The sequence below is a fragment of the Paraburkholderia sp. J10-1 genome (assembly GCF_905220165.1).
Classification (GTDB): Bacteria; Pseudomonadota; Gammaproteobacteria; order Burkholderiales; family Burkholderiaceae; genus Paraburkholderia.
Genome location: NZ_CAJMYW010000002.1, coordinates 685,275 through 742,344, shown reverse-complemented (window position 1 = coordinate 742,344; position 57,070 = coordinate 685,275). Strand labels below are relative to the sequence as shown.

General features: G+C 61.8%; 52 protein-coding genes and 1 tRNA gene (2 of these 53 only partly in view). 22 read left to right on the top strand and 31 right to left on the bottom strand.

Features of this window, described 5'->3' with window-relative positions:
- The 3 genes in view from U5A65_RS10160 to U5A65_RS10150 are tightly spaced (at most 47 nt apart) and all read left to right on the top strand, a layout consistent with a single transcriptional unit that may run on beyond the window.
- Positions 1-753, top strand: partial view of an LLM class flavin-dependent oxidoreductase gene (locus U5A65_RS10160; RefSeq protein WP_321946191.1) — the 3' portion only. The gene continues 270 nt to the left of window position 1, outside the view; 753 of the gene's 1,023 nt are visible here — the last part of the coding sequence; its start codon lies off the left edge, out of view; its stop codon occupies positions 751-753.
- Positions 750-1,859 carry a flavin reductase gene (locus U5A65_RS10155; protein ID WP_321946190.1) on the top strand — a complete coding sequence of 370 codons (1,110 nt, stop codon included), beginning with the start codon at positions 750-752 and terminating at the stop codon, positions 1,857-1,859. The genes U5A65_RS10160 and U5A65_RS10155 overlap by 4 nt, the downstream gene beginning before the upstream one ends.
- A gap of 47 nt (positions 1,860-1,906) precedes the next feature.
- On the top strand, positions 1,907-2,773 hold the full coding sequence (locus U5A65_RS10150; protein WP_321946189.1) for an alpha/beta fold hydrolase: 867 nt from the start codon (positions 1,907-1,909) through the stop codon (positions 2,771-2,773).
- 9 nt (positions 2,774-2,782) lie between these two features.
- Here the strand turns inward: U5A65_RS10150 and U5A65_RS10145 are convergent, their stop codons facing one another.
- On the bottom strand, positions 2,783-3,559 hold the full coding sequence (locus tag U5A65_RS10145) for an IclR family transcriptional regulator (RefSeq protein ID WP_321933766.1): 777 nt from the start codon (positions 3,557-3,559) through the stop codon (positions 2,783-2,785).
- Positions 3,560-3,885: 326 nt separating this feature from the next.
- Between U5A65_RS10145 and U5A65_RS10140 the strand changes: the two genes are divergently transcribed.
- From U5A65_RS10140 to U5A65_RS10125, 4 genes are all read left to right on the top strand, one after another.
- Complete coding sequence (locus tag U5A65_RS10140) at positions 3,886-4,929, top strand: porin (protein WP_321946187.1); 1,044 nt, start codon at positions 3,886-3,888, stop codon at positions 4,927-4,929.
- Between the two features lie 148 nt (positions 4,930-5,077).
- Positions 5,078-6,013 carry a pirin family protein gene (locus U5A65_RS10135; protein WP_415764534.1) on the top strand — a complete coding sequence of 312 codons (936 nt, stop codon included), beginning with the start codon at positions 5,078-5,080 and terminating at the stop codon, positions 6,011-6,013.
- Positions 6,014-6,046: 33 nt separating this feature from the next.
- The gene (locus U5A65_RS10130) at positions 6,047-6,502 is read left to right on the top strand and encodes a DoxX family protein (RefSeq protein WP_321946179.1); all 456 of its coding nucleotides are present in this window, start codon (positions 6,047-6,049) and stop codon (positions 6,500-6,502) included.
- Positions 6,503-6,546: 44 nt separating this feature from the next.
- Positions 6,547-7,383, top strand: a complete 837-nt coding sequence (locus tag U5A65_RS10125; RefSeq protein WP_321946175.1) for an aldo/keto reductase — start codon at positions 6,547-6,549, stop codon at positions 7,381-7,383.
- A 12-nt stretch (positions 7,384-7,395) separates the two neighbouring features.
- Here the strand turns inward: U5A65_RS10125 and U5A65_RS10120 are convergent, their stop codons facing one another.
- Genes U5A65_RS10120 through U5A65_RS10105 form a run of 4 tightly spaced genes read right to left on the bottom strand, consistent with a single transcriptional unit; the run spans position 7,396 to position 13,228 of the window.
- Positions 7,396-8,463 (bottom strand): porin, encoded by a 1,068-nt coding sequence (locus tag U5A65_RS10120; RefSeq protein WP_321909639.1) that lies wholly within the window; start codon positions 8,461-8,463, stop codon positions 7,396-7,398.
- A gap of 60 nt (positions 8,464-8,523) precedes the next feature.
- Positions 8,524-9,555, bottom strand: coding sequence for an ABC transporter permease (locus U5A65_RS10115; RefSeq protein WP_321946174.1), 1,032 nt, complete (start codon positions 9,553-9,555; stop codon positions 8,524-8,526).
- Positions 9,552-12,029 (bottom strand): ATP-binding cassette domain-containing protein, encoded by a 2,478-nt coding sequence (locus U5A65_RS10110; RefSeq protein ID WP_321946172.1) that lies wholly within the window; start codon positions 12,027-12,029, stop codon positions 9,552-9,554. The genes U5A65_RS10115 and U5A65_RS10110 overlap by 4 nt, the downstream gene beginning before the upstream one ends.
- 17 nt (positions 12,030-12,046) lie before the next feature.
- Positions 12,047-13,228, bottom strand: coding sequence for a substrate-binding domain-containing protein (locus U5A65_RS10105; protein WP_321946170.1), 1,182 nt, complete (start codon positions 13,226-13,228; stop codon positions 12,047-12,049).
- 532 nt (positions 13,229-13,760) lie between these two features.
- Between U5A65_RS10105 and U5A65_RS10100 the strand changes: the two genes are divergently transcribed.
- The 4 genes from U5A65_RS10100 to U5A65_RS10085 all read left to right on the top strand — a co-directional run bounded on the left by U5A65_RS10100 (position 13,761) and on the right by U5A65_RS10085 (position 17,580).
- Entirely contained in the window at positions 13,761-14,705 is a 945-nt protein-coding gene (locus U5A65_RS10100; RefSeq protein WP_321909648.1) for a 3-keto-5-aminohexanoate cleavage protein, read from the top strand.
- Positions 14,706-14,814: 109 nt separating this feature from the next.
- Positions 14,815-15,858: a homogentisate 1,2-dioxygenase gene (locus U5A65_RS10095; RefSeq protein WP_321946168.1), complete on the top strand. Its 1,044-nt coding sequence runs from the start codon at positions 14,815-14,817 to the stop codon at positions 15,856-15,858.
- A gap of 68 nt (positions 15,859-15,926) precedes the next feature.
- A complete protein-coding gene (locus tag U5A65_RS10090; RefSeq protein WP_321946166.1) occupies positions 15,927-16,436 on the top strand; it encodes a nuclear transport factor 2 family protein in 510 nt (169 codons plus the stop codon).
- A gap of 34 nt (positions 16,437-16,470) precedes the next feature.
- Complete coding sequence (locus U5A65_RS10085; protein ID WP_321946445.1) at positions 16,471-17,580, top strand: Gfo/Idh/MocA family oxidoreductase; 1,110 nt, start codon at positions 16,471-16,473, stop codon at positions 17,578-17,580.
- A 398-nt stretch (positions 17,581-17,978) separates the two neighbouring features.
- Here the strand turns inward: U5A65_RS10085 and U5A65_RS10080 are convergent, their stop codons facing one another.
- Positions 17,979-18,518 carry a MarR family transcriptional regulator gene (locus U5A65_RS10080; protein ID WP_321946164.1) on the bottom strand — a complete coding sequence of 180 codons (540 nt, stop codon included), beginning with the start codon at positions 18,516-18,518 and terminating at the stop codon, positions 17,979-17,981.
- 210 nt (positions 18,519-18,728) lie between these two features.
- On the opposite strand from U5A65_RS10080, the gene U5A65_RS10075 reads away from it, so the two are divergent.
- Complete coding sequence (locus U5A65_RS10075; RefSeq protein ID WP_321909656.1) at positions 18,729-21,686, top strand: molybdopterin-dependent oxidoreductase; 2,958 nt, start codon at positions 18,729-18,731, stop codon at positions 21,684-21,686.
- On the top strand, positions 21,683-22,528 hold the full coding sequence (locus U5A65_RS10070) for a 4Fe-4S dicluster domain-containing protein (RefSeq protein WP_321946162.1): 846 nt from the start codon (positions 21,683-21,685) through the stop codon (positions 22,526-22,528). The genes U5A65_RS10075 and U5A65_RS10070 overlap by 4 nt, the downstream gene beginning before the upstream one ends.
- Positions 22,529-22,603: 75 nt before the next feature.
- Here U5A65_RS10070 and U5A65_RS10065 read toward each other — a convergent pair whose 3' ends face one another.
- A complete protein-coding gene (locus U5A65_RS10065) occupies positions 22,604-23,596 on the bottom strand; it encodes an ABC transporter substrate-binding protein (protein WP_321909660.1) in 993 nt (330 codons plus the stop codon).
- 264 nt (positions 23,597-23,860) lie between these two features.
- Here U5A65_RS10065 and U5A65_RS10060 point away from each other — a divergent pair, with 264 nt between their 5' ends.
- On the top strand, positions 23,861-25,606 hold the full coding sequence (locus tag U5A65_RS10060; RefSeq protein WP_321946161.1) for an FAD-dependent oxidoreductase: 1,746 nt from the start codon (positions 23,861-23,863) through the stop codon (positions 25,604-25,606).
- A 15-nt stretch (positions 25,607-25,621) separates the two neighbouring features.
- Here the strand turns inward: U5A65_RS10060 and wrbA are convergent, their stop codons facing one another.
- The 5 genes from wrbA to U5A65_RS10035 all read right to left on the bottom strand — a co-directional run bounded on the left by wrbA (position 25,622) and on the right by U5A65_RS10035 (position 30,232).
- On the bottom strand, positions 25,622-26,221 hold the full coding sequence (gene wrbA / locus U5A65_RS10055; protein WP_321909662.1) for an NAD(P)H:quinone oxidoreductase: 600 nt from the start codon (positions 26,219-26,221) through the stop codon (positions 25,622-25,624).
- A gap of 124 nt (positions 26,222-26,345) precedes the next feature.
- Positions 26,346-27,059, bottom strand: a complete 714-nt coding sequence (locus tag U5A65_RS10050) for a pirin family protein (RefSeq protein WP_321946159.1) — start codon at positions 27,057-27,059, stop codon at positions 26,346-26,348.
- A 282-nt stretch (positions 27,060-27,341) separates the two neighbouring features.
- On the bottom strand, positions 27,342-27,764 hold the full coding sequence (locus U5A65_RS10045; RefSeq protein WP_321909664.1) for a MarR family transcriptional regulator: 423 nt from the start codon (positions 27,762-27,764) through the stop codon (positions 27,342-27,344).
- A 342-nt stretch (positions 27,765-28,106) separates the two neighbouring features.
- Positions 28,107-29,555 carry a DHA2 family efflux MFS transporter permease subunit gene (locus tag U5A65_RS10040; protein ID WP_321946157.1) on the bottom strand — a complete coding sequence of 483 codons (1,449 nt, stop codon included), beginning with the start codon at positions 29,553-29,555 and terminating at the stop codon, positions 28,107-28,109.
- Positions 29,556-29,626: 71 nt separating this feature from the next.
- The gene (locus U5A65_RS10035) at positions 29,627-30,232 is read right to left on the bottom strand and encodes an FMN-dependent NADH-azoreductase (protein ID WP_321909666.1); all 606 of its coding nucleotides are present in this window, start codon (positions 30,230-30,232) and stop codon (positions 29,627-29,629) included.
- A 130-nt stretch (positions 30,233-30,362) separates the two neighbouring features.
- Here U5A65_RS10035 and U5A65_RS10030 point away from each other — a divergent pair, with 130 nt between their 5' ends.
- Both U5A65_RS10030 and U5A65_RS10025 read left to right on the top strand, forming a co-directional pair.
- Positions 30,363-31,286 (top strand): LysR family transcriptional regulator, encoded by a 924-nt coding sequence (locus tag U5A65_RS10030; protein ID WP_321934163.1) that lies wholly within the window; start codon positions 30,363-30,365, stop codon positions 31,284-31,286.
- A gap of 130 nt (positions 31,287-31,416) precedes the next feature.
- Positions 31,417-32,715 carry a TAXI family TRAP transporter solute-binding subunit gene (locus tag U5A65_RS10025; RefSeq protein WP_321946155.1) on the top strand — a complete coding sequence of 433 codons (1,299 nt, stop codon included), beginning with the start codon at positions 31,417-31,419 and terminating at the stop codon, positions 32,713-32,715.
- A gap of 68 nt (positions 32,716-32,783) precedes the next feature.
- Here U5A65_RS10025 and U5A65_RS10020 read toward each other — a convergent pair whose 3' ends face one another.
- A complete protein-coding gene (locus U5A65_RS10020; protein WP_321946153.1) occupies positions 32,784-34,415 on the bottom strand; it encodes an AMP-binding protein in 1,632 nt (543 codons plus the stop codon).
- A 50-nt stretch (positions 34,416-34,465) separates the two neighbouring features.
- On the bottom strand, positions 34,466-35,056 hold the full coding sequence (locus U5A65_RS10015) for a 2-hydroxychromene-2-carboxylate isomerase (protein ID WP_321946151.1): 591 nt from the start codon (positions 35,054-35,056) through the stop codon (positions 34,466-34,468).
- 132 nt (positions 35,057-35,188) lie between these two features.
- Between U5A65_RS10015 and U5A65_RS10010 the strand changes: the two genes are divergently transcribed.
- Complete coding sequence (locus tag U5A65_RS10010) at positions 35,189-35,758, top strand: TetR/AcrR family transcriptional regulator (protein ID WP_321909670.1); 570 nt, start codon at positions 35,189-35,191, stop codon at positions 35,756-35,758.
- A gap of 36 nt (positions 35,759-35,794) precedes the next feature.
- Here the strand turns inward: U5A65_RS10010 and U5A65_RS10005 are convergent, their stop codons facing one another.
- From U5A65_RS10005 to U5A65_RS09985, 5 genes are all read right to left on the bottom strand, one after another.
- The gene (locus U5A65_RS10005) at positions 35,795-36,535 is read right to left on the bottom strand and encodes an SDR family oxidoreductase (protein ID WP_321909671.1); all 741 of its coding nucleotides are present in this window, start codon (positions 36,533-36,535) and stop codon (positions 35,795-35,797) included.
- A gap of 127 nt (positions 36,536-36,662) precedes the next feature.
- Entirely contained in the window at positions 36,663-37,415 is a 753-nt protein-coding gene (locus U5A65_RS10000; RefSeq protein ID WP_321946149.1) for an IclR family transcriptional regulator, read from the bottom strand.
- Positions 37,416-37,462: 47 nt separating this feature from the next.
- Complete coding sequence (locus tag U5A65_RS09995; RefSeq protein ID WP_321909674.1) at positions 37,463-38,629, bottom strand: acyl-CoA dehydrogenase family protein; 1,167 nt, start codon at positions 38,627-38,629, stop codon at positions 37,463-37,465.
- 35 nt (positions 38,630-38,664) lie between these two features.
- Positions 38,665-39,966, bottom strand: a complete 1,302-nt coding sequence (locus tag U5A65_RS09990; protein ID WP_321946147.1) for a citrate:proton symporter — start codon at positions 39,964-39,966, stop codon at positions 38,665-38,667.
- 119 nt (positions 39,967-40,085) lie between these two features.
- Positions 40,086-41,243: a CoA transferase gene (locus U5A65_RS09985; RefSeq protein ID WP_321909677.1), complete on the bottom strand. Its 1,158-nt coding sequence runs from the start codon at positions 41,241-41,243 to the stop codon at positions 40,086-40,088.
- Positions 41,244-41,636: 393 nt separating this feature from the next.
- Between U5A65_RS09985 and U5A65_RS09980 the strand changes: the two genes are divergently transcribed.
- On the top strand, positions 41,637-42,287 hold the full coding sequence (locus tag U5A65_RS09980) for an ureidoglycolate lyase (protein ID WP_321909678.1): 651 nt from the start codon (positions 41,637-41,639) through the stop codon (positions 42,285-42,287).
- Positions 42,288-42,339: 52 nt separating this feature from the next.
- Here the strand turns inward: U5A65_RS09980 and U5A65_RS09975 are convergent, their stop codons facing one another.
- Positions 42,340-42,804 (bottom strand): nuclear transport factor 2 family protein, encoded by a 465-nt coding sequence (locus tag U5A65_RS09975; RefSeq protein ID WP_321909680.1) that lies wholly within the window; start codon positions 42,802-42,804, stop codon positions 42,340-42,342.
- Positions 42,805-42,922: 118 nt separating this feature from the next.
- Between U5A65_RS09975 and U5A65_RS09970 the strand changes: the two genes are divergently transcribed.
- Positions 42,923-43,537, top strand: a complete 615-nt coding sequence (locus U5A65_RS09970; protein WP_321909681.1) for a helix-turn-helix domain-containing protein — start codon at positions 42,923-42,925, stop codon at positions 43,535-43,537.
- A gap of 46 nt (positions 43,538-43,583) precedes the next feature.
- Here the strand turns inward: U5A65_RS09970 and U5A65_RS09965 are convergent, their stop codons facing one another.
- On the bottom strand, positions 43,584-43,874 hold the full coding sequence (locus tag U5A65_RS09965) for a hypothetical protein (protein WP_415764523.1): 291 nt from the start codon (positions 43,872-43,874) through the stop codon (positions 43,584-43,586).
- A 443-nt stretch (positions 43,875-44,317) separates the two neighbouring features.
- Between U5A65_RS09965 and U5A65_RS40950 the strand changes: the two genes are divergently transcribed.
- Complete coding sequence (locus U5A65_RS40950) at positions 44,318-44,554, top strand: helix-turn-helix domain-containing protein (RefSeq protein ID WP_415764716.1); 237 nt, start codon at positions 44,318-44,320, stop codon at positions 44,552-44,554.
- 112 nt (positions 44,555-44,666) lie between these two features.
- Here U5A65_RS40950 and U5A65_RS09960 read toward each other — a convergent pair.
- Together U5A65_RS09960 and rpoD are read right to left on the bottom strand one after the other, a co-directional pair.
- Positions 44,667-44,754: transfer RNA gene (locus tag U5A65_RS09960), tRNA-Ile, on the bottom strand.
- Between the two features lie 166 nt (positions 44,755-44,920).
- Positions 44,921-47,329: an RNA polymerase sigma factor RpoD gene (rpoD, locus tag U5A65_RS09955; RefSeq protein WP_321909683.1), complete on the bottom strand. Its 2,409-nt coding sequence runs from the start codon at positions 47,327-47,329 to the stop codon at positions 44,921-44,923.
- On the opposite strand from rpoD, the gene U5A65_RS09950 reads away from it, so the two are divergent.
- Positions 47,211-47,450 (top strand): hypothetical protein, encoded by a 240-nt coding sequence (locus U5A65_RS09950; protein ID WP_321909865.1) that lies wholly within the window; start codon positions 47,211-47,213, stop codon positions 47,448-47,450. The genes rpoD and U5A65_RS09950 overlap by 119 nt on opposite strands.
- Before the next feature lie 21 nt (positions 47,451-47,471).
- Here the strand turns inward: U5A65_RS09950 and dnaG are convergent, their stop codons facing one another.
- The 5 genes from dnaG to U5A65_RS09925 form a co-directional block, all read right to left on the bottom strand.
- Positions 47,472-49,346 carry a DNA primase gene (gene dnaG / locus U5A65_RS09945; RefSeq protein WP_321946146.1) on the bottom strand — a complete coding sequence of 625 codons (1,875 nt, stop codon included), beginning with the start codon at positions 49,344-49,346 and terminating at the stop codon, positions 47,472-47,474.
- 111 nt (positions 49,347-49,457) lie between these two features.
- Complete coding sequence (locus U5A65_RS09940) at positions 49,458-49,904, bottom strand: GatB/YqeY domain-containing protein (RefSeq protein WP_321909686.1); 447 nt, start codon at positions 49,902-49,904, stop codon at positions 49,458-49,460.
- 225 nt (positions 49,905-50,129) lie between these two features.
- The gene (gene rpsU, locus U5A65_RS09935; protein ID WP_013434742.1) at positions 50,130-50,342 is read right to left on the bottom strand and encodes a 30S ribosomal protein S21; all 213 of its coding nucleotides are present in this window, start codon (positions 50,340-50,342) and stop codon (positions 50,130-50,132) included.
- A gap of 143 nt (positions 50,343-50,485) precedes the next feature.
- A complete protein-coding gene (locus U5A65_RS09930; protein ID WP_321946145.1) occupies positions 50,486-51,463 on the bottom strand; it encodes a universal stress protein in 978 nt (325 codons plus the stop codon).
- A 111-nt stretch (positions 51,464-51,574) separates the two neighbouring features.
- On the bottom strand, positions 51,575-52,795 hold the full coding sequence (locus U5A65_RS09925; protein ID WP_321946144.1) for an NAD(P)/FAD-dependent oxidoreductase: 1,221 nt from the start codon (positions 52,793-52,795) through the stop codon (positions 51,575-51,577).
- A 169-nt stretch (positions 52,796-52,964) separates the two neighbouring features.
- Between U5A65_RS09925 and tsaD the strand changes: the two genes are divergently transcribed.
- A complete protein-coding gene (gene tsaD / locus U5A65_RS09920; protein WP_321909694.1) occupies positions 52,965-53,990 on the top strand; it encodes a tRNA (adenosine(37)-N6)-threonylcarbamoyltransferase complex transferase subunit TsaD in 1,026 nt (341 codons plus the stop codon).
- A 41-nt stretch (positions 53,991-54,031) separates the two neighbouring features.
- Here tsaD and U5A65_RS09915 read toward each other — a convergent pair whose 3' ends face one another.
- From U5A65_RS09915 to dxs, 3 genes are all read right to left on the bottom strand, one after another.
- Entirely contained in the window at positions 54,032-55,135 is a 1,104-nt protein-coding gene (locus U5A65_RS09915) for a porin (RefSeq protein WP_321946142.1), read from the bottom strand.
- A gap of 390 nt (positions 55,136-55,525) precedes the next feature.
- Complete coding sequence (gene folE2, locus U5A65_RS09910) at positions 55,526-56,332, bottom strand: GTP cyclohydrolase FolE2 (RefSeq protein ID WP_321946141.1); 807 nt, start codon at positions 56,330-56,332, stop codon at positions 55,526-55,528.
- 161 nt (positions 56,333-56,493) lie between these two features.
- Positions 56,494-57,070: the final stretch of a 1-deoxy-D-xylulose-5-phosphate synthase gene (gene dxs / locus U5A65_RS09905; RefSeq protein ID WP_321909701.1), read on the bottom strand. 1,331 nt of this gene lie beyond the right edge of the window; the window shows 577 of its 1,908 coding nt (coding positions 1,332-1,908); its start codon lies beyond the right edge, outside the window; the stop codon is at positions 56,494-56,496.

The following is a 57,070-nucleotide window of genomic DNA, read 5'->3' as shown; positions in this document are numbered from 1 at the left end:
ATGCTCGACCATTTGAGCGGCGGCCGATTCGAATACGGCGTGGGACGCGGCGCCTCGCCCCACGAGATCGAAGCGCTCGGCATCGACCCTGCCACGGCTCAAGCCCGATATGTGGAGTCGTATGAAGTCGTGAAGCGGTTCCTCAACTCGGATACGCTCAACTACGAAGGCACGTTCTGGAAGTTCAAGGATATGCCCATCGAGATCAAGCCACTGCAGTCGCCGCCGCCAACGTGGTACGCACTGGCATCGCCTGAGTCGACGGTTTGGCCCGCACAGGAAAAGATGAACATCGTGTGCGCAGGCCCCATTCAGCGCGTCCGGGCAATCACCGACCGCTATCGTGAGGAATTCGCCAAGCGGCATCCGTTTGAAGCAGAACCGCTCATGGGCGTGAATCGCTATATCGTCGTAGCGGAAACCGATCAGGAAGCGATGGAAATCGGCTCGCGGGCATGGTCTGCGTTCTATCCGAATTTCATCAAGCTCTGGAAGAAGCACGGCACCGAACCCGTCAACCAGAAGCTTCCGCCGACGTTCGAACCGCTCGTGGAATCCGGTCTCGCCGTGGTGGGACGGCCGGAAACCGTCCGTGAAAAGCTGCTGGAACAGGCAAGCAACGGCGGTTTCAACTATCTGATCGGCACCTTCATGTTCGGAAATATGTCGATGCAGGAAGCCAAAACGTCGATCGGACTCTTCCACGAATCCGTCATGCCGGCATTCGGTGAACTGGAAGAGGTTCCGTCATGAACGCGATTCCTCTGTCCGAGCACGAACGGTCAGCCATCGGAACGTTCGACAAACGTCAGCTGAGAAACGTTTTGGGCTCCTTTGTAACTGGCGTAACCGTGGTAACCACGCTCGACACCGAAGGAAAAATGCATGGCCTCACCGCCAATTCGTTTTCCTCGGTGTCTCTCGACCCACCGCTTGTGTTGTGGAGTCAGGCGACATCCGCCGGAAGCCACGCGGCCTTCAGGGATTCAGAGCGCTTTGCGATCAACATCCTGGCGGAAGATCAGCATGGCCTGGCCAATCATTTCGCCACGCGATCGCCGGACAAGTTCTCGGGCATCGAATATGACGTCGGGGTCGACGGCCTCCCCGTATTGCGTGATTGCAGTGCCTGGCTCGAATGCAAGGCAGTTGCCTGCTATCCCGGCGGCGACCATGTGATCTTTCTCGGTTCAGTCGAGCGCATTCGCCAAAGCGCGCGGCGGCCGCTGGTCTTTGGCGGCGGCCAGTACCTGGTGGCCGATCCACACGACCTGGGTCACGCTCCGGTCGGAACGCAAGGTACGATGAAATCCCAGCCGCATGCGGTGCGACTGGCGAGCCGCAGTATGTTGCGGCTCGCCAGTACGCTCGACAAATCGCTCGCCCTGGTGGCATGGGGCAATCACGGACCGACTGTGATCGCCTGGCAGGCCGCGGCGACACCTGTAGCCGCGGATCTGCCTTTGGGGCTCGTGCTGCCGGTCACGTCTTCGGCTTCCGGGCTTGCACTCGCGGCCTTTCTTCCGCGTGAAGCGATCGACCGGTTCGTTGTCGCGGAGTTGCGTGAAAACGCTCGGCGCGAATCACAGGATTTGCCCGTTGCCGCAGAGACCTTCTCAGGCATGCTCGAATCGGTCAAAGCTTCGCGCGTAGCGACGAGGCGCCCCGGACCGTTTCATGACGACCGAGTCCTCGCCAACGCAATCAGCGTGCCCATCCTTTCGCCAGACGGCATGGCAGTGCTTGCCTTGACCGCGATTGGCCCCGCGGAGCAATTCGATGCGGCAACCGACGGACCGTGCGCGCAAGCCCTCAAAGCCGCCGCACAGGAGATTTCTCTAGCGCTGCGCGAAGCATGAATGCCCGCTCCGCACATAGCGCACTCGATAGCGACCCCACGAAAGCCATGACTGAAACAGATAGCCGCTTACTCGAAGCCGCCTTGCCTCCCGTAGCACAGATCCGGGTGAACCTCGACTCGCCAAGTGGCAAGCAAACCATCGCCTACCGCGAGGCGGGCGACAAGGCAGCGCCACCTATCGTCCTGCTGCACGGCATTGGATCGAACTCGGCGGGATATCGCGCACAACTCGCAGGACTTGCCGCGCGCCATCGCGTGATCGCCTGGGATGCCCCGGGCTACGGACAAAGCAGCCCGTTTGCGATCGCAACGCCTCGCGCCGCCGACTATGCGGAGGCCGTCATGGCGATGATGACGGCGTTGGGCATCTCGCGTGCGACGGTTGTCGGCAGTTCGTGGGGCAGCGTCATCGCAGCGACCTTTGCGGCGCACTATGCCCACGCAACGCACGCCCTCGTATTGAGCGCGCCCAACGTCGCGCGCGCTCACCTGACGCTTTCCGATCGCGCCGCCGCGCGCGAGGCGCTGATGCGAAGCGGAGCCGCGCAGTCGCCCGAAGCGCGCGCCGCGGTGGTCGACGCCCTGCTCGCCGCCAACGCCACGCCCCAGGTCCGCGCGCTTGTCTCGACACTCCGGGACGCGGTTACGCCAACGGGATGGGAACATGCTGTCGACATGCTCTTCTCGGCCTATACGCCAGTGGTGGTCGCATCAGTCGAGGCGCCGATTTCCATCGTTATCGGCAACGAAGATCGCATCGCGCCTGGCGACGACCACGCGCGGCCTATACACAAGGCTGCGCGTAATTCAACGCTCCATGTGCTCGAAGGTATTGGCCACATGCCGAAGCTTGAAGCGCCGGACAGGTTCAATTCCATCGTATTGGCCGCTGCCGCCGGTGGATACACGTGACGCAGACTTCTACCCGATCTGGCGGGACACCTTGCCCCCGAGTGCAATCGTCGCGCGAACAGCGGTCTCGAGGAGCGCCTTGATTGCCGCGCTGTTGATATCCGTATCGAGCGTGGCCGGCGAGCCGATAAGGCTGATTGCAAACTGAAGATTCCCGTCCCGGTCCCAGATCGGGGCGGCAACCGATACATAGCCAAGATTGCCGCGATGAACCAACGAAAAACCGTTCTTGTGCAATTCCGCGCTCGCTTCTTCCCGCATGGCGGCCGCACTCCAATTCTTCTCGCCAGACATTTCGCGAGCAATGAGTTCGTCGGTGCGGCTGGCCTGCAGGCAGGCGATAAAGAGCTTTCCCGCTGCCGTCGTGACCAGTGGGATCAACCCCGTTCTCAATTCGAGGATGCTGCGCGTCTCCCCCTCCTGCTTGAACAGACTCACTGGCCCGTCGTCGGTCCATGCCGTCACCGCCGCACCGTTGAGCGTGGCGTCGCGCAGCGCAATCACTTCGCGCCGCACGATATCGAAACCGTCGAGCTGGTTGATCGCGCTCATCCCTAGAGCCAGCGAAGCCGGGCCGAGTTTGTAGCATCCCGGCTTTTCATCGGCGCAAACGAGGCCTGTGCGGACGAGGCTGATCATGTAGTTGCTCGTCGCGCTCGGCGTGAGTTCGGACAGCGCGGCAATCTCTTTCAGAGGAAGGGCTCGCACACTCGTTTGCAACGCCGAGAGGATTCGAAACGCTATCTCGACGGATTGAATGCCGCGCCTCGTGCTCACATTGGTCATATCGCTGCCGTATTGAAGTTGTTGAACACACGCCGCCCGGGTTTCCCCGCACGTCAACCTTGTTGACACCCTTCGCCGGCGCCTTCTATAGTATTCAACATAAATTATTGCATTCATTACTGTTGAATGCAACATCATGAGAAGCAGGTGGACCGCAAGGTTACACGAGCCGTTGGACCCTGGTATGGAGCTTTACGAATTGATTGCTTAGTACTGCAATTCTTTTTCTCATCGACACAATCCATCAGAAGAGCAATTACCGCTTCGGAGTCAAAGCAATGGCCTTTCGCAGACGTGCAGTAGCAGGAACGCTCTCCGCATTTTCAATGTTCGGCATCGCCCACGCGCAATCGAGCGTCACCTTGTATGGCATCGCCGACACAGCGGTCCAATACATCAGCAATGTCGGTGGACACTCCCTTGTTCAGCAAGGCAACACGCATTCGCCCGATATCTTCGGCTTGAAGGGTGTGGAAGATCTTGGCGGCGGCTTGCGCACGATCTTCGACCTGCAGGGCGAGTATTTGCTGAACAACGGGCAGTTGCTCGTTCCAGGGACGCTGTTCAACCGGAAGGCCTACGTTGGGCTGCAGTCGGACACGTTTGGCACGCTCACGCTCGGCCGCCAGCCCAGCTTCATGTATGACGTTCTCGCCAACTATCAAACGCCTCTGCTGCTCGGCAATATTCTTTCGCTCCATCAGGGCAACCTCGACGAAGTCGCGAACTTTTTCCAGTTCGCCAACGCCGTCAAGTATGTGAGCCCGACGTTTGCCGGCTTCTCGACCGGTGTGGAATTCGCATTTGGCAATGTGCCGGGCAACTTTAGCGAAGGCCGGAACTACTCGTTCTTTGTCCAGTACAAGAACGGACCGTTGAGCCTCGCAGCCACTTACGCGAACGAGAACAACCGCTTCCTGGAGCTTTCGAGTTTCATCGGCCTCCCCTCGCTGTTTGGCACGCCGTTGCGCGCGTCCGAGGGCGTATTCGCTGAAAAGCTCGTCAACTGGGGCGTGGGCGCAACTTATCAGTTCACTCACGTGCTGCTGCACGCCGCCTTCACGCAGTCGCGCATCACGCTGGCCACAGGCCAGGGCAACGCCAATACCGTCGACGCGGGCGCGAACTGGACGGTCAGGCCCGACGACATCATCGCGATTGGCGGCTGGGTCGAAAATCTCGACGGCGGAAACTGGAAGACGATAACGCTCTCGAACACCTATCTTTTTTCGAAGCGCACTTCCATCTACCAGCAGGTCACCTACCAGCATGCGTCGGGCGCCAACAGTGTGGCGTCGCTTGCGGGCGCCGGCCTGGCATCCGGCCGGTCGACAGCCGGCGTCTCGCTGGGTATCCAGCACTTTTTCTAGGAACATGAAATTGACCATCGCATCAGTGCAGCAACGCTCACGTATCTCCACTGGCGATGGATTGCATCGAGAAATACAGGCTTTTCGTGAGACACGTAAGCGCCTACCCTAGCTCAATGTCATCAACCGGCGCTCGCGCCCGATTATTATGTCGTCCGATACAACCTTGCCGCACGCCGCCTCAAAAGCATCGAGCGCTCAATGCGCCCCTCTTCAAGTACGGCCCGGCCTCGATACCGCCGGGCAGCAAGACACCGCGAGAGCGGTCGTCTTGCGCACGGCGGGGCGGCAGCACGGCTCCATCACGCGACTCGTCAGCCCGGGCGACCTTGGCGACATCCTGAAGCCATTTGTTTTTCTCGACTACTTCGAGAGCAAAAATGCGGCAGCGCTGCAGTTTTCCATGCACCCTCATTCGGGTCTCGCGACCACGACCGTGCTGCTGCAAGGCGAGGTTGAGTATGAGGACACGACCGGTGCATCAGGCGTACTGCCCGTTGGCGGCGTAGAGTGGATGAATGCGGGCGGCGGGGTCTGGCATGGCGGCGGCGCCAGAGGCAACGGCACAGTACGCGGTTATCAATTGTGGACCGCATTGCCGCCCTCGCTCGAATTGGCGGCTCCTCACAGCCAGTACCTGAGCGCGAGCGACATTCCTCGCACCGGTCCAGCAGCTGTCATTCTGGGCCGCTACGGGGAAGCCGAAAGCCCCATTCGTGCTCCCGCGGGCATCAACTATCTGCTCGTGAGACTTCAGGCCGGCGAACAATGGCAGTACACGCCGCCAGCCGGTCACAGCGTTGCCTGGTTGAGCATTCAACGCGGCGCATTGCGAGTGGGCAACGCGCGTGTCGCCGACGAGCTCGTCGTATTCGACGAGTCTGAAGACGCCGTGACCCTCACCGCGAGTGAGGACTGCGAGTTCGTGCTCGGCTCTGCCATCGCCCATCCGCACCCGCTTGTGCTCGGACACTACTCCGTTCATACGTCTGCCGACGCGTTGCGCGCGGGAGAAGCGAGGATCAAGCAGATCGGTGCGCAGCTTCGGCGCGACGGCCATTTCGGCCAGACGCCCACACGTTGATCAGTCGAGCGTCAAGGCATCGAGGACAGGCACATGGCCATCGCGAACCCCACAGGCAACGATCTGCTCGCCATGGCCGGACGGTTCCTGTTCGCTTCCCTTTTCGTTGCGAGCGGCGTGAACAAGCTGCTCTGGCCGCTGGCGACCATTGAATACGCCAGGACGTTCGGGCTGCCCGTGCCGCAGCTATGGTGTATCGGCACAATGTTGCTGGAACTCGCATGCGCAACGTTGCTCATTCTCGGCTACCGAACCCGCGCCGTAGCATGGATGCTGGCCGCCTACTGTGTTTCGACGGCCATCATCTTTCACCATGCGTTCGCAGACCAGAACCAGTTGATCCAATTTCTCACGAATCTGGCCATGGCAGGCGGACTGCTTGCGCTTTCGATTTACGGCGCCGGCCTGTTCAGTATCGATCGACTCGTTGGTAACGGACACGTCGAGACAGCGTCGAATTACGCCCGAATCACGCCGTCCGACAGTTGATTGCCCCGCGCCGTTTGTCCTCCTTTCTCTTTCGGAACTCCCTCATGCGTGACGTTCATGTTGGCGACGCAGCCATACCGGCCATTGGCTTTGGCACCTATGGTCTAAGCGAAGCCGAAGTCCATCGATTGGCGCCCGCGGCCATTGACGCGGGCTTCCGCCATTTCGACACCGCCCAGATCTATGGCAATGAGGCCGCCATTGGCGACTGCGTTGCCGCTTCAAATCGCCCAAGAAGTGAATTCTTTCTCACCACCAAGGTTTGGGTGAGCAATTACGCAGAGAGACATTTCGAAGCGTCCGTGAATGAGAGCCTGCGCAAGCTCCGGACAGACTACATCGATCTATTGCTACTGCACTGGCCGGGGTCGGATATCCCGCTTGCCGAACAAATCGCTGGTTTGAATGCCGTAGTGCGGGCGGGCAAGGTTCGGCATATTGGCGTCAGCAATTTCAACTGTGCCATGATGGCGCAAGCCATTCGCCTTTCCGCCGCACCGCTCGTGACGAATCAGTTCGAATATCATCCGTACCTGAATCAGTCCGTGCTGGCCGAAAGCACGAGGCAAGCCGGTCTTGCCGTCACGGCCTACTGCGCGATGGCGATCGGACGCATATTCGGCGACGATGTGTTGAAAGCAATCGCAGGTCGCAACGGCAAGACGATTGCGCAAATCGTTCTTCGGTGGCTCGTTCAGCAGCCCGGCACGGTTGCCCTTTCCAGAACCACCCGGATCGAACGCCTCGCGGAAAATCTCGCCATCTTCGACTTTGCGCTCGACGACGCGGAGATGTCGGCAATCCACTCGTTGGCAACAGCCGACAGCCGCATCGTCAATCCCCCTGGACTCGCTCCCGTCTGGGATAGCACCGCGCCTTGACCCCAGGCGTCATCAGAAGAAGTGCATGATGCCGAAGTAGCCACCTTGCTGGTTGTGGCCCGGCAGCGGCAGGGAGTCTGTCGCTTCCACCGGGAATGAGGACTGCTTGCCGTTGAACATGGCGCCGATGGTCAGGTAGAGGAACGTCCGTGCAGAGAGGTTGTAAGTCGTGCCTAGAGCGGCGAGATTGCCTGTTCCACCACCATGATTCACGTTACCGTGATACCAGCCGCCCTGAATCGCGAGAGCAGGCGTAGCCTGATACGAGGCGCCAATCCACTCCTGCTGGCTGCGCGTTGCCGCAAACGGATTGAATGTGGTCGCGACCGTATCCTGTCCGGACGACACCAGCTGCTGAAAGCCGGTATAGAACTTCAGTGACCCAAGCGTATAGGTGGCCCCGATCATGTACTCTCGCGAAGCCGCATACAGGTCGGAGAATTGCCCGTTCGCGTCGCGTATTTCTTCATATACGCCGTACGCGGCGAAGCTCGCCCGCGTGTATTGCGCACTCACGCTGAACTGGCGGCCGGACTGGAAGTTGCCCGCCACGCCGCCAAATCCGTTCTGCACGCGGAATGAAAATCCCGCCCAATTCGGCGAATTGTAGGTGACCACGTTCGGCCGCGGACCCCAGGCGCGACCGTACGCGAAATTGCCGACGCCGATCCCGACCTGCTCGCCCAGGGGGTCGATGTACCAGCCGGTCTCGTCGGTCAGGCTCATCGCGCGACCAAACCAGATACTGCCGAAACGGTCGCTCGCGAGGCCTACGTACGCGTCCCGCGTAAAGATGGTGTTCGGCGGTATTTCGCCGGTTCCCGAAGTAAAGAGGCTTTCAAGCTTGAACACCGCGTGTAGACCTCCGCCAAGGTCTTCATCACCTTTGAGCCCAAACCAGCTGTAGCCGTACTGATTGCTGCCAAACCGGAAGTTGTTCTTTGAGCCTTCCGGAGTCGCCACATTCGTCACGTAGTCGAAGCCTGCCGCAATGCGCCCATACAGCGTCACCGAGCTTTGCGCATACGCGTTGCAGATTCCGATGGTCGTTAAAGCTGCAAACAATGCCAATCTTTTCATTTTGTATTCCTCAGCAAAAAATTGTCTCCACTCCATCCTCTGAAAGCCTCTGCGAAGTTCCTACCTCCGCGCTTTGCGAAGTGCTCTGAGTAACTCCGGAAGATGACGCACCGTCGTTGCCAGCAGGATCGCGCACGCCTGTACGAGTAGCTGAACCGCAGCACCCGCACCTAGCGCCAGCACCAGTTGCCCGAGTTGTGCCATGAATAGCGCGGCTACAGCGCTCGCAACGACGCTGCCCCGGCCACCGGTGAATGGCGTGCCGCCCACCACCACCGCTGCGATAGCGGGCAGCAGATAGTCGTTACCGGACGTTTGCGACGCGCTGCCGATAAAGCCGGCGAGCAGCATGCCCGCCGCCGAAAAGCACACGGCCGACGCGAAGTACGCGCCGATCCTGTACTTCAACACGTTGACGCCCGCGGCTTCGGCCGCGCGCGGATTGACGCCCACGGCAATGAACCTGCGCCCTACCGCGGTCTTGCGCGTGATTAGCCAGGCACTCGCAACGAAAACGAGCGCGAACCAGACATTGGCAGGCAGGCCGAGGAACTGCGCATGCGAGATGGTTTGCATGACAGTCGGGACATTGACCGGAACGTTGCCCGTCAGCGAGCGTGCGAGGCCAATCAACAACGCATTGACGGCAAGCGTTGCAACCAGTGGCGTAATCGCAACCTTCGAGACCAAAGCGCCGTTGACGATACCGACGATGCCGCCAACGCAAATGGTGATAACAACGGCAAGCACAATGGAGTCGAACACGAATCCGGTTCTGGCCATGACGATGCCCGCCAGCGAAACCATGCCGATTGCCGACATGTCCAGCCCGCGCTGCTGGATGACCAGCGTTTGCCCCGTCGCGACGATCGCAAGGATGCCGGCAAAAGGGAGCATGGCGAGGATCGAACCGTGCGAAACGGTGCCCGGCGCAACGATAAAGCTGCACGCGAAAAGCAGGATCAACCCCACCCAGATCCACGAGAATTCATCGATCGCGGGGAACCACGCCGGCTTTGCTTTTGATTTCGTTGAGGAGGGTTCGAGAAATTCCGACATGATTTCCGCCTGGTTGTGCATTGCCTTTCTCATTTCGCCACCGCCATTTCTCTGCTTCTGGAATAGAGCGCGACCGAAGCCAGGATCATTGCGCCCAGGAGGTACGATTGCCACGAGTCGCCGATATCGAGAAATGACGTCACCACGTTCACCTGAATGATGAGGAGCGCACCAAGCAGTGCGCCAACGAAGGAGCCGCGCCCGCCAAAAAGGCTCGCTCCGCCGATCACCACCGCCGCAACGCTTCCGAGCGTGTAGTTGATGCCGGCGCTGGCATCGCCGGAACCGACCTGCGCCATCATCGGCACTGCCGCAACAGCCGCAAGCAATGAGCAGCCAAGGTAGGCGGCGAGCGTCGTCAGTTGGGGACGCGCGCCGGCCATCCGAGCGGCTTCGGAACGAGAACCCACACCGCGAAGCGTGAGCCCCGCCCTCGACTTGAACAGCGCGATTTCGAGCACGACTGCCATCACGATCGCGACGATCGCAACGACGGGCATGAAGCCGAACTGCGCGCCGATCGCGTCCACGACGCGATCGGCTATGAGGCCGCCAGGCACCGGGCGCAGAAGCAGCGAGACGGCCTGAAGCGCCATATAGGTCGCGAGTGTCGCCACCATGGGATGCAGCCGGAACGGTCCAACCAGCGTCCAGTTCACCAGCCCGACGGCCAGGGCCACGAGCAGCACGATCACCCAGCCCGAGAGTTGATGGCCCAATGTGGCGCCATCGTTCAGGAAGAACGACTGGATCACCACAACGAGGCCCATGAGCGGCCCCACCGAAAGATCGATGCCCCCGACCAGCATGAGCAACTGCTGCCCATAAGCGGCGATGGCCAGCGTGGCGACGAGCGCCAGCATGCCGCTCAGGTTTCGTGCGGACAGGTAAGCGGGATTGACATGCGCCGCATACAGACCGAGCGTGCACACGGCCACCGCGAGCATCACGATCGGCGCCAGATCCCCCGAAGCCCACTTCCAGAACCGTGCCGTTGTGGACGCGTCTTTCTCCCGCTCGGTCGTCACAGTCAGGACGGCAGATGTGATGGTGTTCTCGCTGACCGCGTCGCCGGCAAGTTCCTTCACGACGTGCCCGCGTGAAAAGATCAGCACGCGGTCACACAGTCCCGCCACTTCGTGCGCATCGGACGAAACGACGATCACAGCCGTGCCCGCGGCAGCCGCTTCTCTCAACACCTTGTAGATTTCCATCCGCGCGCCGATGTCCACACCCTGAGTCGGCTCGTCGACCAGCATCACCTTCGGCTGGCTGGCCAGCACACTCGCCAGCACCAGTTTCTGCTGGTTGCCGCCCGACAGGCTGCGAATCATCGTGTCGATGGACGGCGTCTTGACCGCGAATCGCTTCACTGCGTCTCGCGCGCGCCTCGCTTCGCTGCGCTGGCTGACCCAGCCCCTGATGGAATCGAAGGGCAAACTGCGGATCGAAAAATTCTCACGCACCGACAATTCGCCGAAGATGCCTTCTCGATGACGATCGCCCGGTAGATACCGGATGCCTGACGCGGCCGCGGCCTGCGAATGGTGAAGTCTCGCTTGAGCCCCCGTTACCGTGACGCGGCCGCGGCTTCGCGCGAGGCCCGCAAGCGCCCGCATGAATTCGCGCTGGCCATTGCCATCGATACCCGCGAGACCTACGATCTCGCCTTTGCTGACCCGAAGCGAAACATCGCTGAAGCCTGCGCCACGCAGTCCCGCCACGTCGAGAATGACGCTCGCGTCTTCATCGTTGCCCTTGACCGGAAAGTCGCGATCGAGCGCCCCGCCAACGATCAGTTCAACGATCTGCTGTTCGCTCAGGCCCGCGGCTTGCCAGGTGCCTTGCCCCTGACCGTCGCGAAGCACGGTCAGCCGATTCGCGATCTTCTGCACTTCGCGGATCCGGTGCGAGATGTACACGACCGCACAACCCGAAGCCGTAATCTTGCGGATGCGCTCGAACAGGCGCTCGACGTCTTCCGCCAGCAGATGCTCGGTCGGTTCATCGAGGACCAGAACCTTGGGCTTCGCCGCAAGCGCCTTGACGATCTCGACGATGAACCGTTGCTCCGGATTCAGACTCACCACGCGCTCGTTCGCATCGATGGCGACGTCATCGCTCCATTGCTTCAGGAGCCCTTGCGCCCATTGCGCGACTTGCATGAGCGTTGGACGCTGCTCGATCGGCACGCCGAGATAGAGGTTCTCTGCAACAGTCAGGTCGGGCATGAGCGCTGGCTCCTGCCGCACGATGGCCAACCCCAGGCGGCGTGCCTGCTCGGTATCGCCTCGCGTTTCCACGCCGTCGATCACCACGCACCCGTGCTCCGGAACCAGTGCACCTGATGCGACCGCCATCAGCGTGGACTTGCCAGCGCCGTTCTCACCCACAAGACCGTGCACTTCGCCCTTCACCACCGAGAACGTCACGTTGTCGAGCGCCCGTACACCCGGAAAGATCTTCGTGACACCGTCGACCTGCAGCAGCGTTTTCTGGTCATTCATGATTCGTCTCGAACGTTTTACTGGGCAAAGACTTGCTTGAGCTTGTCGGCGGGCAGCGCGGAGGAAAGATCGGCGTCGGGCGGCGCCGACGGATCACACTTCGGATCGACGCCTTTGGCACTGTCGGCGTACGTGAACGGAAGGATCGACGGCGACTCCTTGTCCTGGGTCCCCTGATAAGCCGCTACTCCCTGGCGCACGGCGAAGCGAACGTAGGACGTCGTGCCATCGACCGTGTAATACGGAAAATGCGTGCCGGCCTTTTTGGCCGCCATGTAGTGGCAGTTCAACTCGTTGTCGCTCGCAATGGTCGCAATCGCCGGAACGGGCAGATGCGCCTGCTCGAATGCCTTGGCCGCCGCGAGTGCCGTTACCCCGAAATCGGTGACGATCGCATCGATCTTCGGATACTGCGCAATGAGGCCGGCCGTGGCCTTTTGTGCATCTACGGGGTTCCAGTTCGTCACGACGAACTGCTCGTTGAGCAGCTTCAGATTCGGGTATGGCTTGAGCCCGGCTTTCAGGCCGTCCAGGAAGTTCTGCGAGGGTGCAGCGCCCGGCGACCCGCCCAGAAACACCACATTCCCCTTCTTCACATTGGCACCTAGCCAGTCGGCCCACAGCACGCCGATCTGCTTCGTGTCTCCAACCACGTTCACGACGTAGTCGCGTCCGGGTACGCCCGCGATCTGCGCGGAGTACGGCACCACCGCAACGCCCGCTTTCATGGCCGCCCGCATGGCGGGAAGCTGCACCGCGCCGAAGTCAGGAAGCAGGATGAGCACGTTGATGCCCTGCGCCACCATGCTGTTGATATCGGAGTTGGCCTTTTGCGGATCGCCATTGGCGTTGCTGTAGATGATCCGCTTGACGTTCTTGCAGCGGCTCAGCTCGTCCTTGACCTCGGCAAGGCCGGTCTTGCGCCATGTATTGCCGCCATAGCCGTCCGACACGCCGACGATCATCGGCTTGGTGCCGCACAACGGCGTGATATCGCCCTGTTGGTTCGTCACCGAGTCGCCAGCCGCGTAAGCCGCCGTGCCAATGACGCTCGCGCCGAGCAACGCCGCGATCTGCGCGAGCATATGGCGGGACCTGGACAGTGCATGCGCTTCTTTCCTCTCGATGGCATGTTGGGTGAGGCCGTGCGAATGGTTGTTTCGCGTGCCATTCGGCCATACGTGAAGCGGGTCGAACATGGTGATCCTCGATGTCGTGTTGAGTGTGATTCGAAGCGTCATGATGCGCCGCTTCATCCGTACTACGAAATATATGGATTGGTCTCCAAGCCTTTCCTGGCCACTTCCTTGTTATTTGTCCACGCTTAGGCCACTCCCAAACTCAATGATGCGATACAGAATCGATTTATGTCGAATGATGTGTTTCGGAATGACCGATGTCAAGATTCCTGGGGAATCTCCCTAGCGCCGCCCCGCGCCGGCTCGGTGCCGCTCCACGTTTGCTGTCATCTGACGCAGTGGCCACGCCCACCCAGGTAATTTCCCTGGGCCCCTTGACTTAATTCATTCCAAACAACATCATTCGATATAAATCGATCTTGCTCGGAATGATCTCTGCGCAAACGATTTTGGTGAGAGGCATCCACCTCCCGCGCCCCGGGCGGGCACGGGCCGTGACGTCACTGGCGCCCCGGCAAAACCTCTCCAGTTTGATTGCCGTCGGTTCGGAAGCTTTGCGGACCAAAATTCACTACCTGTGTCGAGGATCATCATGATCGAGAAATTGCCCCTCTGGGAAGCCGCCAAGCGCGAAATGGAGGAGTACCAATTCATTGCTGGGGCCGAGTTGCAGCCCAAGTGGGACGTGCCTGAGAAAGTCGCCATCAATGCTGCCGTTTCCGGCCGCTTTGAAGACACGACGTCCTTTCAGGCCTACGTGGATGAAGCGACCAGCGTGATCGAAGCCGGGGCCTGCGGCGTTCACATCGACTTCTCGTTCATGACCGACAAAGAAGGCCGCCGCCTCGATCGCGACATCGTGCCGGTCGAGGCCTACAAACAGGTGATCGAGCCGCTGCGCAAGCGCTTCGGCAACGATTTCGTGCCGAACGTGAACGTGCTGCACGGCACGACGTTCGACATGTGCATGGGCCCCGCTCGCGAAGGCCTGACCGAAGTCGCGCCCTGCGCGCCGGGCCACCCTGAGGCCTTTGCGGTGCCGGCCGTCGCCACGCTCGAGGAAGTCGGCGTCAAGCCCGAACTGGCGGTGCACAGCTCCGGCGAAATCGAGCTTGCCAAGCGCAAGCTGATCGACACGGGCATTCTCAAGCCGCCGTACAACTGGCTGATCCTGTACGGCCTGCCGTTCAATGTCGGACGCACGCTGGTCTCGGGCACGTGGGTGAGCGACACCGAGGACATGACGAAACACCTGTTCCTGATGGTCGACCAGATTCGCAAGATCGATCCGACGTCGGTGATCAGCGTCTGCGCGGCGGGACGCGCAACGCTCTACATGACGACCCTCGCCACCATGATGGGGCTGCATATCCGCGTCGGCACGGAAGACACGCCGTGGAAGTACCCGAACAGCGACGAACGTCTCGCGAGCAACCTCGAAATGTTCACCATGGCGCGCGATATCGCGGCCCTGCTCGGACGCAAGCCGGCAACGGCCAATGAGTACCGGCAGCTGATCGGCAAGCCGGCCCGCTGAGAACGGGGCCGCGCGACCGTGGCCTCGTGCGCAACGAGCCACGGTCGCGAGATCGCGCCTATAACGCCTGTAACGGCCCGGTGCCTTCAAGCCCCCAGGAGAATGACAGATGAACGATGAAACGAAAGGCGCGGAGCCCACCGTGCAGTTGTGGACGCGGGACGGGTTTCTCGGTGCGCTTTCGGTCGTGACCCGACCGACGTATGCGCCCGATTACCTTTCTGTCGAAGGGCCGCATGCGCCCCGCAGAGCCGTGCTCGAGCGCCTGATTCCGGGGGACGCGAGCGACCCGCAAGCCCTCCCGACGACTGTCGCAACATCGCGGATCGGCGTGAAAGTGCACCTATCCGCCCGCCGTGCGCCGATGCCGTTCGTGGTGCGCAACGTCGAGGCGGACGAGATTCACTTCATCCAGTCGGGCACGGTGAAGTTCGAAACCGATGTCGGCAGCCTCATCGCCGGGGAGGGCGACTTCGTCTGCATTCCGCGCGCGATTGCCTACCGCTACGGCCCGACGGATGGCGCGATGCGCAGCCTCATCGTGGAGAGCCCCTCGGCGCTCAAGCTCTCGCCGCCCGCGCCATCCGGCATGCTCAACGTCGCGCGGGACCTGAAATACGCCGAAATCGATCCGGACATCGCGCCAGGTGCTCCGACCCGGCTGATCCTGAAGACGCTCGACGGCGAGAACACCGTTTTCGTCATGCCACACGACCCGCTCTCGCTGGGCGTGCGGCTTTCCGATAGCGTGCCGGTGTGGAAGCTCAATCTCACGAAAATCCAGGTTCATACCTATCTTCCGGAGGGCGGCCCGCCGAGCCCCTTCCTTTCGTCGGGCACGGGCGACCTGCTGTTGTTCAACCTCAGCGCGCGCCCGGGAGGCCGGCCGCCCGTCCATATCAATGCCGATTTCGATGAAATGATCTGCTACGTGCGCGGCCCCGGCGCGTGGGGCGGCTGTACGGAACCCGGCACCTTGACCTGGGTGCCGAAAGGCGTGATCCACCACGGGCCGTCCGAGGACGTTCCCGAAGGCTACCAGGCATGGCTGCTCGAAACGCGCGCAACTTTGCGCTGGACGCCAGAGGCCCTTGCCATCTCACAGCTGATGGAAACCGGCAATTACGCGCCTCATCCGGGCGCCGCGAAATGACACGCTGATCGTGGCCCGACTCGCTCGGCACCACGCTCAGGCGAGGCCAATTAGAAAGGAGACCGAAATTGGAAGCGAAACTTCAGCAAATGCTGGACGAAGCCGAGATTCGCCGCGTTCATATCCGCTACTGCCGCGGCATCGACCGGATGGATTGGGACCTCGTGCGCTCGTGCTATCACCCCGACGCAATCGACCGGCACGGTGCGTATAACGGCGACGTAGAAGGCTTCATCGAATGGGCAGCCGAATTGCTGCCGAATTTCGAATCGACGCAGCATTTCACGGGCAACCAGTATGTCGAGGTACACGGCGATCGGGCGTTCGCGGAGCACTATGCGCGCGCCAGCCACCGGACCAGGCCCGAAGACGGCAAGCCCGCAATGGATTGGGTGGTGAACATTCGCTACGTGGACCGTATGGAGCGGCGCAACGGCGAATGGCGCATTGCCGACCGGGTCGTGGTACTCGATTCGCAGCGTTCGGACCCGGTTCCCGAGGGCCAGGCGCCGCTCGGCAATTCGAATGTCGGCCGCCGCGACAGGGAAGATCCCTCGTACCAATACCAGACCGTATGACGGGTGCGCCCGTTATCTGAAGCAAGAGGAACACATGGACAGGAAACTTCGCGTGGGCATTGTCGGCCTGAGCGCAGATCGCGGTTGGGCGGCAATGGCCCATCTTCCCGCCTTGCGGGCGTTGCCCGATGTCTTTGAGCTTGTGGGCGTCGCCAATACGACGCTCGCCAGCGCGCAGGCCGCCAGCGCCGCGTTCGGCATCCCGCGCGCATTCGAAAACGCCGCAGCGCTTGCGGCGTCGCCGGATATCGACGTTATCGTCGTCACCGTCAAGGTCCCGCACCACCGCCAGGTCGTCACCACGGCCTTGCAGGCCGGCAAGAGCGTGTACTGCGAATGGCCGCTCGGCAATGGCCTGGAAGAAACCATCGCACTCGCGGAGCTTGCACGCGAGAAGAAGGCGCTCGCTGTCGTGGGCACGCAGGCGATTGCCTCGCCTGAAGTGCAGTTCCTGCGCAAGCTGGTCGCGCAAGGTGAGATCGGCGACGTCCTCTCGTCGACGTACGTGGGGTCCGGCATCAGCTGGGGCGACGATATCCTGCGGGGCGACGCCTACGCCATGGATGACCGCAACGGCGCCACGCTGCTTTCCGTGATCGGCGGGCACGCTATTGCCGCGCTTCAGGCGGTACTCGGCGAGATCGGCGAGATCGGCGCGGTGCTATCGCAACGCCGCCAGACGGTCCGTGCGATCGAAACGGGCGAAGCCGTGCAGATGAAAACGCCAGATCACGTCATGGCAAACGCCGTTTTGCGCTCCGGTGCACCGCTGTCGCTGGAATTGCGCGGCGGCGTTCCGCGCGGAACGAAGCTGTTGTGGGAAATCAACGGAAGCCAAGGCGATTTGCGTGTCACCGCACGGAACGAATACGTGCCTTGCGTGAATATTTCACCATTACGTGTGGAGTTCGGCCGCAAGGGCGAGGAAGGCTACACGGAACTCGCGATTCCCGATCCCTTCCCCATTGATGCCGAAGACGCGGTTGCCGCACGCAACGTCGCCGGTATTTACCGGTTGATGGGCCAGGACCTGCTTCATGGCACGCGCACCGCCCCCAGTTTCGACCACGCACGCGCGCTTCACGAGGTGCTCGAAGCGATCGAGCAATCGAGTCGAGCCGGCAAACGGGTGAAAGTGGGGTAAAAGCGCGCAAGCACGTCCGGCAGGCCGGGCAGTGGGAGGTGGACGCCTTCGCTTCGAGCAAGGCCGTCCTGCATGTTCTGGTCACGCGACGATTAAGGCGCGCGTGATGAGGAGAAGACAATGGCCAGCGCAGAAAAGTCATTGCGCGCGATGGTCGAGTTCTGGCTCGCCCCGACCTCGATGGACGCGGTTCACGTGGTCGAATTCCGGAACCGGCGCGCGAAGTGTCAATGCTATGTGTGTGTCGAAGCCAGCCGGGCAGCGGGCCCCGCGGCCCTGTTCTTCTTTCGCCACACGGACGGACTTTGGCATATCCTCCCGCCAGGGCGGGAGCGCCCCAGCATGCGGGTGGCCTGAACGCAGCCTGGGCGGCTTGCCGCCGCCCTACCCGCCGCCAGCTAGTCGACGATGGAGTCGCCCTGGGAAATCTGGGTCAGATTGGCTTCTATCTGGCGCATGACTTTCCAGAAAATGTGAAGGTCGTTCGGCGCGATGCCCTCGAACGAACCTGAAACCATCGCCGTAATTTCTGGCAGCAGTTCGTCGACGAGACGTTGCCCCTCCTCCTGCAGACTGACGTAATACTTTCTCCGGTCCTTCGGGTCGCGCGTGCGTCGCACGAGATTGCGCTTTTCCATGCTGTCTAGCGCCGGCACCGCGGTGGTCGAGGCAATGCCTACCCGCTTGCTGAGTTCCAGCTGGTTCATTTCGCCACGCTCGGCAAGCACGCGCAGATAGAGCCAGTGCGCAACCGAAATACCCTCCCTGTCCAGCACCTTTTGCGCCTGGCTGTCGTAAAGCCGGTATAGCGTGCGTGCCATCCACGGAACGGTTCTGCCGCGCACATCGACCGCGACTGAACGCGACGTCGCGCCCTGTTCATCGAGCCCCTCCAGCTCCAGGGCTTCCCTGACTGCATTCGAACTCAGCTTTGACATAAGCCACTCCTCAACATGGGGCCGCGGAAAGATCGGTCATGCCTTCGGTGCAGGGAATTCCCTGGAGCCCTTGACTTTGCCCGTCCCGGAACACATCATTCGATATCAATCTATCTCAATTTGGATGATCTCTCAAGGGATAATCCAGATTGTCACCGGCGGTGATATCCCACGTCACAGCGCCTGGTTCAATTCAGGATCGAGACTGGCATGCAACGACAACTCCTTGTGCTCATACTCTGGCTCATGCCATTCGCCCTTCGCATGGCCGCGCGGCGGTTTCCCAGCGTGCGCAAGCACCTGGGCGCCGGGCGATGGGTCATACAATTGCGGCTGCGGGACAACAGCCTCGCGCGGCAGCTCCATTTCAAGGACGGCACCCTGTCTGCCAGCTGGGGACCGTACGCCGCGCCGGACGCCGAACTCGTGTTCATGGACGTCGCGACTGCCCGCCGCATGCTCGCGCCAACGACCGACCATGCGTTCCTGATCGACGCCCTGAAGAACTTCAAGATCACCCAGGGCGGCAGCGACGAGGCGCTGGTCTGGTTTGGCCAGCTCGTCAACACGATGAAGACGGCCTCGTGGCGCAAGGGCACGCCGATGAAGGACGGCACGACCCGCTATGTCACGCTGACCAACGGCGGCCCCGTATTTGTTTACGTGAAGGACGACAAGATCATCCGGACGACCCCGATCGATCTTGTGGAGGAGGACGGACCGAGCTGGACCATTCGCGCGCGCGGGCGCCAATTTTCGCCCGCCCGGCGCGGCACGGTCAGCCCGCACGCGCTTTCGCTCAAGTCGCTCGTCTACTCCGACAAGCGCATCCTTTACCCGATGAAGCGTGTCGACTTCGACCCCAACGGCGAGCGCAACATCCAGAATCGCGGCATCTCCGGTTACGAGCGGATCAGTTGGGACGAAGCGCTCGATATCGTCGCCGGTGAAATCCGCCGCATGAAGCAGCAATACGGTCCCGGCGCCATCGCCATGGCGACCGGCGCGCACCATCAGTGGGGGAACATCAACTACTACCTGAGCGCAATGCAGCGCTTCGGCAACCTGATCGGCTACACGCGCGTGGAAATGAGCCCGATCAGTTGGGAAGGCTGGTATTGGGGTGCCATGCACCACTATGGCAACAGCTTGCGCCTCGGTACGCCGAGCTTTTACGGCACCGCCGTGGATTGCCTCGAAAACGCCGAACTCATCGTGTTCTGGTCGAGCGATCCCGAGTCGACCAATGGGGTCTACGCCGGCTTCGAAGGCACGGAGCGCCGCCTGTGGGCAAAGCAGCTCGGCGTCGAGTTCGTCCACATCGACCCGTACCTCACGCAATCGGCCCAGCTGCTTGGCGGAAAGTGGCTTCCCATCCGTCCCGGCACCGACTCGGCTTTTGCGATCGCCATCATGCACGAGTGGATGGTGAACGATACCTATGATAAGGAGTACGTTGCGAACCGCACCACGGGCTTCGACGAGTGGCGCGCCTACGTGCTCGGCGAAGAGGATGGCATACCCAAGACCCCCGAATGGCAGGAAGCCGAAACCGGCATTCCGGCAAAGGACGTGCGCAGTCTCGCCCAATTGTGGGCGTCGAAGAAAACTTACCTCGCAGCGGGTGGCCTGGGCGCGGGCTTCGGCGGCGCCTGCCGCACGGAAACCGGCGCCCAGTGGGCGCGCAACGTCGTCATGATGATGGCCATGCAAGGCTGGGGGAAACCAGGCATCAACTTCGGCAATCTGCAGATCGGCGCACCGCAGGACCTGAACTTCTACTTCCCAGGCTACGCCGAGGGCGGAATTTCCGGCGATCTGAACTACACGGCGAGTGCGGCGCACAACTATTGCCGCATGCCGCACATCATCACGATCAACCCCGTCAAGCAGTCTGTCCCCCGTCAGCGCCTTGCCGAAGCCATTACGGAAGGCAAAGCGGATGGCTACCTGTGGGACGGATTTTCGATCGAAGGGCAATTTGCCTACTACTCGTATCCGCGGCCGGGCTATTCGCCCATTCATATGCTGTACCGCTACGGCTCGTCTTCGTTCGGCACGGTCCCCGGATCGAACCGGATGATCGACGCGTACCGCCACTCGTCGCTCGAATTTGTCGTCAACCAGTCAATCTGGATGGAGAACGAAGCGCAGTTCGCCGACATCATCCTGCCCGCGTGCACGGCGCTCGAACGCGACGACATCTCCGAGTGGGGCAATTGCGGCGGTTATATCCAGCACGCGCAGAGCCAGATCAATCACCGGATGATGATCATGCAGCACAAGTGCATCGAGCCGCTGGGCGAATCCCGCTCGGACTACCAGATCTTTCTGGATATCGCCTTGCGGCTCGGTTATGGCGGCATGTACTCCGAAGGCGGCGGGTCTGAGCTTACGTGGTGCGAGCGCATGTTCAACTCGACCGACCTGCCAAAGCAGACAACCTGGAAGAAGTTCCTCAAGAAGGGCTATCACATCGTGCCGCCGCCTGCCGACGACGATCGTCCGCCCGTGGACATGCGCTGGTTCGCCGAAGGCCGCACGAAGGATCTGCCGGAAGCGAATCCGCTGCCCGGCGTCTATTCGAACACGTTCGGCGAAGGACTGCCCACGCAGTCCGGCAAGTTCGAGTTCGTGCCCTCCAGCCTGCGACGTATCGAAGCGATCGATCCCGTGCGTCCGGCCGTCAACCGGTACATCAATCGCGACAGCGCGATCAAGCACCCGTATCCGCTCCAACTCGTGACCAATCATCCGGTCTACAGCTTCCATACCCACGCGGACGGAAAGAACAGCCATATCAGCACGATCAACGAGCACCGGCTCAACGTGGGCGGCTATCGTTACTGGGTACTCCGAATGAGCGTAAAGGATGCCGCCGCACGCGGGCTGCACTCCGGCGATCTCGTACGCGTGCACAACGCGCAGGCCTCGGTCATCTGCGCGCTGGACGTTTCGGAGCTGATCAAGGATGGCGTTGCGCGCGGAAACGAATCGTGCGCCGAACTCGATCTGATCAAGACTGCGGTCGGCATGGTCGACCGCGGAGGTTGTCTGAACCTGCTCACGCCGGGACGGAAAATGAGCACGACCGCAGACGGAATCATGCCCAACACTTGCTGGGTGGAGGTGGAAAAATGGGACGCGACACTGGAGAACGCAGCATGAGCAACTGGGCACTGGTTATCGACGTTTCGCTTTGCATCAACTGCCGCAACTGCGTCATCGCCACGAAAGACGAATACAGCGGCAACGCCTTTCCCGGCTATTCGGCACCGCACCCGCCCGAGGGGCTAGAGACGATACGTGTCGAACGGCATGTGCGGGGAGAAGGCGCGCTCGTCGACGTCACGTATATCCCGAAGGCCTGCAATCATTGCGACAACGCGCCTTGCGTGAAGGCCGCACCGGACGGCGCGATCTACAAGCGCCCGGACGGGATCGTCATGATCGATCCGGAGAAAGCGCGCGGCAGGCGCGATCTGGTGAAAAGCTGCCCGTACGGCATGATCGAATGGAACGAACAGGAACAGGTGCCGCAAAACTGGAACTTCGACGCCCACCTGCTCGACGCCGGATGGAAGGAGCCGCGCTGCGCCCAGGCCTGCCCCACCAAGGCCATTCGCGCGCTGAACGTACCGGAGCCCGAACTCGAGAAGATCGTGAAAGACGACAACCTCACGGTCATTCACCCGGAGTTCGGCACGAAGCCACGCGTCTTCTACCGCCATCTTGAGGACGCGCTGAGCCATCTCGTGGCGGGCAATGTGTGCGAAACCATGGAAGACGGACGCCCGCGCAATCTGGCAGGTGTCGAAGTGGTGCTGCGTGACTCCGCGAGCGGCGAGGAGCGCACGACGCGAACCGATCATTTCGGCGACTTTCGCTTTTCCGGCTTGAATGCGATGACCTCGACGGTCGAAGTGCGCGTGCGCAAGGACGGTCAGGAGAAGGTCATCGCAACGCGGGAGCGCACGGGCAGCGTCAACCTCGGCACCCTGTTGTATTGATCGTTTGTGCGGGGGCGCCTTTGGGCGCGCCCGCCTGCCGCGTTCGAGAACGGACAAGCGGGCGCATTTCAGCGCTCAAATAGCGAAGCTTTCGAGCGTGGCTGGATGAAACAGCTCGCGGGCTTCAAGGCGGCGGCTCGACAGACCCTCTGCATGATGGCGTTCCAGGAAGCGGTTGATGACGTGCTCGTTCTTCGCGAAACCGTACGACCAGAAGTCCTCGCCCATCAGCTTGCGCGCCGCTCGAAGCTGGTCCTCCACGAAGGGCAACGTAATTTTCGTTGCCGACGTGTCGCTCAGGCGCGTTAGCGCGAGCGCCTTCGACTTCTCGAACGCCTTCATCAGCGCGCCGGGCAGCCACGGATGACGCTCCGCGAGCGTCTTGCGCACGCCCAGCGTGTGCATGATCGGGAACAGGCCAGTACGCGTGTACCAGTCGGCGGCTGTCTTGTGCGGATCGTCGAACAGGTACTTCACCTGAGGATGCCCGCGGTCGAAGCACGACGGCGCACGCGGGCCGATCACGGCATCGATTGCTCCATCGGCCAGCAGTTCCGAAATTGTTTTCCCGGTGGGCGCCGTTTCGAGCCTGATATCGTCTGGCAACTGCAGCGTAATCTTCTCGACTCTCGACGCGTCCTCATAGCCGCCGCGCACCCACGTCACGTCCGACGCCTTGACGCCGTAATCTTCCTCGAGAAACAGGCGCACCCAGACGTTGGCGGTGAGCTGGTACTCGGGCACGCCGATACGCTTGCCCTTGAGATCTTCGGGACGCTCGATTCCGCGGTCCGCGCGCACGTAGATGGACGTGTGTCGAAACGCACGCGACGGAAAGACCGGCACGGCAATGTACGGCGACGTACCCGCAGCGGTTTTCACCGAGTAGCTGCTGAGCGAAAGTTCGCAGACGTCGTAGTCTGCATGCCGGAATGCGCGGAAGAATATTTCTTCGGGATCCTGAAGCATGAAAACTGGATCGACGCCCTCGATCTGTACATCACCATCCACCAGTGGGCGAATCCGGTCGTAGTTTCCTACGGCAACGGATAACTGAAGCTTGCTCATTGCCTCTCCTCAATACCTCGAAAATTTCACATGACTCGGAACCGGAAAGGCCGCACCTCGGCACATTCGATTTATATCGAATGATCCTAAATGGGATTGATGTTGTCAAGATCAGTATGTCCTCATGTGGGGCGCTGGCCGGCCTCCCAGGAGAATCCCTGAGTTCCTTGACATCCACAGCACTCCAGCCCATCATTCCGTTTAAATTCATCCCACTTGCGATCATTCTATATAGAATGATTAGGAAGAACAGAGGCACACGCCATGAGCACTGATATGACGAAAGATTGGGACCTGGAAGTCGATGTCATCATTCTGGGAGCGGGCGCAGGTGGTCTTTCGGCGGCGATCGTCGCGAAGCATGAAGGGCTCGAGCCGCTCGTACTCGAAAAGACGGACCAGGTCGGAGGCACCTCCGCCTGGTCGGTCGGCATGATGTGGTTTGTGGACAGCGCGCCCATGCAGCGCGCGGGCTTCAAGGATTCCTTCGATAAAGCGCGCCGATACTTTGCCGCCACGGTCGGCAACAGCGTGGGCAACCCGCTTCAGGAAAGCTACATCACGCAGGGCCGGGTTGCCTTGGACTACCTCGTGCGGCATTCCGAGCTGAAGGTGGCGGCAGTCGACTATCCGGACTATTACCCCGAGTCCGATGGCGGCATGTTCGGACGCGCCCATGCCCCGCTGGATTTCGACGGCCGCAAACTCGGCGCGCACTTCAAGGATTTACGCGCTCCGCTCCGCGCGTTCGCACCCTTTGGCGGCATGATGCTCGACCTCGTGGACTTGAACCACTTCCTTGCCCTCACGCGCTCGTTCAAGTCGTTCTCCCACGTCGCAAAGCGCTTCCTGCGCTATGGCATGGACCGCCTGAGCTATCACCGCGGCACACGACTCGTTGGTGGCAACGCGCTCGTTGCACGCCTCTACAAAACGGTTCTCGATGAACAGATTCCACTTTGGCTGCGCGCCCACGCAACGCGACTCATCACCGCGAATGGCGCCGTAATCGGCGCCGAAGTCACGCGCGACGGCCGCCTGTTGCGCGTGCGTTCACGCCGCGGTGTGGTGATCGCAACCGGGGGCTATAGCGGAAGCGCCGCCATGCGGCGCGAGCATTCGCGTCAGCCAACGGTGGAACTTGGACTGGGCTTGCCGAGCAACATCGGTGAAGGCATTCGGCTAGCCCTTTCCGTGGGCGGCCGGCTCGATCACAATGCGCTCGACACCGGCTACTACGTGCCGGTCTCCGTTTTCAGGAATGGCAACAACGAGACATTGTGGGGCCATTTCATGCTCGATCGGCCCAAGCCCGGTTTCATTGCCGTCAATAAGGAAGGCAAGCGCTTTACGAACGAAGCGGCCTCGTACCACGCATTCACGCAAGGCATGTTCGACGCCGGCGCGATTCCCGCATTTCTTGTCGCCGATGCAGCCGCCGTGAAAAAGTACGGCATTGGCGTCATTCTTCCGGGCATGTCGCTGCGCCGCTATGAACGGGCAGGCTATCTGCATAGCGGCAACACGCTCGCGGAACTCGCCGCCAAAATCAGCATCGACGCCGATGGCCTCGCACGCAGCGTGCTTCGAAATAATCACTTCGCGCAAACCGGTGTCGACGAAGATTTCGGCAAGGGCGCCTCTGCCTACAACATCTACAAAGGCGACCCGGCCCATGCGCCGAACCCGTGCATCGGGCCAATCGCGCAGGGACCGTTCTATGCCGTCAAGCTGATGCCGGGCGACTTCGGTACGAGCCGCGGCCTCGTCACAGGGCCGAGCGGCGAAGTCCTGGATCACAACAACCAGCCGATTCCCGGCATCTTCGCGTGTGGCAACGACATGAACTCGCCGGTTGGCGGCCACTACATTGGAGCGGGAATTACACTCGGCCCGGCGCTCACGTTCGGCTACCTGGCCGCCATGGCGCTAGCAAAGCGTGATCCGTCACGGGCCACGCTTGCGAGCAAACCCACTTCGCGGGCAGCCCAGAATATCGGTCAGGGCTGACACGCAGGCGGCCGGTTAGCCAAACACCTTGTTCGCCACCTTCGCAATCAATTCGCCCTGGTGGCGTGCGCCATCCAGGTCGATTTTGCTCGGCTGCCGCTGGCCCTGTCCGCCCGCAATCGTCGTCGCGCCGTAGGGGGAACCGCCTGCGATCTCGTCCAGCGTCATCTGAGCTTGATAGCTGTACGGCAACCCGACGACGACCATGCCGAAGTGCAACAGGTTGGCGATGACCGAAAAGAGCGTGGCCTCCTGCCCGCCGTGCTGGGTGGCCGTCGACGTGAAAGCGCCGCCGACCTTGCCATTGAGCGCTCCGCTCATCCACAGGCCGCCGGCCTGGTCGAGAAACGCCGCCATCTGCGACGACATGCGTCCGAAACGGGTCGGCGTTCCGATGACGATGGCATCGTAATTGGCGAGTTCCGCAACAGTCGCGACCGGCGCCTGCTGGTCCAGCTTGAAATGGGCGCCTGCGGCGACTTCCTGCGGCACGGTTTCGGGCACACGCTTGACGTCGGCGGTTGCACCCGCGGCGCGGGCGCCTTCTGCAACGGCCTCTGCCATGGCTTCGACGTGCCCATAGGAGGAGTAGTACAGCACCAGAACTTTCGACATAACAGGCTCCTTTCAACACATACCGGCAGCGCCGGGATCAGGAGGTTTGTGACGCCTGGAGTGACTTGTCACCCAACTGCGCAACTGCGAATGCACGGCAATCGGTAAGCGCCACGCGCCTCGACTAGAAAGAGGAACTCCCGCTAGTTTCCACCAACACGAGTTCGGAGTCTTCGAGAGCGGCTATCTCGCTTGCCGCCACGTTCGTAATTGCCACGCCGTCTAGCGGGCCTACCCTCTCGCCGTCGATTTCGATACAGCCCGACGCCACGACGAGATACGCGCAACCTTCTACGAGGAAGCCCTGCCTGACACGCTCGCCTGCCTTGAGCGTAGCGCCGGAGAGGCGCGCGTCGGCGCGAATGGGAAGCGCGCCTTCATCTTCGGCAAAGCCGCTGGCGAGCACGACGAAACGACCGGAGCGATCGCTCTTCGGAAACGCCCGGGTATCCCAGCGCGGTTCGCCACCCGCCTTGCGCGGCAACAGCCACACTTGATAGAGCTTGAGCGGGACATCGCCCTGGTTGTACTCGGCGTGCCGTATGCCTGTACCCGTGCTCATGACCTGCACGTCGCCAGCGCGAATCGTCCCTTCGGAACCAATGGTGTCGCGATGCCCAAGAACGCCCTCGCGGACGTAAGTGACGATCTCCATGTCCCGGTGCCCATGCATCGGGAAACCGCCGCCAACCGCAATCTCGTCATCGTTCCACACGATCAGAGGCCCCAACGCCGCATGCGCTGAATTGCCTCCGGCATTCACAGCGAAATGGTATTTGGCGCGCAACCAGCCATAATCGGCCCCGTCGAGCGCGGCCCAACGTCTATGTACAAGCATTTCCGCTTCCTTCAGTAAATTGAAGCTGCCGACCGTCGTGAACGACGGCTCAGCCACGGATCAATGCTATATCGGCAAACATGGGCGCGAAATGTCCGGGCACACAAAGCAACGTTGCCTGCAGTAGAACGATGGCGAACGCCGGGGAAGCATGCTTACCACGCAAATCAATCAGGCATCCGAAATAATATATTCGCTCGGCATTCGGGAGCCCCCCGGCAGACCCGGCTTCGCCGAAGTTGAGGTCCGCCGTGATCCTTCTCGCTACCGCTGACGCACGGATCAGTCGACGACCGTTTCGCCCTGCGCCATCTGGAAAAGATTCGCTTCGATCTGGTGCACGACCTTCCAGAACACTTTCATGTCTCTCTGCGAAATGCCGTCGAGTGACGCCGAAATCATTTCAGTGAGTTCGGGAAGCAATTCGTCGACCAGGCGTTTGCCTTCGGGCTGCAGCCTGATGAAATGCTTTCGCCGGTCGTTGGGATCGCGCACTCTTTGCACGAGACCGCGCTTTTCCAGATTGTCGAGCGCCGGAACCGCGGTCGTCGACGCAATGCCAACGCGCTTGCTCAGTTCAAGCTGATTCACCTCGCCGCGCTCGGCCAGCACGCGAAGGTAGTACCAGTAAGCGATAGGCAGCCCTTCCCGGTCGAGGATCTTTTGCGCCTTTGCGTCATAGAGCCGGTGAACCGTTCGCGCCATCCACGGAACGGTCCTGCCTCGATCGTCGAACACATCCGATGACCGTTCTGCCGGCGCCTCAGCAGGCGCTGGAGCAGCCTTGGCGGCTTTCACTGCGGACGAATTTGTCTTGGCCATTCACTTGTTCCTCGGCGCGTGGTCGAGCCAGCGGCCAGAGATCCGGGCGGCGCAAGACGCGTGACAGTTGCGCAGGCCGGCCAATTCCAGAGGTCGCTGATCTCGACTTTCTCACCACATATTATTCGATATGGGTCGAATTCGCCTGGAACTATCTCGTTGAAAACGATCCATTGTCACACGAAATCATACAACACTCTTTCGCGAGACCGGAATCCGCGCGGATCAGGAGCCGACAATGCTGGAAGCCTCCTCTTGCGCCTGGCCTTGCGTGCGCGTGCGCACGAGCGCGCCGGCCAGCGCAGCGGCAAATAACGCCGCAATGGCCCCCACCAGAAACGCCAGGTGATACCCGCCGTTAAGCGCGGCAGCGGCATCGGCTCCCGCCGTGGCCAGTTCATCGGTGCGTGCCGCCGCAAGGCTCGCGAGGATCGCCAGACCCAGTGCCCCGCCCATCATGAACGACGTGTTCACCACCCCCGATGCGAGGCCCGACTCGTCTGGCGCGACATCGCTCATGGCGGCCAGCAGCACGGGGTTGAAGGCCACGCCTGCCCCCAGGCCCATCAGCACCATGCCTGGCAACACGTCCAGCGCATAGCTGCCCCCAACCGGCGCACGCGCGAACAGCGCGAGGCCGGCCGCCGCCAGCAGCAAGCCGAGCGTGAGCGGCGCGCGAATGCCGAAGCGCATGACCAGTCTTGCCGAAAGACCGAGCGAGAACGCCGCCATGATGACGTTGGCCGGCAGGAAGGCCAGCCCCACCTGCATGGCGTTGTAGTTCAGCAAGCGCTGCATGTAGAGCGCCGAGATGAAGAACCACGCGAACAGCGCCGCCGCCCACAGCACGCCCACCACATTCGCCGTGGCCACGTTGCGCAGCGCGAACATGTGTAGCGGCATGAGCGGATGCGACACACGCGATTCGATGACGAGAAATGCGATCAGGAGCGCGATGGCAATTCCCAGCTGGACGAGCGTTTGCGCGGACGTCCAGCCAGCTTCGTTGCCATGCACGACGGCGTACACCGCCAGCATGAGCGACGCGGTCACGGCGATCGCGCCCGCCACATCCAGCCGGGCGCGATCCGCGAGGGGCTTGCCTGCCGGCAGCAGCGCCACGCAGCCGGCATACACCGCCACGCCAATCGGCAAGTTGACGAGGAAGATCCAGTGCCAGTTCAGCGCGCTCGTCAAGACGCCGCCCAGCAACACGCCGATGCTGCCGCCGCCGCCGCCCACGAACCCGTAAATGCCCATCGCCTTTGCGCGGTCCGCCGGCGAGGTGAACAAACTCATGATGAGCGAGAGCGACACGGCCGAGACCACTGCGCCGCCCAGGCCTTGAACCGCACGCGCCGCGATCAGCAGCGCTTGCGAATTCGCGAGCCCACAGGCCGCCGAAGCCAGCGTGAAAACCGTGATACCGAGCAGGAACAGGTGCCGATGACCGAACAGGTCGCCAAGCCGCCCGCCTAGCAGCAGAAAGCCGCCGAAGGTCAGCATATAGGCATTGACGACCCACACGAGGGAGGTCTCGGTGAACCTCAGATCCGCGCGGATGGACGGCAGTGCAACGTTCACGATGGTCGTGTCCAGCACGATCATCAGCACGCCGAGGCACAGCACCATGAGGGCAAGCCAGCGTTTGCGTTCGTCGATTCCATGCGTCATGTCACGGCCCCTGGAAATGACGGTCATCATACGCTCCGGTCAAATGCAATCGGTGAACGGCCGGCGTTAGCTCACGCCGCAAGAGCAGCGGTTTCCTTCCTCGCCGAATCCATCGCCCCGTTGCGCGCCACGTCACCCATCGCCACACCCTCCGCACGAATGAACGTGATATCCGTGATGCCCAGAAATCCGAAAGCCACCTTTAAATAGCTTTCCTGATGATCGAACGCAGCAGCGGGCGACCCATCGCTGTAAATGCCGCCGCGCGACGAGGCGATGACGAGTTTCTTGCCGCCGCACAGTCCGACCGGTCCCTGGTCTCCATAGCGGAACGTCTGCCCGGCAACGGAGATCCGGTCGATCCAGGCCTTCAGCTGAGAAGGCACGCCGAGGTTGTACATGGGTGCGCCGATCACCACTAGATCGGCGGCGAGGAACGCCTCGAGCGCGGCCTGGCCCATGGCGACGTCGAACTTCACCGCGTCATCGACCGGCGCGCCTTGCGCGGCCGCGAGGTGGGCCGCCGTAAGATGGCCGATCGGCGTGGCGGCCAGGTCGAGGCGCGTGACAGTCAAGTCAGGATGAATAGTGCGCAACGTCGCGACGACATTCGCCGACAGCTCGCGGCTGACCGAACCTTGACCGAGGATGCTGGAATCTACGTGTAGCAGCTTCATGAAATTTTCCTTGAGACGTTGGGGTGCCGCTCACGCGGGCAATCAACACGAATCCCAAGTATGGGATCGAAAAAAGCTCTACACTAGCCGGCAGAATCGGATTGCATTCGTCCATTTATGGAGCAATGGCATGCTCGACCTGAATGACCTCGCGTTGTTCGTGGAAGTGGTTCGCGCGGGCAGCTTTTCCGAGGCGGCGCGGCGCCTGCGCATGCCGGCCAATACGCTGAGCCGGCGCATCGACCAGCTCGAAGGACAACTAAGTACTCGTTTGCTGCATCGTTCGACGCGCAAGCTCACGCTCAGTACGGAAGGTCAAACGCTGTTCGAGCGCTATGCGCCGGCGATCGATCAAATTCTCGAAATCGGGCGGTTCCATGGAAATGAGCAAACGCCCTCCGGCTCGGTTCGCGTCACGGCTATGGCCGGCCTGTTCGAGATCTTCCGCATTGAATGGCTGGCCGAGTTCTACGCGCGCTATCCGAACATCAGCATTGAGTTCCTGCTGGACGATACGCCGTCCGACCTGGTCGCCGAGCGTATCGACCTGGCCTTGCGCATGGGCATCGAGACGGGAACCGGCTTCAGGGTGCGCAGGCTGGCGCCCGGTGAAATGATCCTCGCGGCAAGTCCGGCCTATCTCGCACGGCGCGCTGCGCCGCGTACGCTGCGTGAACTCGCCGAACACGACTGCCTGACGATATCGAATCGCCAGGGTCGCAACAGCTGGCGCCTGGAGGGTCCGCGCGGCATTCAGGACGTGTCGATCAAAAGCCGGTTCGCAGTCAACGACATGCGAGTGCTGACGCAGGCGTGTGTCGCCGGTCTTGGTATTGCGCAACTGCCGCAGTTGATCGTCGACTCGATCATTGCAGAGGGGAAACTGGTGCGCGTGCTGCCGACCTGGCGGCGATCGAGCAGCGAACTCGGCCTGCAACTCGTGTACACGAGCCGCCCGCCCGTGCCGCCCGCGGTAGCGGTCTTCGCCGAATATCTTGTGGAGAAACTCGGCGATGCGATGTCACTGCCCTCACACAGCCGTGCGAGCCGATAACATTGGTATCGTAAGTCTGTTTACCATTGCGGGTCGGGGTGCGCCGCGATCCTGTTAGCGATAAAACCCGAAGGGGTCGAGAACGATGCCGAGACACAATCCAACACTGCACCGCAGTCAGAAAGCGCCCATGACCCGGGCGCGGCGACGCCTCTTTTTCATCGGCGTGGTCGTTCTGCTAGCAGCGTTTGGCTGGCTCCTGGCGATCATCGTCCAACCGGCGTTTCAGCGCACCATCGTCATGACGAGTGGCGCGGACGGCGGCATCTATCGTGGATTTGCGGATCGCTATGCGCCCATCCTGAAGCGCGCGGGTATCAAGCTCGTTATTCGCAGTTCCTCGGGCTCGGTGGAAAATTATGAGCGTTTGAGGGACCCGAATAGCGCCTACGAAGTCGGCTTCATTCAGTCGGGCACCACCAGCCCGAAGGAAACCGACAATCTGCAGACGATCGCGGCCGTCTCGTACGAACCGATCTGGGTGTTCTATCGCGGCGACGCCACGGTCGACCGGCTGTCACAACTGCGCGGAAAGAAGATTTCGATGGGCGTGCCCGGCAGTGGCCTGCTCAACGTTGCGCAGGGATTGCTCGGCTATAGCGGCATCACGAGCCAGAACTCCGCACTGCTGCAAATGGACGCGCTTGCCGCTTATCAGGGGCTCGAAAGCGGCCAGATCGACGCGGCTTTTTTCATCGGCAGACCCGACGCCGACATGCAGAAGACATTGCTGAACAGCAACCTGAAGTTGATGAGTTTCGCGCAGGCCGATGCACTGGCACAGAAGTTCCCATCGCTTTCGAAGATCGTCTTGCCGCGCGCGTCGGCGAGTGTCGCCGACGATCTGCCGCGCAGCGACGTGACACTGCTCGCGGCAACCGCACTGCTCGTATCGAAAGACACGATGCATCCGGCTCTCGTCTATCTGCTGCTCGACGCGGCCCACGCCGTTCACGGCGGCGAGGATTATTTCACACCGCTCGGCACGTTTCCCAATCTGAAAACGGAAGAATTTCCAATCTCAGACGAAAGCGCGCGCTACTTCAAGTCCGGACAGCCGTTCCTGTACCGCTATCTGCCGTTCTGGCTTGCGAGTCTGATTGAGCGGCGGCTGTTGATCCTCGTGCCGTTCGCCGCGCTTCTCATCGGTTTGATTCAGGCATTACCACGCCTCATCGAAGCACGGATGAAAAAGCGCTTCATCGTCTGGTATCGCGAGATCAAGGCACTGGAAGACGAGGTGTGGAACAGCCGCGAGCCAACCCATTCACAAATCGCACAATGGCGTGACGAGATTGAAAACATCGACGCGAATGCGAGCCAGATACGGATTCCGTATCGCTATTTTCAGGACGTCTACGCGCTCAAGCAGGCAATTGGTGTCGTGCGGGACAGAATCGCTGATGCTGCGCAGCGAGCGAAGGCATAGCGATCTCTGTCGTTCGTCTGAGCGTCACATCGGCCGCGCGCACGCGCCGTTTTCAGCCTGCGTATCGGCTAACGCAGCGCCCTTCGTAAAATCTTACCCACCGTCGACTTGGGGAGAGCTTGCCTGAACTCGAACTGGCGCGGCACCTTGTAGCTCGTTAGATTCTCGCGACACCACGTTTGCAGCGCGTCGGCAGTCAATCGCGAGTTCCGGGCGACGACGAACACTTTCAAGGCTTCACCGGTCTTCGCGTCCTGCACGCCGATACACGCGCACTCGCTAACGTCGGGATGGCTCGCGACCACTTTCTCGATCTCGTTAGGATAGACATTGAAGCCGGACACGAGAACCAAGTCCTTCTTCCGGTCTACGATGGTGACATAGCCTTGCGCGTCCATTACCGCGATGTCGCCGGTGCGAACGAAACCGTCTGGCGTAAAGGACGATTGGGTTTCTTCCGCGCGGTTCCAGTATCCACCCATCACCTGCGGGCCCTTCACGACGATTTCGCCGGGCGTCCCAGCCTTCACTTCATGCCCCTCGTCGTCGAGCAATTTCACTTCGGTAGACGACACAGGTACCCCGACTGTTTGCTCGCGACCGGTCACGCCAACCGGCGTCATGCAGACGGTAGGCGACGCCTCAGTCAGCCCGTATCCGCCTGAAAGCGCACACCCGGTCAACTTGCGCCATTTTTCCGCAACGATCGGCTGGACGGCTGCGCCCGCGCCACACGTATACGCGAGGCCTTCGAAATCGAGTCTTCCAAAAGGCTCGAAATCCATCAACGCGTTGAACAGCGTGTTGACACCTACGAAAAACGAAAAGCGATGCTTACGCCACTGCTCGACAAGGGTAGAAAGATCGCGCGGGTCGGGAATGAGAACGTTCTTCCAGCCACGCGCAGCCGAGAGCAGACAGTTACCGGTCAACGCCATGATGTGATACATCGGCAGCACGGTCACGACGCAAACGTCCGCGCCATCCAATGCGGGCCGCAGCCACGCCGACAACTGCAGAACATTCGCCATGGCGTTCCGGTGAGTCAACACTGCGGCTTTGGGATTTCCCGTTGTCCCGCCTGTGTACTGAAGAAATGCAATGGCATCGGGTGACACCGGCGACTGCGGCCTCGATCGATGACGTCCAGCTTCGAGCGCTGCGATGAAGGTCGTTTGCGCCGCCTCTGCATTTCCGTGCGTTCGCGGCGGAGCGCTTCGCAGGGACGGGAGCTTGGCAAGCTCATCTGCCGTCGCCAGAATCAATCGGCAATTCAACTCGCTTGCTGCCGCACGGGCCACCGCTTCCGCGCCCTCCCACGCGATGAGGATCGTCGCTCCGCTGTCTTCCAGGTGAAAACGAACTTCCCGCTCGGTGTAGTGCGGATTCAGGTTGACCACAACCATGCCCGCGCTGAGCACTCCGAATAGCGCCAGGGAATATTGCGCAACATTGGGCATCATGAGCGCGACGCGGCTGCCACGCGGCAGACGTTCGATGACCTGCAGGTAGGCTGCGAACGCTTCGCTCAACTCGGCCATCGTGGCGAAATCGAGTTCGACATCTGCGCAACATAGTGCTGTTCGGGCCGGATATGCCGCGGCCGTTCTGGTCAGGAAATCCGCTATCGATCCGTAGTCCTCAAGTTCGATATCGGCAGGCACACCGATTGGGTACTGCTCAAGCCATTTCCGTTGCACGCTCGCCTCCTTCTCATGTTCCGTGATCTGTGCCGATTCAGTGTGCCTGGCTAGCGCAATGCTTCCTTGACGAAATCGAGTCGATCTTGCCCGAAGAACATCTCGTCGCCCACGAACATCGTCGGCGCGCCAAAGAGACCTCGTGCAACGGCCGCCTCGGTTTCCCGCTTCAACCGCTCCTTCACTGCGGGATCCTCTGCGAACTGGAACAGGCGTGCGCTATCGAGATCGGCACCCTCGAGAACGGCGTGCACGGTGGGGAGGTCAGCCATGTTGCGGGGGTGTTCCCACATCGCACGAAACACCGTGCTGACATAGCGCTGGAACAGTGGCTCGTCATGCATCTGCGCACCGGTCGCGGCGCGCATGAGCATCAGCGTGTTGATCGGAAAATGCGGATTATGGGTGTACTGGACGCCATATCGCCGGGCAAAGCGCGCGAGATCGATCTGCATCCATGCGCCTTTTGCAGGTATGGCCGCCGGCGACGCATTGTTCGTCGCCTTGTGAATACCGCCCAGCAGGACTGGCTTATACACAAGCTCAGCGCCGCTTTGAGCAGCAATGGCCGGCAGTTGCGTCCAGGCGAGATAGCTCGCCGGGCTTCCGAAGTCAAAGTAGAACTCTACTGTTTTCACCATCTCTCCCCCTGACACCCTTTGCGGACCCTGATGCAATGCGTATCGGACGCCCCGTAAAGGTCTTTGATAAATGAACGTTAACTAAACGACGGTTATGCTATTCTGATTCGATATCCTGACTAGACCTTGACCATGCGCTATTCAAGCTCGCACAAAGAGGAAACGCGCCGCAAACTTATCGAAAGCAGCCGCGCCATTGCGAAGGAAGGCGGTTTTGCTTCCACGGGCATCGATGCGCTGATGGCGTCGATCGGGCTGACAGGCGCCGCGTTCTACAATCATTTTCCTTCCAAGCAGGCGCTCTTCGACGCCCTCGTAGGCGAGGAGGCGTCCAACAGCGCCGATCTGCTAGCGGTAGACGACAGCGCACCCGAAGCGGATCTAGGCAAACGCCTGAGAAGCTACCTGAGCACGTACCACGTTCTGCATCCTGAATCGGGTTGTGCGCTACCCGCGATCGGCCCGGAAATCGCTCGAGGCACGCCCACCGCGCGCGCGGAAGTCGAAAAGGCGCTCAAGCGAATCCAGAAAAGCTGGAGTGCTCACCTCGACGACAAGGACACCGCCTGGGCAGTCATGGCGCAATGTGTCGGCGCCCTTCTGCTTGCGCGCACCGTGGAAAGCGAGCGCACAAGGCGCGACATCCTCGCGTCCAGCCGGCGGCTGCTGGGTGAAGCGCTCGACATCGATACCCTGAAGTAGCCCTCGCATTTCGGCAGCGCTTTCGGCAGTCCGCGCTTACCAACGCTCCATGTAGGGGCGCAGATCCAGCTCGAACGTCCAGGCGTCGCGGGGCTGCTGGTGCAAATACCAGTAGTTCTCGGCGATGTGTTCCGGATTCAGGATGCCGTCCTTTTCCTTCAGGGCGTAGCGCTCAGGGAAGTTCGTGCGAATAAAGTCGGTGTCGATGGCGCCGTCGACAATAATGTGGGCGACGTGAACGTTACGCGGCCCCAGTTCGCGGGCCATGCTTTGCGCTAGCGCCCGAAGCGCATGCTTGGCGCCCGCAAATGCGCCGAAATCTGCCGCGCCCCTAACGCTTGCCGTCGCGCCCGTAAAGAGAATCGTCCCGCGCCCTCGCGCAACCATCCGCTTCGCTACCTCGCGGCCGTTCAGGAATGCGCTAAAACAGGCCATCTCCCAGATCTTGAAGTACTTGCGCGCCGTCTCTTCGAGAATGCTGCAAGGCACGTTTGCGCCAATGTTGAACACCATGGCCTCGATCGGACCGTGCTCGGCTTCGACGCGCTCGATCAATGCGATGACATCCTCTTCCTTACGCGCGTCGCTGCCGTACCCGTAGGCCTCACCGCCGGCCTCGCGAATACGTGCAACCAGCGGCTCCAGCTTGTCTGCCGAGCGGCGGCTCACACAGGCGATGTAACCCTCGCGGGCGAATCGCGACGCGATCGCTCCCCCGGTGGCATCTCCTGCCCCAATCACGAGCACGACTTTGGGTTGTACTTTATCGGACTGCATGCCGCCTCCTGTTATCGAACGATCGTTTAGTTAACGTACGTTAATTAAACGATCGAGTGTTGTCAACCAGGGTTTTGGCTTCAGCGGCGTGAACGTTCTTTGAGGATGGTGCGTAGAAAAGCGAAGCTCAGTCAGTCTCGCTCTTTTGCCAGGTCAAGAGAATATGCTGCTTTGCGGTGGTCAGGGTTGCCACGTGCTCGTTCAGTTGCTCGCGAATCCGTTCGGTCGGGCCGCCAATCGAGAGTCCGTACAGGTCGCCGCCGAAATCGAGGGCAACGGCAACCGCCGAAAGTTCAGGCGCACTCTCTCCGATGTTCGCATACCAGCCGCGCTCATGCGCGGCGTTGACCTGATCGATGAACGTGGCGAGATCGGTGACAGTCGCGCCGGTGAACCGCTCGAACTGAAGCCTTGCGAAAAGCGCATCGCGCGCCGGCGCGTCGAGTTCGCCGCAAATCACCTTGCCGATCGAGTTCGCATGCAACGGGCGCAGCGAGCCGGGTGCGCATGCGTAGCGTACTGCCTTCTCCGATTCGACCACGTCGAGATAGACGACCTGCGTGCCATGGATCTTGCCAAGCACGACGGTTTCGCCTGTTGCGTCGCGCAACTCGACAAGGCGGGGGTGCAACATCTGGACCACAGGATCGACGGCATTGATCGCGTTGGCGAGCAGTTGCAAACGCCGCGTGGGATAGTAGCCGCCGCGCTTGCGCACCTCGTACAGATAGCCGCGGCTCACAAGCGTGCGGGCAAGCGCGAGGCAACTCGATGCGGGCACCTCCAGCAGCCGCGCCAATTCGGCGAGCGCCAATGGTCTTTGTTCGGCGGCGAAGAGTTCGAACAGGTCGAGCGTGCGGGCAACGAGTTTGACGTCCATGGGTCGGGCAGTGGGTCGCAAGGCGGCGCGCGCGCCCCTTGCGGTGGTCAGTAAGACTTCGGCAGCCCGAGCACCTTTTCCGCAATGAAGCACATGATCATTTGCGGGCTGACGGGCGCGAGCCTTGGAATCATACACTCCCTCAGATAGCGTTCGACGTGGTATTCCTTCGCATAACCCATGCCGCCCAGCGTAGCAATGGCCGTCTGGCACGCCTGAAACGCCGCTTCGGCAGCCAGGTATTTTCCGGCGTTGGCTTCGGCGCCGCACGGCTCGCCCGCGTCGTACAGCGTGGCCGCTTTCATCACCATCAGGTTCGCGGCTTCGAGCGCCATCCACGCCTGCGCGAGCGGATGCTGGATAGCCTGGTTCTGCCCAATGGGACGTCCGAACACGACACGGTCTTTCGCGTACTGCGTTGCGTGGCGCAGCGCCGCCTGGCCGAGCCCCACCGCCTCCGAGGCGATCAGGATGCGCTCCGGATTCAGGCCATGCAGCAAATAGTGAAAGCCCTTGCCCTCCTCCCCAATGCGTTCTTCCATCGGCACGCGCAGGCCGTCGATGAAGAGCATGTTCGAATCGACGGCCTTGCGGCCCATCTTCTCGATCTCGCGGACTTCGACTCGCGTGCGGTCCAGGTCGGTATAGAAAAGACTCAGGCCATCGGTAGGCTTCGCCACCTGGTCCAGCGGCGTCGTGCGCGCGATGATGAGCATCTTGTTCGCGACCTGCGCCGTCGAAATCCAGATCTTGCGGCCGGTGAGCACATAGTGATCGCCGTCGCGCACGGCCTGGGTTTTCAGGTGCGTCGTGTCGAGGCCGGCGTCGGGTTCGGTCACGGCGAAACAAGCCTTGTCGCGGCCCTCGATGAGCGGCGGCAGGAATCGCTGCTTCTGCGCCTCGCTGCCGAACACCTGCACCGGATTGAGTCCGAAGATGTTCATATGCACAGCCGACGCGCCCGAGAGCCCCGCACCGGAAGCACTGATCGTGCGCATCATCAGCGCCGCCTCGGTCATGCCGAGCCCGGAACCGCCGTAGTCCGGCGACATCGCAATGCCAAGCCAGCCCGCATCGGCGAGTGCCCGGTGAAAATCGTGCGGAAAGCCGCCTTCGCGGTCGCGTTCGAGCCAGTAGCCGTCGTCGAAACGTTCGCAGATCTTTTCAATTGCAGCGACGATCGACTGCTGGTCTTCATTGAGGTTGAAATTCATACGGACTTCCTCTCAAGGCATAAACAAAAGCGGTATTAGAGCGGGAACACACCGACCAGCACCGCGGTGAACACCATCAGCACCGTGGCGGCAAACAGGAAGGGAATCGTGAACTTCTGATGCTCGGCAAGTTCCACACCCGTCAGGCCAACAATCAGGAACGTTGCCGGCGTGAGCGGGCTAACGGGGAAGCCGGTCGTCATCTGCCCGAGGAGCGCCGCCTGTGCCATCTGCACGGTTGGTACGCCTAGCAGTTCCCCGCTTTTCGCCAAAACAGGCAGGATACCGAAGTAAAACGAATCGGGATCGAAAAGCAAACTGAGCGGCATGGAAACGAGTCCCAGCGTGAATGGCATATGGCGCGCGTGATCGGCCGGCACATGGCGCACAACCACTTCAGCCATGGCATTGAGCATGCCGGTTCCGGTCATGATGCCGGTGAAAGCACCCGCAGCCAGCAGCACGCTCGCCATCATCAGGGCGGCCTTCGCATGGGCGTCGACCCGTTCGCGCTGCTGGTTCACATCGGGGTAATTGATGACGAGCGCCAGCACAGTGCCGATCATGAACATGACCATGGGATCGACGATGCCCGACACTAGCGTCACGAGCACGACGAGCGTCAGCACGAGATTGATCGAGAAGCGCTGAGGCCGGCGCAGCGCCAGTTCCTCAGGCGTAAGCACGCGTGGAGTGGCGGCAATACTGGCGGCATGCTCGCGCGTGAGACCGAGGCGCTTTTCCTCGCGCTTTCCGAGCACGTATGCCGTACCGAATACGAAAACCAGGCCGACAATCTGCACGGGAATCATTGGATAGAAAATGACGGTGCCCGGAATATGCAGGGCCGCGGAAGCGCGCAGCATGGGCCCGACCCAAGGGAGAAAGTTGACGCCCGCCGCCATCGAGGCGACGCACGCGAGAATGCGACGGTCGAGCCCGAGGCGGGTATAGAGCGGCATCATCGCGGGCAGCGTGACAAGGAACGTGACCGCGCCCGAACCATCGAGGTGAATCAGCAGTGCAAGCAGTGCCGAGCCCATGACAATTCGCGGCGGATGACAACCCACCACGCGCAATACACCATTGATAATCGGGTCGAGCATCCCCGCATCAGTCAGGATACCGAAGAAAAGTATCGCAAATACGAGCATTCCCGCAACCGGGCCGATGTTCTGCACCCCGAGGACGATGAACTTCGCCGTGGAAAGGCCGAATCCCGCAGCGAGCGCGGCGACGATGGGCACGGCGATCAGCGCGACGAGCGGCGAAAGACGCTTCGTGATGATCAGCGTGAAGAGAGCGATGATCGCGAGCGTGCCGATTAGCGCGAGCATGATCGAGTCCCCGTGTGCGCCCTGCTTCCTGCCTGGTTGCCAGGTGTCATTGCTGTCTCCTGCGCGGCGTTTCGTATGCCGCTGTCGTGGTGCGATTGGATAGCTTGTCGATGTGACGGCTATTGCTCGCGCGATGGGTCGCCGAAAACCTGTGCCGCATGTTCGTCGAGCGCCGGTGGCGCGCTTCGGTAGGTGGCCGGCGTGCGGGCGAGCTTGATTGGCGACGCGATCCCGCGGTAGGACCCCATCTCGACCTTCATCGCGCGATGGTCGACGTGGGGATGCGCGAGCGCCGCACCCACGCCGAGTACCGGTGCACATGGCACGCCGTGGCGCACGAGCATGTCAGCAAGCTGTGGACCATCCCAGCGGACGAAACATTGCTCGAGTTCCGCGCGCAAGTCGTTGCGGTGCTGGCTGCGCAAGCGATTGTCGGTAAAGCGCGGATCGTCGGCGAGGTGTTGCGCATCGATCAGCCTGCAAAGTGATGCGAACTGTGTGTTGTTGCCGACCGCGAGAAAGATGTCGCCGTTGCCGGTATGAAACATGTCGTACGGCGTGATGTTCGGATGCGCGTTACCGGTGCGCTGCGGTTCCTTGCCCGAGTAGAAGTAGTTGGGCGTGTGCGGGTGGAGGATCGAGAGAGCGCAATCGAACAGCGTCGACTCGACGAACTGGCCTCGCCCGCTTACCTCGCGCTCGCGCAACGCCATCAGAACGCCAAGGGCCGCATTGAGTCCCGTCACGAGATCGACGATCGGCACGCCGATGCGCAGCGGCGCGCCACCTGCCTCCCCGTTGACGCTCATGAGACCGGTCATCGCCTGGATCGCCGCGTCATAGCCGGGCAAGGCGCCGAGCGGGCCGTCCGCGCCGAAGCCAGACACGCGGCAATGCACGAGCCGCGGAAAGCGCGCGGCCAGCACGGTGTCGTAACCGAGCCCCCATCGCTCGAGCGTGCCGACCTTGAAGTTCTCCACCAGTACATCAGCCGTTTCGAGCAGCGCGAGCAAGCGTTCGCGCTCCGCCGGCTGCGTGAGATCCAGCACGACGCCCAGCTTGTTGCGATTGACGCCCTGGAAGTACGAAGCTGTCTCGCCGTCGAACGGCGGCCCCCAGCCGCGTGTTTCGTCGCCGCCAGGCGGCTCGACCTTGATGACTTCCGCGCCGTGGTCGGCAAGAATCTGCGTGCAGTAGGGGCCGCCGAGAACACGGGACAGATCTACGACGCGCAAGCCGTGCAGCGATCCAGCGATTGGAGTTGATGGTTTGTTCATTTTGATCTGTAGTACTGACTGATAAGAACCGAAAACGCAAAAATCACCACGGCGACGCGGCCGGAAAGTGCACCGCCAACAGATATCTGATGTTGGAGAGCCTTCAAGTCGTCCCGTATCGGCTCGACATGAGTGCGTCACCATAAATTCACCTGCGTGAATGAATATTCACACACAGGAATACATGAGGTCAAGCGGGATCCCCCAAAGCCACCCCAGGAATGTCCCTGGTGTTGGACGGCCAACTCCGCCTGTCAAGGTGACACGTCCCGGCAGCGTCAAGCGTTGAAAGGGCGCTGAATCCTGCGAACGCCCCGCCGCCGGGACACTCCAAGCTTCGTGCCCATGGCGCTCTGAACGCAGGCCCAGCCCTTGATTTCCAGTGAGATTCGTATGAGCAAAGCGATCGACTACCTCAACCCCGCCCTTCCTCGGGGCCTGCGGCGCGTGGCGATGCCCGTGGTCGACGCGACTCCGGCAACGCTGCATGGCTACGGCAAACTGGTGGACGATCCGGACACATGCCACGTGGAAATCGTGCAATGGCCCGCTGTGGGATCAAGGCCGATCGACCCGGGAACCGGTGACGAAGCGGGTACGACCGAGGGCACGTTCGTCAGCGAATGGCGCGGTGACATTCTCTACGGTCGAAACGAAGCGGTAAGCGGCAACTACGTTCTCGCATACGCAACGGAGCCAGGCGACGCACGTGAAGACAGCGCGGCTACACCGGAACGCATGTTAATTTGGCATGCGAACTATCACCCGGACGGCGGCCAACTGTTTTTCCCGCTCGATCGTCACCCGTTCTACGTTCCGCTGGCATTGCCCGGCGACGATATCACGCCACAGAAGTTCGTCTGCTTCCGTTTCGACGGGCAGCAGGGTCTCTATATTCACCCCAACATCTGGCATGAAGGCGTGTTCACACTGGAAGGGTCGCAGCGATTCTTTGACAAACAAGGCGCTGTCCATGCGCGCGTCTCGGTCGAATTCGCGTCCGAATTTGGTTGTTTGCTCGAAGCGGCCATTACGCGTGGCTAGCGACCATAGACGCTTCTGAGCGCCGTGAGATCAGCGCCCTTGCTGGCCGCCGCTATCCTTGCGCGGCGGCTCGCTCTTGCGCGCGCCGTACGGCGTCGGCAATCTGCTGCGCGACCCCACGCGTGTCCCAATACACCTGTGCCTGGTACATGCGGTCACCGCGTACGTTGAAGCGATCAACGCCCTGCCATTCGAGCGACTCTCCCGCGACGCTTGCATGCGCTCGCCATTCGACCAGCACCGCGTCGCCGGTCGGCGCCCAGCGGATCACCTCGACTTTGAGATCGGGTAGCTGTTGCAGGACCTGCCGGAAATGCTCGACCACGCCTTCGCAATTAGCGGGGACCGACATTGGCGGAATCAGGTTCTGCGTGTCCGGATGCATCAGGTCGCGCAACTCCTCCGCAACTGGGCGCCGCCAGCGTTGCGCGAAACGGCGCACGATGTCTTGCGCCGCGTGCAACTGCAGGTCCGTGGGGGGAACGTACTTCGCTTCGGTGTGGCTGGAATCCGTCATGGACTGACCTCGTGAGGGTTGATCTGCACCATAAACGTGACTACATACACGATGATTTTCACATACATCGTGTATGTATACTACGATGCGTCTGTGAAAAGTCAACCTTCCTGGTCTCATGGCAGAAACATTCAAGACCCGTCGTGCCGAATATGCGGACGCAACACGCGAAGCGCTGCTTGATGCCGCGCGCGAACTGTTCACGTCGCACGGTTATCAGCAGATCAGTCTCGAGGCGATCGCGCAAAAGGCCCGCGTGACGCGCGGCGCTTTCTATCACCATTTTTCTGGGAAGACGGACCTGCTCGATGCGCTCGTCGTCGCGCTGCAGGCCGATGCCGCGGCGCGCGTACGCGCCGCCTCCGCCGCTGCGCAGGCGTCGCAGCGGGTCGGCGCGGGCATCGCTGCGTTCCTCGATGTGTGCTCGGAGTCGACCTACCGGCACCTCGTGCTCGAAACGGCAACCGCGGTGCTGGGCTCGGACCGCTGCCGCGAAATAGAGGAAGCGAGCACGTTCGGTCTGTTGAGCGCAGCGCTGCAGGCGCAGGCAGCGCGCGGCAGCGCTGCGGCGAAGAACGTGCCGCTCGCGGCGCGGATGATCGGCCGCATGATCTGCGAGTCGGCACTGCTCATCGATAGCGCAGAAGACGAAAAGGCCTTCAAGGCCGACGTGCAGCGTATCGTCAAGCACACGTGGGACGCGGTAACGGCGGGCCCTCGTACGAAGGCGTGACGTATTAAGCTGACGATTTCGTCTTTAGGCCCATACAGATATTCCGCTAGTGACTCGCGGCACCAGGCGACGCTGCCTTTCTTTCGGCATTCTGAATATCATTGGGGTAATTCGCGTCGTTTGCTGTGGCCGGGTTGTATCCGTTCTGTTCGAGTTTCTTCAATTCCGCGTTCTTTCGTGCCCGAGCTTCCTTGCGTGCTTCTTTGCGCTGCGCTTTCGTCATGCTGGCGGGGTTCGAAGCGTCGGGCGCGCTCGTTTGCGCACCGGCTATTCCCGGTACAAGCACGATGGAAAGGGCGGTCACCGCAGCGACCATCAAGGAATGAGACTTGGCCATCGTCACTCTCCCGTGAAAAGAGGGGATCCATTCTGAGGCAATTCGCGAAAGCGCACGCTGCGCTCCCGAACCGCCGGAACTCCTATCCTGCCACTCCGCGCACATTAGCGTCGGCCCACTGCCGCGCGAACATTGCGCGCAACCCAGCTCGAGTGGTCGCACAACGAAACGCCCGACGTTGCGCCAGCGATCGAGTTTCGTACGGACCGACATGATGTCCCCCCGGCCTCTTCCCGCGCTTCTGTCGAAGCCTTCGAGCAGCGGTAAGCCGGGACAGCAATCGTCGTACCGCACATCGCGCGAGCGAGGTGGCGCCGATCTTCCACCTCGAGCGCGCTTTTTCTCCGGCTACAACGGGAAGCCAATGGACGCGGCGCCGCCGTGCGGATGAGGAAGTGTCGTCATCGGGATACCGTAGATCTCGGTGAGCGTTTGCGGGCGAGATCGGTATCAGCGGCAGAATGCTTGCGCGGCATTTCAAGGAGGAAACGAGTATGAGCTTTGGACACTGGCGCCAGCATATGCGTGCAGCCGAGGCGATGACCTGGCTTGCTTTGGGCAGGGTGGCCACGCAAGTTGCGCTCGATCCTGGATACAGCACGCTTGGTGCTTTTCCCGCGATGTTTCGGAGATTGTTCGGTGAGTCGCCACAGCAATCTATGGCGTCGAGCAGCGAGTGATTGCGGCTGCTGAGGTAGTTGCGACGAGAATTGACCGAAATTGATAGGCATGCCTATCGATCTCTGATTGAACGGAAGGCAGAACGCCCAGGATCCGGCGAGAGAAGAGAAATGGTGGGCCGGGTGGGGTTCGAACCCACGACGTCCTTTCGGAGGCGGATTATGAGTCCGCTGCCTGCAACCAACACGGCGTCCGGCCCACGAAGCTACGAAGCGTAGCGAGAACAAAAGAACGGCAATGCGTCAACAAAAAAGCCCGGTCTACCCAAAGGCCGGGCTTTTCGATGACAGGCCGACATACTACACGAAAGCGGGCCGACCTGGCCATCGTGCACGCGACTTCCGTGCATTAAACGCTAATCAAGCTCAATTTCCTTCAAGGAACGACTTGAGCTTGTCCGAGCGGCTCGGGTGGCGCAGCTTGCGCAGCGCCTTCGCTTCGATCTGGCGAATCCGCTCGCGCGTCACGTCGAACTGCTTGCCCACTTCTTCGAGCGTGTGATCGGTACTCATCTCGATACCGAAGCGCATGCGCAGCACCTTCGCTTCGCGCGGCGTGAGCGAGTCGAGCACGTCCTTCACCACATCGCGCATCGAGGCATGCAGCGCGGCATCGGCCGGCGCCACCGTGTTGTTGTCCTCGATGAAGTCGCCCAGATGCGAATCGTCGTCGTCGCCGATCGGCGTTTCCATGGAGATCGGCTCCTTCGCGATCTTCATGATCTTGCGGATCTTGTCCTCCGGCATTTCCATCTTCTCGGCGAGCGTTGCCGGATCCGGCTCGAGACCGGTCTCCTGCAGGATCTGCCGCGAAATACGGTTCATCTTGTTGATCGTCTCGATCATGTGAACCGGAATGCGGATCGTGCGCGCCTGGTCCGCAATCGAGCGCGTGATGGCCTGACGGATCCACCACGTCGCATAAGTCGAGAACTTGTAGCCGCGGCGATATTCGAACTTGTCCACCGCCTTCATCAGGCCGATGTTGCCTTCCTGGATCAGGTCGAGGAACTGCAGGCCGCGGTTCGTGTACTTCTTCGCGATCGAGATCACGAGACGCAGGTTGGCCTCGGTCATCTCGCGCTTCGCCTGGCGCGCCTTGAGTTCGCCGGCCGCCATCTGACGGTTGGTTTCCTTCAGGTCCTTGAGCGGCAGCACCACGCGCGCCTGCAGATCGAGCAGGCGCTGCTGCTGTTCGCGAATGGCCGGAATGTTGCGCGAGAGAATGCCGCTATACGCATGGCTCTCGCCAACGATCTTCTCCGACCACTCGAGGTCGGTTTCGTTGCCCGGAAAACGCGCGATGAACTCCGAGCGCGGCATGCCGCACTTGTCCACGACCGTGTGAAGAATCTGGCGTTCGACCTGGCGCACTTCGTCCACCTGCGCGCGCAGCGTGTCGCACAGGCGCTCGACGGTACGCGCCGTGAAGCGGATCGACATCAGCTCGTTCTGGATGGTTTCCTGCGCCTTGAGGTAGGACTTCGACTTGTAGCCCTCCTTCTCGAACGCGCGGCGCATCTTGTCGAACCATTCGCTGATGAGGGCGAATTTTTCGAGCGAGGCGCGCTTGAGGGCTTCGAGCTGCGCCGCGTTGGCCGTCGCCTGCGCCGCGCCGTCGTCCTCTTCCTCCTCCTCTTCTTCTTCCTCTTCGGCTTCTTCCTCTTCGTCCTCGTTCTCGATCTCTTCCGCTTCCTTGGCGTTGAAGCCGTCGGTGTCTTCGGCGTTGGGATCGATCAGGCCGTCGACGAGTTCGTCCACGCGAATCTCGTCGTTCGCCACGCGCTCGGCCATGGCGAGGATGTCGGCAATCGTGGTCGGGCAAGCGGAGATCGCCATGACCATGTGCTTGAGGCCGTCTTCAATGCGCTTGGCGATTTCGATTTCGCCTTCGCGCGTGAGGAGCTCGACCGTGCCCATTTCGCGCATGTACATACGCACCGGGTCGGTCGTGCGGCCAAATTCGGAGTCGACGGTGGAGAGCGCGACTTCTGCCTCCTCTTCCACTTCGTCGTCCGATGAAGCATTCGGCGCGTTGTCGTTGAGCAGCAGCGTTTCCGCGTCGGGGGCCTGCTCATAGACAGCCACGCCCATGTCGTTGAACGTGCTGATGATGCCTTCGATCGCCTCGGTTTCCGTGAAGTTGTCCGGAAGGTGATCGTTGATTTCCGCATAGGTGAGGAAGCCGCGCTCCTTGCCGAGCTTGATGAGCGCACGCAGCTTCGTGCGGCGCTCCTCGAGCTCCTCGACGGTGCCGGGCTGCGACGACGCGAACGCGTCTTTCAGCAGCGCCTTCTCCTTCGCTCGCCGGTCGCGCGCACGGGTGGTCTTTTCGACCTTGCCCGCGGCGGGGGTGCTGTCTTCGCTCTGGTTTGCGTCGTCATCGACGGGTACTTCATTCAGCTTTTTCGTCATGGAGTTCGCCGTACCGGCTAGTGTCTCGACTCGCGGCTGCTGGACAACAGCCTCGTGAACCGTGGATGCTTGAGCCTCGCGCTCTGCCGCATCGTCCTCGACGGCAGGCACTTCCCTTGCACTTCTCGAACCGGACCGCTTCGTTGCCGGCTGCGTAACGGCTTTCGCCGCACGTGCAGGCGCTGCTCGCGCAGCCGAAACAGTCATCGACCTCTTCCGGGTAGCCGGTTCAGAACGGTTGGTGGACTCACTGCCCGACGACCGGGCGGAAGAACTGGCAACTGCGGCCTCTGTGACCTTGCTGGTCGGCTCCGTCGAGCCCTTGCCGGTTGCCTTTTTTCCGCCTGTAGTCTTTGCCATTGCCATTCCGCCCCTTGCTGGAAAACTGAACATTCATGGGTTACCCCAACCCATTATGTCCGCCCGGAAAAAACAAAAACAAACCGCTGAAAACCTGTTATTTTACCACGCAGGGCAATAATCCCCCTGTGCGGTCCTTCCCTTACAAACCGAGCTGACGCTTCATGTCAGCCCGCGTCTGATTCAGTGACATCAATTCGGCAAGTTCCTCAGGCGTATGTCGCGACTGCCGCGAAAGCGCGTCCAGCCGCTCGCAACAGGCGTCGTACCGCATCTTCAGGATTGCCGCCGTCAATTCTTCGCTCACGAGCCGCTCCTGCTCGCGGCGCTCCTCTAGCGCAGCGCCATCTTCCGGATTTTTCATCAGCAAATCCCGAACGTTTTCATCATAGTCCAGAATTTCGCGAAAAATCTCCTCGAAGGTTGGAGCATTGGCCCCATTTCTCAGCAGGTCCGACAGCAGCTGAAATTCCGCCGCGTCGCCCAGTGCCCGCGCGTGAGTGGTCACTTCCTCGAACAACTCGCCGTGGCGCGTCAGTCCAATCAGCGCCTTTTCGGCCTCTTCGTCGAGCTGCGACGCGATACGCGGGTGCATCACGAGGTTGCGCAGCGCCTTGCGCTCGATACCGGTCACAAGGTGCCGGTCCTTGCGTGCCGGCGCCTGGCGCGCCGCCTGGGCGATGCGCGCGTCGACTTCGCACAGCGCGGCCACTTCCTCAAACGGCACGTCCAGGCGGTCCGCGAACATGTGCATGATCTGCGCCCGCAGGGCATTCGCCGGCAGCGCCTGCAACAGCGGTTTCGCGTCGAACAGCGCCCGGGCACGCCCTTCCGGCTGGTCCAGTTCCTTGTCCGCCAGCACCTCGTTGAGCATGAACTGGGACAGCGGCATGGCCCGCTCGACCTGCTCCGAGAACGCCTCGGCGCCGAATTCGCGCACGTAGCTGTCCGGGTCGTGCTCCTGCGGCAGGAACAGGAAGCGGATCGTGCGGTTGTCGGCCGCGTGCGGCAGGCACGCGTCGAGCGCGCGCCGCGCGGCGCGGCGGCCCGCCGAGTCGCCGTCGAAGCTGAAGATCACCGTGTCGGTCTGCCGTATGAGCTTCTGCACGTGGATCGGCGTGCACGCGGTGCCGAGCGTCGCCACGGCGTTCTGGAAACCCAGCTGCGCAAGCGCGACGACGTCCATATACCCCTCCACCACCAGAACATAGCGCTGTTCCCGGATCGCGAGGCGCGCCTCGAACAACCCGTACAGCTCGCTGCCCTTGTTAAATAGCGGCGTTTCCGGGGAATTCAAATACTTGGGCTCGCCGCCATCCAGCACGCGGCCGCCAAATCCTATGACCTGCCCCTTCACGTTGCGGATCGGGAACATCACACGGTCGCGGAAGCGGTCGTACCGGCGCGACTGGCCTTGCGCGTCCTGCTTTTCGCTGACGATGACGAGGCCCGACTCCACGAGCGCGTCGTCGCGATAGTTGGTAAACGCAGATTCGAGGTTCTGCCATCCATCCGGCGCGTAGCCGAGGCCAAAACGCGCGGCGATTTCGCCCGTGAGGCCGCGCTTCTTGAGGTACTGAATGGCGTTGGTCGCGCTGCGCAGCTGCTTGCGGTAGTAGTCGCACGCGGTCTGCATGACATCGGAAAGCGCGGTGGACACAGCCTTCGAGACAGCCGGCGCATAGCCGCCGGCCGCACCAGCCCCGCCGCCGCGCAGGGGCGAAGGCTCTTGCGGCACGGTCAGGCCGACCGACTGGGCGAGTTGTTCGACGGCCTCGGGGAACGTCAGGCCCGCGTGCTCCATGAGGAAGCCGATGGCGGTACCGTGCGCCCCGCAGCCGAAGCAGTGATAGAACTGTTTGGTTGGACTAACTGTGAACGAAGGGCTTTTCTCGTTGTGGAACGGACACAAGCCCATGAAGTTCGCGCCGCCCTTCTTGAGCTGCACGTAGCGACCCACCACGTCGACGATATCGACGCGGTTCAGCAGGTCTTGCAGGAACGAATGCGGAATCATCGAAGCGAACGCGCTTGGGCAACCAGGGCTCGCGCGGCCCGAATACATCACGTACGGGCCTCGCGGCGTCGCCCCTGGGCCGGGCCGGCGCCGCGTGCGAACCGGTTGCGCTTACTTCGAGAGCGCGGCTTTGACGAGCCCGGAAACGGCCGTCATGTCGGCGCGCCCGGCGAGCTTCGGCTTGAGCACGCCCATCACCTTGCCCATGTCCTGCGGCCCGGCTGCGCCCACCTGGGCGACGGCGGCCTGCACTTCGGCGGCGATCTCGGCATCCGAGAGCTGCGCGGGCATGTAGGCGGCCAGGACGGTCAGCTCGGCGGCTTCCTTCTCGACGAGATCGGTGCGGCCCGCGGCCTCGAACTGGCTGATCGAGTCCTTGCGCTGCTTGATCATCTTGTCGATGACCGCCGTGATGCCGGCGTCGTCGAGCGTCACGCGGTCGTCGACTTCACGTTGCTTGATAGCGGCGAGCAGCAGACGAATTGTGGCAAGGCGTTCGCTTTCGCGCGCGCGCATCGCGGCTTTCATGTCGTCGTTGATCTGGTCTTTGAGACTCATCACTCACCTGAAATACGTTGGGGTTGCTGGAATGCAAAAACCCGCCTGGAAACGCTTCCAGGCGGGTTGGCGCAAATTCGACATGGTTGCGACCACACCAGAGGGCAGCGGCGGCCGCGTTGCGCTAAGTCACCCAAGGCCGCGGGCCGGCTGTCCACGTCGCCGCGAAGCTCACGCGAAGTCCACGCTGGAACTGCGCGGCCACGCGCCACGGCGACGCCAGAATCAGTACAGCTTCTTCGGCAACATCTGGCTGCGCAGACGCTTGAAGTGGCGCTTCACCGCCGCCGCCTTCTTGCGCTTGCGTTCAGCCGTGGGCTTCTCGTAGAACTCGCGCGCGCGAAGTTCGGTCAACAGACCGTTCTTCTCGATCGTGCGCTTGAAGCGGCGCATGGCAACTTCAAAGGGTTCGTTTTCTTTTACGCGGATGGTCGTCATTTTCCAATAACGGATCGGGGGTAAAGAGGATTGAGTATAGCAGTTCCGGGTTTGCGCATCGCGTGCCTGCTTGGGGGGAAACCCCAATCCCATGCGAGGGGGGCGACCGCGCCCGGAGCCTTCCCTGGCGGGGCTGCGCGACATCAGGCAGCGCCCGGCCCGACGAGCAGCAGCGGCACATGCGTGATCTCGATGGCACGCTGCGCCACGCTGCCGAGCAGCCAGCGCGCGACGCCCCGCCGGCCCTGCGTGCCCAGTGCGACGAGATCGGCCTGCCAGTCCTGCGCGTCGCGCAACACAGTGTGGGCGATGTCGTCGCGCAGGCGAGCGGTGGCCACGAGCGCAGTTTCATAGGCACTGCCTGACGTTTCGAGTTGCTCGTGCGCGCCGGCCAGCGCCTTGCGGCCAAGCTCGGTGAGCGCGTCTTCGAGTACCGATCCCGGCACCGGGTCGCCAGCCACACTGCTGCGGTCCACGACATAAACCGCGCGCAACGTGGTTTGCGGTTCGGCCAACCGCACCGCCGCGTTGATCGCCTGCGCCGAGGCCGGACTGCCGTCCGTCGCCAGGACGATGCGGGCAAGCGGCGCGTGAGCGCGCGTTTCGTCGTACTCCACGGGCACGACCAGCAGCGGACAGGGCGCGCAAACCGCGAGCGCGCCCGAAACCGAGCCGTCGATCCAGCGCTTCATGCGCCCCTGGTGCCGCGTGCCGACGATCAGCATGTCGGCCTGCCAGTCACGCGCCGCATCGGCTAGCGCCGGCACGACGGCGCCTGCCTCGGCAGAAAGACCGACCACCTGCCCTTCGACCAGGGCCACTTGCCCGTTGAACGCCGTCATCGCCTGCTCGAGCGTGCGCTCGGCCGCGTGGAGATATTCGTCGCGCGCGACGCTGAGCGTGTCCGTCATCCACGCGTCGCCCGCGGTGTAAGCGCCGCCCGCATTCCAGGCGCGCGGCTGTTCGGCCGCGCACACGATCCGCACGTGGGCGTCGCGTGGCACCACTCGCGACGCAAAACGCAGCGCCTGCGTCGATGCCTTCGAATCGTCCACCGCAATCATGATTCGCCGCAGTGGCCCGCGCAGTGCCTCAATGTGCTGCTGTTCCTCTCGATTCACGTTTCGTACCTTTTCCTCATGGTCAGGTATTCAAGCGTGAACCTCGGGCGCCCAGGCAACCATGACTCGGGTCAACCGCGAGAGATTCGGCAGTGCGTGTCGGTCAGAAAATCAGCTTGCGCTCGCCGAATACTGGGCGGCGGCCTCCCCGGCCGCGACGCCCGAGGCCCACGCCCACTGGAAGTTGTAGCCGCCAAGCCAACCCGTCACGTCCACGGCTTCGCCCACGAAGTAGAGGCCAGGCACACGCTGGCTCATCATCGTCGCCGAGGAAAGCTCGCGCGTGTCCACGCCGCCGCGCGTGACTTCCGCCTTCTTGTAGCCTTCGGTGCCAGTGGGTGTGAGCGTCCACTGGGCGAGCCCTTCGCCGATCTTGCGCAGCGTTTTATCCGGCAGATCGGCGATACGCGCGTCGGCCTTCACCTGATGCGCCTCCAGCCACACATGCGCGAGCCGCGCCGGCACCCACTCGGCGAGCAGATTGCCGATCTGGCGTTTCGTCGCGCCCTTGGCCTCGATCAAGGCCGCCGCCGGATCGTGCTCGGGCAGCAAGTTCACGCGGATCGGCTGGCCCGGCTGCCAGAAGCTCGAAATTTGCAAGACGCCGGGTCCGGAAAGGCCTCGGTGCGTGAAGAGCAGGTCTTCATCGAAGGCGCCGCCGGTTTTGCGCTCGCCCGTCGCCACGTGAACTTCGAGCGAAACGCCCGCGAGCGGCACGTAGGGCGTCCACTCGTCCTGCGCGAACGTGAGCGGCACGAGCGCCGGACGCGTATCGATCAGCTTGTGGCCGAACTGCTTCGCAACGCGATACGCGAAATCGGTAGCGCCGATCTTCGGGATCGACAGGCCGCCCGTCGCAATCACGAGCGCTTTCGCGCGTATCTCGCCCTGCGGCGTGCCGAGCGTAAAGCCCGCGCCGTCGGCATGGCTCACCGCTTCCACCGGCAGCGGGCGGCGCCACGTCACGCGGCCGGCGTCGCATTCGGCGCGCAGGACGTCGATGATCGCCTCGCTCGACTGGTCGCAGAAAAGCTGGCCCTTGTGCTTTTCGTGCCAGGTCACGCGGTGTTGGCGCAGCAGCGCGAGGAAGTCGCGCGGCGTGTAGCGCGCGAGCGCCGAACGGCAGAAATGCGGGTTGTTCGAAAGATAGTTGGCCGGGCTCGCGTGCAGGTTCGTGAAGTTGCAGCGCCCACCGCCCGAGATGCGGATTTTTTCCGCGAGGCGCGGGGCGTGGTCGATCAACGCCACGCGGGCGCCCTGCTGGCCAGCCACCGCCGCGCACATCATGCCGGCCGCCCCTGCGCCGATCACGGCGATGTCGAAAGATTCCATGGCGCGCATTCTACCTGTGCGGCGGCGGGGCTTGTCCGCGGGGGGCCCCGCTTGCGGCCCCCAGCCGGCTTTCACGCGCGCTGCTATACTTTTATGTTCTCTTAATTCTTGATTTAGCGACGGTTTTTAGCGGTTCATGCCGCGCAAGGCCGTCGCCGCGCCCCACATCATGCTCGTTCTCGGCATCGAAAGCTCCTGCGACGAAACCGGCCTCGCGCTCTACGACAGCGAGCGCGGCCTGCTCGCGCACGCGCTGCACTCGCAGATCGCCATGCACCGCGAGTACGGCGGCGTCGTGCCGGAGCTTGCCTCGCGCGACCATATCCGCCGCGCGCTGCCGTTGCTCGAGGAAGTCCTCGCGAAGAGCGGCGCGGCGAAAAGCGACATCGACGCCATCGCCTTCACGCAAGGCCCCGGCCTCGCGGGCGCGCTGCTCGTGGGCGCGAGCATCGCCAATGCGCTTGCCATGGCCTGGAATCGTCCAACTGTGGGCATTCACCATCTCGAAGGGCACCTGCTTTCGCCGCTGCTGGTCGACGCGCCGCCGCCGTTTCCGTTTGTCGCGCTGCTGGTGTCGGGCGGCCACACGCAACTGATGCGCGTGACCGACGTGGGCGTGTACGAAACCCTTGGCGAAACACTCGACGACGCAGCGGGCGAAGCCTTCGACAAAACGGCCAAGCTGCTTGGCCTCGGCTATCCGGGCGGCCCTGAAGTCTCGCGCCTTGCGGAGTTCGGCACACCTGGCGCGGTAGAACTGCCCCGCCCGATGCTGCATTCGGGCGATCTCGACTTCAGCTTCAGCGGACTCAAGACGGCCGTGCTCACGCAAGTGAAGAAGCTCGGCACGAATATCTGCGAACAGGGCAAGGCCGATATCGCGCGCGGTTTCGTCGATGCCGCCGTCGAGGTGCTGGCCGCGAAGTCGCTCGCCGCGCTCAAGCGCACGAAGATGAAGCGCCTCGTGGTGGCGGGCGGTGTGGGTGCGAACAAGCAGTTGCGCGAGACGCTTTCGGCGGCGGCGCAAAAGCGCGGCTTCGAGGTGCATTACCCCGATTTGTCTCTGTGCACCGACAACGGCGCGATGATCGCGCTCGCGGGCGCGCTGCGCCTGAAGCGCTGGCCCGAGCAAGCCACGCGCGATTATGCGTTCACGGTGAAGCCGCGCTGGGATTTGACTTCGCTCGCGCAGTAAGCGCCGAGCGCATCGCGGATCGATCCGCCGGCACCTGAAACTCAGAAACGCTGTGTCATGCCTACGACTGCCAGCGTTTGTTTGGTACCCGGGGCCGTCACGCTCACGCCAGACCAGCTCATCGTGGACGAGCCATTGTTCTTCATGTAGCCCGCGCGCGCATAGATGGACGTCCGCTTCGAAAGACTGTGGTCGACACCCAGTTGCACGGCCCACATATTGTCATGCACGCCGCGTACGGCGCGTTGCAGCGCCGCGATTTCGATTGAATCCGCGGGCGTGACTTGAACCGTGGCGCCGGCTTGTATCAAGCTATACGAATGCACGGCCGAAAGCTGCGTCGCGAGCGGACTCGCGTCGTCGTGCTTCGGGCGATGATATCCGTAGATGAACTGAAGATTGACGATCCCTATCTGATAAGCGAGCGCAGTATTGAAATGCTCGGTTCCTGCCGTATTCAGGACGGACGGCAAGCTGGCCAGAGTCTTCGTGCCCGGATGCTGATACTGGTACGCAATCCCCGCATATAGACCATAGCCCGACCAGGTGGCGGCAACATCGACGATATTGCCGTTCGTTTGCGGCGCAGGCTGCGTCACGCTGGACTGGAACGCGTACATGGCCAGCAGCTGGAGCCCTTTGAGACTCGGTGACCGATAGACGACCGAATTGCTCGAGCGCCCGCCGCTCGACTGCAAGCCAACCGTATTGCGGTCGACGACATTGCCCGCTGCGGCTAGCAGCGATATCACTTCATTGGCAAGGAACGGATCGCCTGGGTAGAGCACCCAGAAAGTCGGCTGATACTGGCGCCCCAGGGAGACCGTACCGTACTTCTCGTGTGCAAGCCCCACCCACGACTGTCGATAGAACATGGCGCCCGTATCGGCAAAGGCAGTGCCATTGTTGATGTTGAAGCCATTTTCGAGCGTAAATACGGCTCTCAGGCCGCCGCCGAGATCCTCCGAGCCCTTGATGCCGAAGCGCGACGGCACACCCCCTCCGCTGCGCTGCGACCACGATTGCTTGCCGCCATTGTTGAGGAACTGGACGAACGCGTCGGCAACGCCATACAACGTGACGCTCGTTTGCGCACTCGCACCGCTCGCCGCCAGAATCAGTGCTGCTCCGCAAATGCTTTTCATGCAAAAGCCCATGATGTCTCCTCCACCGACTTCTTCTCATTGATGCGTTGGCCGTCGCTCGCGGGGAACGTGTGCCGGCGCGTGATGACGTTGCGTCGAAGTGGAGTTATAACGACGAAGGCAGGCTGTAGCATTGCCGCACCTCAAGCGTGCGTTCGTCTATGCGAAATCGCCTATGCTGCGCTGGCGAAAGCGCGACAGTTCAGAAAGGGCTCAAGGGAATATTTAGGATAATAATGTCAGGATTGCAAAGCAATGCTGGTCTGAGCGGTAATGAAGCGCGCCGGCATTTGACGTCGCTTGTGCAGCAGTAATGCGCTTGCCGCCGTAGAAGCAAAAAGCCGCCCAAGGGCGGCTTTTTTTGTGGATGGCGCAACCAGGCGGCCAGCTTTACGCCACGCGCTTGTCGTGCTCGATCACGGCGTAGGCGCTGTGATTGTGGATCGACTCGAAATTTTCGGCTTCGAGCGTATAGCCGATCACGCGCGCATCGGCATTCAAGCGCACGGCCACGTCGCGCACGAGGTCTTCGACGAACTTGGGGTTTTCATACGCGCGCTCGGTCACGAACTTCTCGTCCGGGCGCTTGAGCAGGCCCCACAGTTCGCACGACGCCTCTTCTTCGGCAATGCGAATGAGGTCCTCAACCGGCAGATCGCCTTCGAACTCGACGTTCATCGTCACGTGCGAGCGCTGGTTGTGCGCACCGTATTGCGAGATCTTCTTCGAACACGGGCACAGGCTCGTCACGGGCACGAGCACCTTGAGGAAGAGGCGCGTTTGACCGTTGCGCACGTCGCCCGTGAGCGTCACTTCGTAGTCCAGCAGACTTTCCACGCCAGAAACCGGCGCGACTTTCTTCACGAAATACGGGAACGTGACTTCGATCCGGCCCGCCTGCGATTCGAGTTTCGCGAGCATCGCTGCCAGCATCGCGCGGAACGTGGCGGGCTCGAGCGGCGCCTTGTTCTCTTCGAGCAGCGCGACGAAGCGCGACATGTGCGTGCCCTTCTGGTCGGCCGGCAGATGAACGTCGAGGTTCCACATGCCGACGCTCGGCTGGACGTCACCCGCGCCCGTCTTCACGGTGAGCGGATGGCGCACGGCCTTCACGCCCACGCGCTGGATCACGATCTGACGGGTATCGACGGAGCTTTGGACGTCCGGCATCACGAAGGCCGGGTTCATCTGATTCATGTTCTTATCCTCAAGCCGCGCCGAGTGCGGCGCGCAAATGGCAAACGCCGGCATGAGCCGGCGTTTGCTGGCGGAAAGCCGGGTACGAAACCCGCCCGCCAGTTCAAATGTGAATGGTCTGGCGCGAGGCGCCAATTAACCTGGAGCAGCCTCGATCGACCTTACGCGACGCGCATCACCGACTTGCCGGACACATTCGCCGCCTTGTCGAGAAAGCGTTCGCGAATGGACTTCGCGATCCCTGCTGCGTCGAGCCCACAGCCCGCCAGCAGCTTTGCCGGGTCGCCGTGGTCGATGAAGCGGTCGGGGAGGCCCAATTGTAGTACGGGCTTGATAACCCCACTTTCAAGGAGGGCTTCCACGCAGGCCGAACCGGCGCCGCCCATGATGCAGCCTTCCTCCACGGTCACGATGTAATCGTGCGTTTCGGCGAGCTGTTTCACGAGTTCCGCGTCGAGCGGCTTCACGAAGCGCATGTTCGCCACGGTGGCGTCCAGCTCTTGCGCTGCGGCGAGGGACGGCGCAACCATCGTGCCGAACGCGAGAATCGCAATGCGGCTGCCTGCCGGCGCCTTGCTCTCGCGGCGGACTTCGCCCTTGCCCACCGGCAGCGCGGCCATCTGCTTGACGGTCGCAACACCCGTGCCCGCGCCGCGCGGGTAGCGCACGGCCGTCGGGCAGTCCTGCTGGAGTGCCGTGTAGAGCATCTGGCGGCATTCGTTTTCGTCGGACGCCGCC

Coding starts and splice junctions, on each gene's coding strand:
- U5A65_RS10140 (WP_321946187.1), top strand. CDS start 3,886: ATGTTCGGCATCGCCCACGCGCAATCGAGCGTCACCTTGTATGGCATC.
- U5A65_RS09985 (WP_321909677.1), bottom strand. CDS start 41,243: ATGAACAAACCATCAACTCCAATCGCTGGATCGCTGCACGGCTTGCGC.
- U5A65_RS09940 (WP_321909686.1), bottom strand. CDS start 49,904: ATGAGTCTCAAAGACCAGATCAACGACGACATGAAAGCCGCGATGCGC.
- U5A65_RS10005 (WP_321909671.1), bottom strand. CDS start 36,535: ATGCAGTCCGATAAAGTACAACCCAAAGTCGTGCTCGTGATTGGGGCA.
- U5A65_RS10085 (WP_321946445.1), top strand. CDS start 16,471: ATGGACAGGAAACTTCGCGTGGGCATTGTCGGCCTGAGCGCAGATCGC.
- U5A65_RS10030 (WP_321934163.1), top strand. CDS start 30,363: ATGCTCGACCTGAATGACCTCGCGTTGTTCGTGGAAGTGGTTCGCGCG.
- U5A65_RS10120 (WP_321909639.1), bottom strand. CDS start 8,463: ATGAAAAGATTGGCATTGTTTGCAGCTTTAACGACCATCGGAATCTGC.
- rpsU (WP_013434742.1), bottom strand. CDS start 50,342: ATGACGACCATCCGCGTAAAAGAAAACGAACCCTTTGAAGTTGCCATG.
- U5A65_RS09980 (WP_321909678.1), top strand. CDS start 41,637: ATGAGCAAAGCGATCGACTACCTCAACCCCGCCCTTCCTCGGGGCCTG.
- tsaD (WP_321909694.1), top strand. CDS start 52,965: ATGCTCGTTCTCGGCATCGAAAGCTCCTGCGACGAAACCGGCCTCGCG.
- folE2 (WP_321946141.1), bottom strand. CDS start 56,332: ATGAATCAGATGAACCCGGCCTTCGTGATGCCGGACGTCCAAAGCTCC.
- U5A65_RS10125 (WP_321946175.1), top strand. CDS start 6,547: ATGCGTGACGTTCATGTTGGCGACGCAGCCATACCGGCCATTGGCTTT.
- U5A65_RS10155 (WP_321946190.1), top strand. CDS start 750: ATGAACGCGATTCCTCTGTCCGAGCACGAACGGTCAGCCATCGGAACG.
- U5A65_RS10000 (WP_321946149.1), bottom strand. CDS start 37,415: ATGGACGTCAAACTCGTTGCCCGCACGCTCGACCTGTTCGAACTCTTC.
- U5A65_RS10115 (WP_321946174.1), bottom strand. CDS start 9,555: ATGAGAAAGGCAATGCACAACCAGGCGGAAATCATGTCGGAATTTCTC.
- U5A65_RS10080 (WP_321946164.1), bottom strand. CDS start 18,518: ATGTCAAAGCTGAGTTCGAATGCAGTCAGGGAAGCCCTGGAGCTGGAG.
- U5A65_RS09990 (WP_321946147.1), bottom strand. CDS start 39,966: ATGCTCGCGCTAATCGGCACGCTCGCGATCATCGCTCTCTTCACGCTG.
- U5A65_RS10130 (WP_321946179.1), top strand. CDS start 6,047: ATGGCCATCGCGAACCCCACAGGCAACGATCTGCTCGCCATGGCCGGA.
- U5A65_RS10145 (WP_321933766.1), bottom strand. CDS start 3,559: ATGACCAATGTGAGCACGAGGCGCGGCATTCAATCCGTCGAGATAGCG.
- U5A65_RS09925 (WP_321946144.1), bottom strand. CDS start 52,795: ATGGAATCTTTCGACATCGCCGTGATCGGCGCAGGGGCGGCCGGCATG.
- U5A65_RS10105 (WP_321946170.1), bottom strand. CDS start 13,228: ATGTTCGACCCGCTTCACGTATGGCCGAATGGCACGCGAAACAACCAT.
- U5A65_RS10100 (WP_321909648.1), top strand. CDS start 13,761: ATGATCGAGAAATTGCCCCTCTGGGAAGCCGCCAAGCGCGAAATGGAG.
- rpoD (WP_321909683.1), bottom strand. CDS start 47,329: ATGGCAAAGACTACAGGCGGAAAAAAGGCAACCGGCAAGGGCTCGACG.
- U5A65_RS10070 (WP_321946162.1), top strand. CDS start 21,683: ATGAGCAACTGGGCACTGGTTATCGACGTTTCGCTTTGCATCAACTGC.
- U5A65_RS10035 (WP_321909666.1), bottom strand. CDS start 30,232: ATGAAGCTGCTACACGTAGATTCCAGCATCCTCGGTCAAGGTTCGGTC.
- U5A65_RS09975 (WP_321909680.1), bottom strand. CDS start 42,804: ATGACGGATTCCAGCCACACCGAAGCGAAGTACGTTCCCCCCACGGAC.
- U5A65_RS10075 (WP_321909656.1), top strand. CDS start 18,729: ATGCAACGACAACTCCTTGTGCTCATACTCTGGCTCATGCCATTCGCC.
- wrbA (WP_321909662.1), bottom strand. CDS start 26,221: ATGTCGAAAGTTCTGGTGCTGTACTACTCCTCCTATGGGCACGTCGAA.
- U5A65_RS10065 (WP_321909660.1), bottom strand. CDS start 23,596: ATGAGCAAGCTTCAGTTATCCGTTGCCGTAGGAAACTACGACCGGATT.
- U5A65_RS10135 (WP_415764534.1), top strand. CDS start 5,078: ATGTCGTCCGATACAACCTTGCCGCACGCCGCCTCAAAAGCATCGAGC.
- U5A65_RS10095 (WP_321946168.1), top strand. CDS start 14,815: ATGAACGATGAAACGAAAGGCGCGGAGCCCACCGTGCAGTTGTGGACG.
- U5A65_RS10040 (WP_321946157.1), bottom strand. CDS start 29,555: ATGACGCATGGAATCGACGAACGCAAACGCTGGCTTGCCCTCATGGTG.
- U5A65_RS10050 (WP_321946159.1), bottom strand. CDS start 27,059: ATGCTTGTACATAGACGTTGGGCCGCGCTCGACGGGGCCGATTATGGC.
- U5A65_RS10045 (WP_321909664.1), bottom strand. CDS start 27,764: ATGGCGCGAACGGTTCACCGGCTCTATGACGCAAAGGCGCAAAAGATC.
- dnaG (WP_321946146.1), bottom strand. CDS start 49,346: ATGATTCCGCATTCGTTCCTGCAAGACCTGCTGAACCGCGTCGATATC.
- U5A65_RS10110 (WP_321946172.1), bottom strand. CDS start 12,029: ATGAATGACCAGAAAACGCTGCTGCAGGTCGACGGTGTCACGAAGATC.
- U5A65_RS10010 (WP_321909670.1), top strand. CDS start 35,189: ATGCGCTATTCAAGCTCGCACAAAGAGGAAACGCGCCGCAAACTTATC.
- U5A65_RS10015 (WP_321946151.1), bottom strand. CDS start 35,056: ATGGTGAAAACAGTAGAGTTCTACTTTGACTTCGGAAGCCCGGCGAGC.
- U5A65_RS09995 (WP_321909674.1), bottom strand. CDS start 38,629: ATGAATTTCAACCTCAATGAAGACCAGCAGTCGATCGTCGCTGCAATT.
- U5A65_RS09965 (WP_415764523.1), bottom strand. CDS start 43,874: ATGGCCAAGTCTCATTCCTTGATGGTCGCTGCGGTGACCGCCCTTTCC.
- U5A65_RS09970 (WP_321909681.1), top strand. CDS start 42,923: ATGGCAGAAACATTCAAGACCCGTCGTGCCGAATATGCGGACGCAACA.
- U5A65_RS10150 (WP_321946189.1), top strand. CDS start 1,907: ATGACTGAAACAGATAGCCGCTTACTCGAAGCCGCCTTGCCTCCCGTA.
- U5A65_RS09915 (WP_321946142.1), bottom strand. CDS start 55,135: ATGAAAAGCATTTGCGGAGCAGCACTGATTCTGGCGGCGAGCGGTGCG.
- U5A65_RS10025 (WP_321946155.1), top strand. CDS start 31,417: ATGACCCGGGCGCGGCGACGCCTCTTTTTCATCGGCGTGGTCGTTCTG.
- U5A65_RS10060 (WP_321946161.1), top strand. CDS start 23,861: ATGAGCACTGATATGACGAAAGATTGGGACCTGGAAGTCGATGTCATC.